Origin of the sequence: Aromatoleum toluclasticum ATCC 700605, assembly GCF_000378245.1 — a bacterium.
GTDB classification, from domain to species: domain Bacteria; phylum Pseudomonadota; class Gammaproteobacteria; order Burkholderiales; family Rhodocyclaceae; genus Aromatoleum; species Aromatoleum toluclasticum.
The window spans coordinates 57672-115342 of sequence record NZ_KB899502.1; the positions used below are offsets into that span (position 1 = coordinate 57672).

A 57671-nucleotide genomic window follows, 5' to 3' on the forward strand; every position below is an offset into this window, starting at 1 on the left:
ACAATCCCCCGAGCTGTTCAAGAAACTGCTCGCATTCAGCATGGCCCTCAACGAATCCGCGATCGAGCAAACGATCCGCCATCTCGTGGATATCAGGGCGTCGCAGATCAACGGCTGCGCGTTCTGCGTCGATATGCACGTCAAGGAAGCGACGATGCACGGCGAGCGTCCGCTCCGGCTGCACCATGTCGCGATCTGGCGCGAGTCGACGCTCTTCAGCGCACGCGAACGAGCTGCCCTGGAATGGACCGAGACCCTGACCCGGCTCGCCGCCGACGGCGTGCCCGACGACGTCTATGAGCGTGTCCGCGTGCAGTTGTCCGAGAAGGAGTTGTCCGATCTGACCTTTCTAGTGATGTCGATCAATGCCTGGAACCGGGTCAGTGTCGGCTTCCGCGTGGTACCCGGTTCGTACGACAAGGCCTTCGGCCTAGACAAGTCCGGCCTGTCCTGATCAGGCATCCGCACCCACCCCCGACAAGGAGCACATCATGCTGAAACTCAGAGCCCTCGCCGTCGCGCTGCTGTTGGCCGCCGGCGCCGCCAACGCACAACAAACGCCACCCGAGGCACAGGTGACATCGCTGATGACCAAGGCGCTCGCCGACTATCCGGGCAAGGAAGCGACCGTCATCACGGTCGACTATCCACCCGGCGGAGAAAGCGCCGTGCATCGGCACCACGCGCACGCATTCGTCTATGTGCTGGAGGGTTCGATCGTGATGGGAGTGCGCGGCGGCAAAACCATCACCCTGACGCCGGGCCAGACCTTCTACGAAAGTCCGGACGACATACACACGGTCTCGCGCAACGCCAGCCGCACCGAACCCGCGAAGTTCATGGTGGTCCTGTTGAAGAACAGCGGCGCCCCCATCGTGACGCCGGTGCACTGACGACGGCAGAGCCTCCACCTGACCCGCTGGGTGCCCGTTAAAGAGGCCGCCACCGAGCCACACCCGCCCCCTGGCGCCCCGGCCACGGGCCCGCTGGGTGGCGTCGTGTGTATCGACGGTCATATTTCCTTCAAAGGAACAACATGCATGTACTGAACGAAAAGGTCATCATCGTGACGGGCGGAAGCTCGGGCATCGGCCGGGCCGCGGCCTTGGGCTTTGCCCGACAGGGTGCCAAGGTCCTGATCACCGGCCAGCGCGAGGCGCACCTTAAGGCAACGGCCGCCGAACGCCCCAACATCGCGGGCCTAGTTGCCGATGCGGCGAGGCCCCACGACGCTGTTCGCACTGTTGCAAAGGCGATCGACACATGGGGCGACTGGACGTGCTCGTGAACAGCGGCGGCGTGGGTGCGCCATTCTTGGGCTGGCGGATTTCACGCCCGATCGAATCGCGCAGATCTTCTCCGTGAACGTGTTCGGTCCCAGTCTCCTTGCGGCTGCCGCGCTTCCCCATCGCCGATCGAGTTCCGGTTGCTTGACTATTTGATCGCCAATCCGGATTCGGTGCGGCCCCATCGCCAGTTCCTAAAAGCGGTTTGGGGTCCGTCGCAAGTCGAGGACAATTCCTACGCCTGCAGCTGTTTGCGGAAGGGGGAGAGGCACAGGGCCGGGCAGGGAAGGCGCGTACCCTTACGCGATCTCCTGGGTCGAGCGGCGTCCGCTCGCGGTAGCGATGAGCGTGGCGGCGAGGAGGATGACCAGTCCGCCGAAGAGCTGTTGTGCCTGCCAGCGCTCCCCGAGGAAGACCGCGCCGAGCGTGACGGTGACGAGCGGTTCGACCGTGGATAGCACCGACGCCCGGGTCGGCCCGATCTGGCGCAATCCGGCGAGGAAGGCGCCGATGGCGAAGGCCGAACCAAAGATTCCGATCGCGATTGCCGCGGACCAGCCGCGGGCGGTATCCGGCCAGTCGAAACCCGTGACGGCGGCGATACTGCCGTGCACCAGTGCGCCGGAGGCGAGCACCACGAAGGCACCGGCGAGCGGCGAGGTCTGCGCCGGCAGGCGACTGCCGGTGACGATATACAGCGCATAGACGACACCCCCCAGCAGGCCGAGGGCGATCCCGAGCGGTTGGCCGCTGTGGTCGCCGGCCAGGGTAAGGGTGAGTCCGACGGCGGCCAGGAGCAGGGCGCCGATCTCGATACGGCCGAGGCGATCGAAGCCGGCGATGGCCGAGATGACTGCGACGCAAATCGGGTTGGTGTACAGCAGCAGGGACACCAGACCGCTGCTCGCGTGTTGAAGTGCCGCGAAATAGGCAGCGGCCGCCGCCGCGTACAGGCCACCCCCGATCAGGCTGTAACCGGCAAGGGCGCGGCCGCGCGGAAGCGGAATGCGGTTGATGAAGATCCACGCCCCCAGCATTGCGGCACCCAGCGCGAAGCGCAGGAAAATCAGCGTGGTGGTGCTGACACCGTCCGCGTGGGCGAGATGGGCAAACAGTGCAATGCTGCCGAAGCCGGCGGCAGAGCTGATGACCAGAAAAAAACCGGAGAGCGGCATGATCGAATCCTGACCTGATTATGTTACACAGCCTATGCGAGTTGCCTTTCCTGCCGCAAACCGATAGTTTTGCGCTTGAGGCGCAAAATTATTGAGGCTCAGAATGAAGCTCCCTCCGCTCGCCTGTCTGCGCGCGTTCGAGGCTGCGGTGCGCACCGGCGGTTTCGCCCGCGCCGCCGACGAACTCGCGCTGACGCCCAACGCAGTGGCCCATCAGGTGAAACAGCTCGAAGAATGGCTGGATATGCGGCTTTTTGAGCGTCACGCCCGCGGGGTCGTGCCCACGCCGGCAGGCTCCGCCTATGCGGCAGCGGTGGCCGACACGTTCGAGCAACTCTCCGCTGCGACCCGGCAATTGCTGGTCCGCCGCGATGACCGGGTGGTGACGGTGACGGCCATGCCCTCACTGGTGACGCGCTGGCTCATGCCGCGCCTGCCACGGCTGGCGGTCCGCCATCCGGACATAGAGGTGCGTGTGCTGGCCTCGGTGAAACACGTGGATCTGTTTCACGGCGAGGCGGATGTGGCCATTCGCCTGGGACGGGGGCCGTATGCCGGACTGGCATCCGAAGAGCTGCTGATCGAGAATTTTGTCGCCGTCGCCAGCCCCCGCTTTCTTGAGGCTCACCCGAATCTCGCCACGCCGGCTGACCTCTTCCGCCTCCCGCTGCTCCATGACGAGGTGATCGACGCGCTCCCCGACGAGGTGGACTGGCGCAAGTGGTTCGAGGCGGTGGGCGTGAAGCCGCCGCGCCGCCTCGCGGGGCACCTCTTCTCGCATACCTATCTCACCCTGGAAGCGGCAATCGCCGGGCAGGGTGTGGCGCTGGCGGGCGAACACATATTGGGCGACGCGATCACGGGCGGACGCCTGCGGGTGTTGTTTAACGGCCTGTCGGTGAAGGGGCCTTACCAGTATCACTTGCTGCGCCTGCCTGGTGCCGAAGTGCGGCCGGCGGTGGCGGCAGTGTGCGACTGGGTGCGGGAAGAGGCGCGGGCCGGGTAAAAGGCCTGCCGAACACCGAGGTCAGGAGCAGCGGTCGTGATGGAGCGGTAAACGTGACGGCAGACTTGACCCTGGCTTCAGGGTAATGCGTCGTTGAAGCATGGATTCGCAGGGCGGCTTCGTCCGACAGGCCTTCGCTCGCAACAAAAAGGGCGCCGACCTTGCGGTGGCGCCCTTGGTTCGTTCCGGCAGAAACGGGGTTCAGGAGCGCACGGGCTGCGCGGCCACGCGCTTGTCGGCGTTGCAGCTCATGCGCGGGCCGGACGATTCGACTCGGGCGGAAGGTTGAGGCTCGGGCTGCGGGGAGGCCGCGGCCTCGCGGCGGCCCACTCCGAGCCAGCAGGCCAGGGCGGGCAGCAGGAAGATCGCGCCGAGCACGTTCACCAGGAACATGAAGGCGAGCAGCACGCCCATGTCGGCCTGGAACTTCAGCGCCGAGAAGGCCCAGGTGCCGACGCCGATCGACATCGTCACGGCCGTGAAGACCGCGGCGGTGCCGCGCTGGCGCATCGCCTCGTAGAAGGCCTCGCGCAGGCTGTAGCCGTGGTCGGCCAGTTCGTGCTGCATGCGCTCGTAGATATAGATGCCGTAATCGACTCCGACGCCCACGCCCAGCGCGATCACGGGGAGGGTCGCGACCTTGAGGCCGATGCCGAGCAAGGCCATCAGCGCGTTGCACATGATCGTCACGAGCGTCAGCGGCACGACCACGCACAGCACGGCGCGCCACGAGCGGAAGGTGAGCCAGCACAGGAAGGAGATCGACGCGAAGATCGACGCCAGCATCTGCACCTCGGCGCGCTCGACGGCCTCATTGGTCGCCACCGCGACGCCGGCGTTGCCACCCGCCAGGCGGAAGGTCACGTTCGGGGTCTTGTCCTCGACGATGAACTTGCGCACTTCATCGACGACGTGCTTGAGCGTCGGGCCTTGGTGGTCGTTGAGGTAGACGGCGAGGTGGATGGTCTTGCAGCCGGCCGAGTTGAAGCCCAGCTCCGGGTTCGCGGCGCGGCTGCCGGTGCGCAGGGCGGCTTCGGTGCGCTGCAGGGCCGCCCAGCGCGGGTTGGCCTCGTTGTTGCCGGCGGCGAAGAGCTTGGCGAGGCCGGCCACCGTGCTGACCGACTGGACGCCATCGACGCCGCGCATGCGGAAATCGAAGCGCTCGACGGCGTTCATGACTTCCCAGTTGAGGCAGGCCTCGGTCAGGTTCTCGGTCTCGACATAGACGGACAGCACGTCCATGCCTATCGAGTAGCTGCTGATGATCTTCGCGTTGTCCTTGTTGTAGCGGGAGTCGGCGCGCAATTCGGGTACGCCGCTGCCGATGTCGCCGGTCTGCAAGTGGCGAGAGAAATAGGTGGCCGTCCCGAGCAGCACGAGCATCACACCGAAGGTCGCGAGCGCCGGGCGCGGCTCCGACAGCGCCGACAGCTTCCACCATGCCGGGTGCTTGTCCTTGTTGTCGACGGGCTGATGCAGCGCCATGCGTTCGAGGTGCAGGTGCGACAGGATGATGGGCATGAACATCTTGTTGGTCATGATCATCAGCGCGACGCCGAGGCAGGCGGTGAGGCCCAGCTCATGCACGATGGGGATATCGATCACCATGATCACGAGGAAGCCCAGTGCGTTGGCGAGCAGGGCCATGATGCCGGGCACCGCGAGCTTGCGGAAGGCGCCCTCGGCGGCCTCCATCGCCGTCTCGCCGGCGAGCACGTCCTGCTTCCAGGCATTGGTCATCTGCACCGCGTGGGAGACGCCGATCGAGAAGATCAGGAAGGGAACCAGCACCGACATCGGGTCGATGCCGTAGCCGATCAGCGGTAGCAGACCCAGCAGCCAGACGACGGGCAGTAGCGCGACCGCGATGGCGAGCACGGTCAGCTTGAGCGAGCGCGAGTACATCCACAGCAGTAGCGAGGTGATCACGAAGGCAATCGCGAAGAAGGTCACGACGGTGCCGAGACCTTCCATGACGTCGCCCATCACCTTGGCGAAGCCGACGATCTGGATGTCGACCTTGTCGCTGCCGAACTGGGTGCGGATGGTCTCGAGTTTGCGGGCGACCTCGGCGTAGTCGAGTTTTGCGCCCGTGTCGGGGTTGACCTCCAGCAGGTCGGCCTGCACGAGAGCGGATTTCAGGTCGTTCGCGACGAGGCGGCCGACTTGTCCGGATTTGGCGACGTTGGCGCGGACCTGGCTGAGGCCCTGCTCGTCGGTCTCGAAGCGTGCCGGGATGACGACGTCGCCCGTGAAACCTTCTTCCGTGACCTCGACGTAGCGCACGTTCGGCGTGAAGATCGAGCGCACGCTGGCACGATTCACGCCCGGGGTGAAGAAGACTTCGTCGGTGACCTTGCGCAGGGTCGGCAGGAACTCCGCATTGTAAATGTCGCCTTCGCCCTTCCACTGCACGTTCACGAGGATGCGGTTGGCCCCTGAGAAAGTGGTCGAATGTTGGAGGAAGGCCGCCATGTACTCGTGCTTGAGGGGGATCAGCTTGTTGAAGCCGGGATCCAGCCGGGTGCTCAGGGCCGAATAGCCGAGGCCGAGCGTTACGAGCAGAAAGAAGGCTCCCAGCGGCTTGCGCCAGCGAATGAGCATGCGGGCAAGCACTGCGACCAGTGCGTCGGTTCTGGACAGGGCGTGGGGGGTGTTCATCAGGCGACTCCGTGATTCTGGCGTGTGGCTGGGTAGCGATCTGAAGCGCGCTGCTGCGCAAAGACGTCCGGCGGTCTCACTGGACGGGTCCGGCGTAGGCGCCCGCGCCGACGAGGTACTTGCCGACGCGCACGATGTAGCTGTGCTTGTTTTCCACTTTCAGGTTGGCGGGGTTGCGCCAGGCATAGTGCACCTCACCCTCGCCCTTGCTCCTGGCCAACGCGATCATCTCGCGGATGAAGTACTTGCCCTTGGCGTCGACGAGTTCGCCCGCCTTGCGACCCACCTGACGCGGACTGCCGCCGTGCGCGTAGACCAGTTCGTCCTCCAGGCCCACCACGAACACGTACAGGTCGTCCTGGACGAAACCGCCGTTCAGGCTGTTGAAGCGCTCGAAGGCGTGGTCGCCGTGCACCTTCAGCTCGTGCACCGCGCGCCAGAGCATGGACTTGGCGAGCTCGATCGACGCGTTCGGGGCGTAGTAGCCGACGACCAGGATGCGGTCGCCGACGGTGCGATAGGTCGCGATCTTGGGTTCGGCACGGTTGCGCACAGGGTTGTACCAGCGGTACTCGACGGTTCCGGTCCTGGCGGTCTTGGCGCCGCCCAGCATCTCGCGGAAGAAGAAACGGCCGTCCGAATCCGTCATGTCGCGCACGTTGCGCCCGATCAGCGCGCTCGACGAGCCGCCGCTGGCGATCAGCTTGCCGTCCGTATCCAGGACGTAGACGTAGAGGTCGCCGTCCTGGAATGCACCCGCCTGGCTGAAGGTCGCCAGCGCCTGTTCGCCCTTGTCGCGCAGATGCTGCTCGGCGCGATCGAGCAGCGCCTGGGTGCGCGCGATGGCCGTTCGTTCCTGCTCGCCGCGCGGTGCGGCATTTTCCGCATGGAGCGACATGGTGTTAACTGCAATGCCCAGCACTGCGGCGAGTATGAGGGTTCTCAGCGGAGCCATGTCGCGACGTCCTCCCAAAGAAGATTGCGGCGAGGCTCATTGTAGGGCGGTCCGCGAGAGCTTTCTTAGTCCGGCCGGACGATGTCCGACAGTGGACCGAAACCCGATACTCGGCCAAAGGGCGATTTTGGGCGTCGCCTCCATTCGAGGAGATTTGCATGACTGTAACCGTCGTTACCGGCTCGGCATCAGGGATCGGAGCCGCTGTCGCCAGGCAACTGCAGCAGGCGGGGCACCGCGTGATCGGCATTGATCGGCGCGATGCGGACATCGTGGCCGATCTCTCCACCGCCGAGGGGCGGCAGGCGGCGGTTGCTGCTGCAATCGAGGCCTGCGACGGTGTGCTCGATGGTCTGGTGTGCTGTGCCGGCCTGGGGCCGACCGCGAGCTCCTGCGGGCTGATCGTCTCGGTCAATTATTTCGGCATGAGCGAGCTGGTCGATGGCCTGGCCGATGCCCTCGCGCATGGTAGTAAGCCGGCTGTGCTGCTGATCGGCTCGGTGGCTTCGGCGCACCCCGGCATCGAGAAGCTCCCGATGGTCGAGCTGATGCTCGCGCGCGACGAGGCGGCGGCGAAGGCGCAGGCCGACGCGATGGGCAATCCGCAGGCCGCGTATGCCGGTTCGAAGTATGCGATCACCGTGTTTGCGCGCCGCAAGGCGGTCGAGTGGGGCCGCCGCGGCATTCGGTTGAATGTGGTTGCGCCCGGCGCCGTCGAGACGCCGCTGCTGCAGGCTTCGCTGTCGGATCCGCGCTATGGCGAGGCCATCCGCAATTTCGTCTCGCCGCTGGGCCGCAACGGCAGCCCCGACGAGATCGCCAGAGTCGTTGGCTTCATGCAGTCGGAGCAGGCCAGTTTCGTGCACGGCACGGTGGTCTTCGTCGACGGTGGTATGGATGCGCTTACCCGTCCGGAGCGCTTCTGAACGCCGCCCCGGGCGATGGCGACGCAGCGGCGCAAGCGGCGGAAAGCGTGAAGTCCGAAGTGCATACCGCTCTGCCCCAGCGGGAGGGGGGCGATGCGCCGGGAAGCGGGCCGGAGGCCCGCCGCCGGCAGATCCTTGATGCGGCGGAGGAATGTTTCCGCGACAAGGGGTTCCACGGCGCGAGCATCGCGGACATCTCCGCGGTGGCGGGCGTCAGCGCCGGTCACATCTACTACTACTTCAAGAATAAAGAAGAGATCATCACCGCGATCGCGGAGGCGGAACTCGACGCCCTGCTCGGAATACACGACGCGGTGCGCGTCGAACACAACGTCGTGGACGCGATCGTCGCGCGATCGGGCGACATCGCGCTCCAGTACGCCGATCCGGAGAACTCGCGGTTGCGTCTGGAAATTCTCGCGGAGAGCGCACGCAATCCCTGCATTTCCGCGCGCGTGCATGCGCTCGACCGACGTGCGCGCGAAAGCGCTTACCAGAGTCTACGTCTGGTCAACACCGGGTTGGCGGGCGCGGCCCTGGAGGCGCGGATGGCCGCGCAGTATGAACTGATCAGCGCGATCCTTTTCGGAATCACCGCCCGCGCCGTGCGGGGCATCGAGGTAGATCACGCACTCCTGAAGCGGGGAGTGATGGACGCGGTCCGTCACGTGCTCGAGCACAACTGACCTCGGGCCGTGCGCTCGATCATCTCGCCGAAGCGCGACATGTGCGTGCCCTTGAAGTGCTGCGGCAGATCCACCTGCATGTCGAAGACCGCTACGGAGCCCTGCGAGTGGCCGCTGCGGTCGCGCACCCGCCACGCGTCGTGTGCGGACTGGACGTCGGGGATGTCGTTGAGTTTCATCGCGTCGTTCGGGTGAGGGCTCGATCGCATCGTCCGCTGCCGCGCCGATCACATCATCGTCCATTCAGACGGTGGAGCCGGTACCCCGTATGGATGGTTCGCCGTCATCACGCGCATTAGTCTCAACGGACGATGTTCCGCTCCCCCCTCCGGGTAAATGATTGGTCCCGTCAAGAGTGCCGGCGCTTCTCGTTGCCGGCCCTCCTACCCTCCCATGTGACATTGCTGCGCGTGAGGGGCGAGAGAGCAGAAATAACGGAGACAAATGCATGGATAACGGCATCGCGGCCCGCAACGCATCGCAGCCTTCGGTGGACATCGTCTCGCGGGATGAGACGCAGGCAAAGCTTGATCGGCGCGCCCAGAGCAGTGCGCTGATAAAGCCACGCGATCTGTATACGATCGCCGACCGCGTCGAGGCGCAGGCCGCGGTTCAGGGGCGACGGACCTTCCTCATTTACGGCGATACCCGCTACAGCTATGCCGAGGTCGATGCACGCGCCAACCAGTTTGCGCACGCTATGCGTGCACGCGGTTTGGGACCGGGAGACGTCTGCGCGATGGCGATCGAGAATCGCCCCGAGTTCTTCTTCGCGTGGTTCGGCCTGGCGAAGCTCGGCGCCGTTGCCGCCTTCATCAACACGCAGGTAAGCGGGCGCCCGCTCTTCCATGCCATCGAGACGACCGGCGCGAAGGCGGTGCTGATCGGTGAGGAGTGTCTGCCGAATTTCGCCGCTACGGAGAGCCTCCCGGCAGCGATGCAGTGGCTGCTGCCCGATGCGGAAAAGCCGGCACCCGCGAGCATGCGTCGGGCTGGCGACACTGATTTCGAGGAGGAGGTCGAGCGCGCGTCGCGCGACTCCTTTCCGCGCGAACCGCGTGCGCCGATCACTGCGGAGACGCCGGCCCTGTTGATTTTCACGTCCGGCACCACCGGGCTGCCGAAGGCCGCGCGCTACAGCCACATGCGCTGGATGTCGTCGGGTGACGTCATGGTCGACACCGTCGACGCCGGCCCGAATGACGTCTTCTACTGCTTCCTGCCGCTCTACCACGGTGCCGCGGCAACCTCGGTGACGTCCACCGCGTTGAAGGCGGGTGCGAGCATCGTCGTGCGCCGGAAGTTCAGCACCCGCGAGTTCTGGAGCGACGTGCGCCGCTATGGCGTTACCGTGTGCCAGTACATCGGCGAGATCTGCCGCTATCTGCTCAACCTGCCTTCCACAGAGCGCGACTGCGAGCACAGCCTGCGCTGCATGATGGGGGCGGGCCTGACGCCCGAATCCTGGCAGCGCTGGGTCGAGCGCTTCGGGCCGATCCAGATCTTCGAGGGCTGGGGATCGACGGAGGCGAACGCCAACCTCATCAACGTCGACAACCGCATCGGCTCCTGCGGTCGGGTGCCGTACTGGGAGAAAACGAACTTCCGTCTCGTGCGCTACGACCTCGAAAGCAGCGAACACGTGCGCGATGCGCGCGGCTTCTACCTGTTGTGCCAGCCCGGCGAGGTCGGGGAGGGCATCGGCTACATCGTCGACCATCCCGAAATCGGGGGCGGGCGCTTCGAAGGCTATACCTCGGCGGATGCCACGGAAAGGAAGGTACTGCGCAACGTCTTCGTCGAGGGCGACGCGTACTGGAGTTCGGGCGATCTGCTGCGCTACGACGACGACGGCTATTTCTACTTCGTCGACCGCATCGGCGACACCTTCCGCTGGAAAAGCGAAAACGTGTCGACCATGGAAGTGGCCGACGCGCTGTCGGACTATCCCGGGGCCGAGCTCATCAACATCTACGGCGTGAAGGTGCCTGAACACGAGGGTCGCGCGGGGATGGCGGCGGTCGTGATGCAGGAAGGGCATCGCTTCGACCCCGACGCCTTCTATGCGCTGACCGAGGCGCGCCTGCCCCGTTATGCGGCCCCGCTCTTCGTACGTGTGTCGCGGGCGGCCGACCTTACGACGACCTTCAAGCTGCGCAAGGTTGACCTGCAGCGGCAGGGCTACGACCCCACGGCATTCGACGATCCGCTCTACATCCGCAGCGACGCCGAATGCACGTATCTGCCGTATTCCCCCGACGCTTTGGCGGAAGCCGGACTGCCCGAATTCCGGGACGCAAGCGCCCCGGCGACATAGTCCGTTTGGACGATGTGCGCCGCCTCCGGCGGGCGCACTTTGTGTCATGCATCGGACCGGCGCCGGTTCCCGATAACGGGACCGGCGGATCGGGATCGGTCAGTAAAGAGGCCCGTCAGAGGCCCGACTGGAGAGAGACAATGACTATCAAGCTGCTCGTGCTCGGCGCCTTGTGCGCCTTCCTCGGTTCCCAGTGGTTCAAGGGGAGCGTCTCCGAAGGCAGCGTTGCGTCCTGCGCAGCGTCCGTTCACAACTGCCACGGAACCGTCCTGGGACGGGCTTCGCCAGACCAGTTTTTCGCCGCACTGACGATGCGCTAGCCGCGCCTGCCTGCCTCCGCGCCGGCCGTCCAAGGGCCGGCGCGCAGACGGCGCCTCAGTTCGTCCGGATACCCAGCGTACCGCCCTTCTGCCGCGGCGGGCATTCCTTGAGCGAGCGCATGTGCGCGCCGATCAGGTCATAGACCTGCCCGCCCCACGCTACGCCCATGCGCATCGACAGCTCGTCGGCCTTGTGGCCGTCGTGACGCTCGAAGGGGTCCATGCGCAGGTTGAAGGTCAGCGCGCTCGGCTGCAGGTGGTCGAAGAAGCCCTCGCGGGTTTTCAGGTGCGATTTCCACGGGCCGATCCGCACGGCCGTCAGCTCGCTTTCGTTGTAGTAGATCACCGAGTTCCGCGCGGAGGGCCCCTTGCCCTGCCAGTGCGCGAGGTTGTCGACGCCGTCTATGCAGACATGGTCGCTGTTGCGCAGGCGTTCGGCGACGTTCCGCTGTCCGGCCGCCGCCGCGAGGGTCGTGAACAGATCCTCGTGCGTCTGGATGCCGTTCGATACGGATCCGGCGGGGATCGCCGCCGGCCAGCGCACGAGCATCGGCACGCGTACGCCGCCCTCCCAGGTTGTCGCCTTTTGGCCACGGAAGGGCGTCGTGCCGCCGTCCGGCCACCATGAGGTCATCGCACCGTTGTCGGACGTGTAGATCACGATGGTGTTGTCGGCGATCTTCAGCTTGTCGAGCAGTGCGAGCAGCTGGCCGACGTGGCCGTCGTGCTCCATCAGGCCGCTACCGAAGATGTCGAACTCGGAGGAGATGTCCTTGGCGAGCCCCTTCGAGGCTTCCTTGAGATGGGTGTAGATATGCATCCGCGCCGGGTTGAACCACGCGAAGAAGGGCTGGCCCGCGTCGACGGAGTTGCGGATGAAGCGCTCGGTGCGCTCGATGAACTCCTCGTCCACCGTCTCCATGCGCTTCATCGTGAGGGGGCCGGTATCCTTGCAGCGCTGTTTGCCCCAGGGGCCGAAGCGCGCGTCCTTGTCGCCCTCGTCGCGGTCGGCGGCCACGCAGTCGAGGACGCCGCGCGGGCGGTAGCGCTGGTTGAAGCCCGGGTCCTTGGACCACATCGCCAGCTCCGGCTCCGATTCGGTGTTCAGGTGGTACAGGTTGCCGAAGAATTCGTCGAAGCCATGCACCGTCGGCAGGTGCTCGTTGCGGTCGCCGAGGTGGTTCTTGCCGAACTGGCCGGTCCGGTAGCCTGCGGCCTTCAGGACCTCGGCCAGCGTCGGGTCGCGCGCGTCGAGTCCCACCGGCGAGCCGGGCAGGCCGACGGTGGTGAGGCCGGTGCGGATCGGCAACTGGCCGGTGATGAAGGCGGCGCGGCCGGCCGTGGAACTCGGGTGCGCGTAGTGGTCGGTGAACAGGATCCCCTCGCGGCCGATGCGGTCGATGTTGGGCGTGGGTACCATCATGCCGTGCGTATACAGGCCGATGTTGGCGTAGCCGACGTCGTCGCTCATGATCACGAGGATGTTGGGCGGCTTGTTCGGGGCCTGTGCCTCGGCCTGGGCGGGCAGGGCGCCCGCGAGCGCCGCCGCGATCAATGTCGCGAGCAGGTGGCGGTGTGGCGTGCGCGTTCGCCCTGCTGCTCGTGTGGGACGCAAGTTCATCATCGGGTGTCTCCTCTAGGGGTGGTGCTCGGCGCATGTACGCCGAGCCGGCGCCGGATCTCCGGCATGTCCCGGGCGACCTGCGCGTAGAAGGCCTGCAGCCCCTCGCACAGGTAGTTGAGGCCGTGCTCGCCGTCCGGCGTGCGCAGCAGGCGGTTCTTGGGGCACTCGCCCCAGCACAGATTCAGCTGCGGGCAGCGCCGGCACCAGCCCGGCAGGCTGTCGTGCTTGGCGAGGCCGAATTCGGTCTGCTTGCGCGAGAAGGCGAGGTCGCCCTGATGGAATTCGCGGATGTTGCCGAGGCGGAATTCCGGATAGACGAAGTGATCGCAGGCGTAGAGCTCGCCGTCGTGCTCGAGGGCCATGGCCTTGCCGCACACGGGCGCGCTGGTGCACATCTGCGCCGGCAGCCCGAGCGACTGCGCGACCGCGGTCTCGAAGACGTTGATGTGCACGCGGCCGAAGTCGTTCGCCAGCCACTCGCGCCACAGCGTGCACAGGAAATCGCCGTAGTCGCGCGCATCGACCGACCATTCAGTGACGATCGACAGCGGGTGGTCGGGACGGCTGCGCGGCGCGCCCAGCGGCACGCGGTCGGCGGTGCTGCTCAAGGCCGGGGCGCGGGCCTTGAACTCCCGCGTCTCGACGCAGGGCGTGAACTGGATGCGGTAGGTGCCGGGAATGGCGCGCAGGCCGCGATAGACTTCGAGCGGGGCGCGCGCGACGTCGCGATTGACGGCGCACAGCAGCGCGAAGGGCACACCGGCGGCCGCGAGGCGCTGGGCGGCGGCGACGACGCGATCGAAAGTCGGCTCGCCGCCCTTGGTCGGCCGGTAGCGGTCGTGCAGCGCGCGCGTGCCGTCCAGGCTCAGGCCGACGACGAAGCCGTGCGCCTTCAGGAAGGCGACCCATTTGTCGTCGAGCAGCAGGCCGTTGGTTTGCAGGTCGTTCTCGATGCGTTGGCCGGGCTTGCGGTAACGCGCCTGCAATTCGACCACGCGGCGGAAGAAGTCCAGCCCCATCACGGTCGGTTCGCCGCCCTGCCACGAAAAGACCACCTCGTCCCCGGTCTGCGCCTCGATGTACTGCCGGATGTGGGTTTCGAGCAGCGCGTCGTCCATGCGCGCATTGCGCGGGTGTTCGAGCAGCTCGCTCTTGTGCAGGTAGAAGCAGTAGGGGCAGTCCAGATTGCACAGGGCGCCGGCCGGCTTCGCCATCACATGGAAGCGGTAATGCCGCCCGGGGGGCAGCGGCGGGAGCTGGCAGCGCGGGACGGCCTCGGCGTTCATGCCGGCAATCCGAGCTGGGGCCACGCGCCCGACACGTAGGTCTGGCAGTTGCCCCAGCCGACGGCGTCGGTAGCGCTGTCCCTGACCTCGATCATGCAGTCGCGGAACTGGTTCAGCACCGCGACGACCTCGGGCCGCGAGCAGTCGGCGAAATACTCGCCTGCGACGTGCAGCGGCCCGCGATATTCGCCGTGGTACTGGCCGTCGAGCCGGTGGTAGAGCCCGCCGCCGAGGTGGAAGCCCGTGTCGCCGAGCGGGCGCGCCGTGAGTTCGCGCGTGCTGCCGTCGGGCATCGTGAGGCGGAAGCTGCCGCCCAGCAGCCGGCGGTTGGCCGGTGCGAAGCGCAGCGCCGGCTCGATCGCCGCGACCGGCACTCGGCGGCCGTCGGCGTATTCGAAGTGGCCCTGCACGCGCTTCTGCTCGAAGCCGGGCGCCGCGTAGTGCAGGTAGTACTGGTGGAAGGCGTAGGTGCTGCCGTCCGGACGGACGAAATGCAGCGGGTTCCACACGGCGAGCACACGGATGTGTTCGGAATCCACGATCTCGGGGGCGATGTCGGTCACCGGACGGCCCACGCCCGGCCGGATGCCCCACGAATGGTCCCGCGTCATGATCCAGGTGTCCGGCGTGACGTCGGTGCGGCGGCCCGCGACCTCGACCCAGCCGCGCGCGTGCCCGGTCTGGTGATAGCGGATCTGGTCGGCGGTGCGCCGGTAGCCGGTGAGCCCGCGGCGGTCCTCGCGTTCCTCGACGAAGCACGGGACGATGCCTTCGAGTTCGAGCTCGAAGGCGATCGGCTGCGCTTCAGTGGGGTCGAGGCGCACGCGCACGCGCTCCAACGGTTCGATGACCTCGTAGTGCAGCGGCCCCACGTCCACGTCGTCCGGGGCCCGCGAGAGTTCGCGGCTCGCCTGCACCGCCCATTGCTCGACCCCGCGCGAGACGCCGCCGTAGCCGTCGACGACGTTGCGGTTAACATACTTGCCAAAGCCGAACCCGATCTGCAGCGAACCGTCGCGCGCCGCCGCCATGCCGCAGACCTTTTCGGTCCATGCGAGGTCGGTCTGGCTCACGCTCGCGAAGGTCTCGACGATCTGGTGGTTGAAGCCCTCGTCCGCCGCGAGCAGCGGTCCCAGCGTGCCTCCGTTCATCGCAGGTCTCCCGTTTGTTAAAGTTCATCGTTGGGGGCGTCAGGGTCGGCCAAGCCGTCCGCCGAGTTGAAGAAAAGTATAGGGAGCCGTCGGGGAGGCCCGGAATTCGCATTGGCGGAGGCCGCATTCGGGTTGCAAGTGACGGATTCGATTAAGAAAAACGGGGAGCCTCGGGCGAGGTTCCCGGAGGCCTCGCATTCTCATGACCACCAGGAAGACTCCGCGCGACACGGCCCTCGGCAAGGGGCGCCTGCCGGCACCGCGCAAACTGCCGACACAGTCGCGTTCGCGTTCGCTGGTGGCGGCGCTGATCGAAGCCTGTCTGCAGATCCTTGAGGAGGAGGGCGCCGAGGCGCTGACGGTCAATCGTCTGGCGGACGTCTCGGGCGTGGCCGTCGGGTCGATCTACCAGTACTTCCCCAACAAGGAGGCGATCGTCAGCCTCGCCTTCGACCACATCCTGCACGAGGAGGCGACCGTCCATGTGCCGGCGCTGAGGGAGCGCATCGTCGGGCTGTCGCTGGAGGGAGCCTTGCGCGAAATCCTCGCCAACATGGTCCGGCAGGAATTGCGCCTCCACCGACTCAACCGCGAATTCCACCTCAAGTATCACCCTGACCTGCAGGTCGGCCTGCGCCTCGGACCGTATGAAAACACGCGCCAGTACGTGGAAGAGGCGTGGGGGGCCTTCGTGAAGCTCTATGTTCCGACGCTGGACGCGGAGCGGGCGGACATGGCGGCCTACATGATCGCGATGGCTATGCGGGCGGCGATTCGCGTCGCGCTGGAGGATGCGCCCGAGCGCGTCGGACGGCCCATGTTCCTCGACTGCCTGCTCGGCATGGCGCTGGGTGCGCTCGGCTTCACGTCGCCCCCGTGATCCTGACGAAAAACGCGAAACGCCTGCGCGGCAATCCCGATCGCATCGATAAACAGGTGTAGAAACAAGCATGTGCGCGCAACCCGGCGGAGCCGGGAATGCGAATCACGGTATCGTCGGCGCCTCTCTATACTTTTCGCATCCGGCCCGCTACTGAAGGGCCTCGTGTGAAGAGATGAGGAGATCCGACGCATGGAAACAAGCCCGGAGGCGATTGCTGCTGCGCTGGCCGGCTGGCTGAGGCAAGGCTGGCCCGACAAGCCCGCCCTGGCGGTGAAGGACGTCCGTCCCCCGATCCAGGGATTCTCAAACGAAACCTGGCTGCTCGATCTGGAGTGGGGCGCGGACGATGCGCGCGAGCGCCTGCCCGCCGTGCTGCGCCTGCAGCCGGCCGAGGTCGCGCTGTTTCCGACCTACGATCTGTCGTTCCAGTACCGCTGCATGGAGCGGCTCGCAGGTAGTGGCATCCCGGTGCCGCGCCTGTTCGGCTACGCCGAAGGGAGCGAGGTCGGCAATCCCTTCGGCCGCTCCTTCTACGTGATGGAGCGCATGCCAGGACGGGCGCCCGGCGAGAACCCGCCCTACCATCTGGCGGGCTGGCTGCACGATCTCCCGCCCGCTCGTCGGCGCGCCGTGTGGCTGAACGGCGTCGAGATGATGGCGCGGGTGAACCGGCTCGACTGGACGGCGTTGGGCCTTGGCTTCCTCGACCAGCCCTCCGCGGGCGAATCGCCCCTCGATCGCCAGCTGCGCGATTCGCGCGCCTTCCTCGCCTGGGCGGAGTCCCTGGCCGAACCCTATCCGCTGCTGCGCGCGGCACTGGATTGGCTGGAGACCCACCGTCCACAGGGCAGCCCCGTGGCGCTGTGCTGGGGCGATCCGAAGCTCGGCAACTGCCTGTTCGACCCCGAGGACGACCGCTGCAGCGGGCTGCTCGACTGGGAGTCCGCGCATCTAGGGAATCCGGTCGATGATCTCGCGTGGTGGATCGTGCTCGACCGTTCCCTGTGCGACGGGTACGGCTTCCCGCGCCTGGAAGGCTTGCCCGGGCGCGACGAGACCATCGCGCACTGGGAGCGCTGCAGCGGCCAGACGGCGCACGATCTGCCCTACTACGAGGTGTTCTGCGCCTTCAAGTTCGCGCTGATCATGGCGCGCATCGGCTGCCTGTTCATGGCCCGCGGCCTCGTTCCAGCCGGGCAGCGCATGGACCTCGACAACGGCGGCAGCGCGACGCTGCGCCTGATCGCGGCCGAACAACGCCTGCCGTTCGCCGAAAGAGGCCGGGGATGCTGAGCGCTGGGGACGACTTCCCGATCCACCAGCGCGCGGAACCGGTGGCGTTCGCCGGATGCGACAGGAATTTCTACGACCGCTACTACTTCCAGGGCTACAGCCGTGACGCCACGGTCTTCTTCGGCGCCGCGCTCGGCGTCTATCCGCATCTGAACCTCATCGACGCCGCCTTCTTCGTCCAGCGCGACGGCGTGCAGCATCGCGTGTTCGCGTCGCGCCACCTCGACGGCGAGCGCATGGATACGCGCGTGGGGCCGATCGTGATCGAGGTCGTCGAACCCTTGCAGAAGCTGCGCGTGAAGGTCTCCGACCCTGCCCACGATTGCTTCGCGCAACTCGAGTTCACGGGACGCGCCGCGCCCGTCGAGGAACCGCGCTTCACCTATCGGGCGGGCACGATGACGGTGCTGGACCTCACCCGCATGACGCAGGGCGGGCTGTGGTCGGGCGAGGTCGCCCTTGCGGGCGAGCCGTTCGTCATCGACGGCTGGCTGGGCGCCCGCGACCGCTCCTGGGGCATTCGCCCGCTCGGTGCCCGCGATCCGCGCCCGCATGCGGCCGCCGGGGAGCCTCAGTGGTATTGGCTTTGGGCGCCGCTGCACTTCGACGACTGCATGCTGTTCTTCCATACGAACGACGATGCCGCGGGCGAGGGATGGAACCGCGCCGCAGTGCTGGTGCCCGCGGACGGCGGCCCGCCGGTTCGTCTTGAAGCAGTGCGCCACGCCGCGCGCTACCGCGCGGGGTCGCGTCAGATCGGGCAGGCGAGCATCGTCGGCACGCTGCCCGAGGGCGGCGAAGTCAGCGTCGCGATCGATTGCGGCCCGGCCATCTACAAACAGGGCGAAGGCTACAACCATCCGGTGTGGGGGCACGGCATGTACCACGGCCCCTCCGCGACTGCGTTCGAGCGCGTCGACACCGGCAGCCTTGACCCGAACGATTTCGCGCAGGTGCATCTGCAGGCGGTGTGCAGCGCGGAGCTGCGGCGGCCCGGGCGCGATCCGGAGCGCGGCCAAGGCGTGCTCGAGCAGATGATTGTCGGCGTGCATGCGCCTTCGGGTTTCCACGGCATGGCCGATGTGGCCGGGTGAACGGCGCCTGCCGCGCCCCTTCGCATTGCAGGAGTTTCACGAGATGAGCAAGGTACTGACCCGAATCGACGGTCGCGTGATGACCGTCACCATCAACCGGCCCGAGGCGATGAATGCGCTCGACCCGGAAACGCAGGCCCTGATGGCCGAGGCCTTCGAGGCCTTCGCGGCAGATGACGAGCTGTGGGTGGCCGTCGTGCGCGGCGCCGGCGGGCGAGCGTTCTCCGCCGGCGGCGACATCCGCGCGATGCGCACGGCGCTGGAGGGCGGCGCGCCGTATCGGATCCCCGACAGCGGCTATGGCGGCCTGACGAGCCGCTTCGATCTGGACAAGCCGGTCATCGCCGCCGTCGAAGGCATCGCGATGGGCGGCGGCTTCGAGGTCGCGCTCGCGTGCGACATCGTGCTCGCCTCGCGCAATGCCAGCTTTGCGCTGCCCGAGCCGCGCATCGGCGCCGTCGCCTACGCCGGGGGCATGCACCGGCTGCCGCGCCAGATCGGCATGAAGCGCGCGATGGATCTCCTGCTCACGGGGCGTGCGATCGGCGCGGATCAGGCGGAGGTCTGGGGGCTGGTCAACGAGGTGGTCGAGGAGGGCGGCATGGACGCGGCGATCGCACGCTGGTGCGAGGCCTTGTGCGCGAATGCGCCGCTCGCCTTGCGCGCGACCAAGGCCGCGGTGCGCGAAGGCATCGGGCTGCCCGTCGACGAGGCGATCCGGCGTCAGGATGCGGGCGGCTACGCGGCGATCGAGGCGATGCGCGCGAGCCGCGACGTCGTCGAAGGGATCATGGCTTTCAACGAGAAGCGCGCTCCCGTCTGGGAAGGGCGCTGAGCGCGCACGACGAGGATTTTCCGATGCAGAACTGTGAAGCAGGCGAATCGCTCGCGGCGAGCTTTGCCGACGTGGTGGAACGTCGCATCTCCAGCCGCGCCTACCTGCCCGACCCCGTGCCGCGCGCCGACATCGAGCGGGCGCTGGCGCTGGCGTGCCGCGCACCGTCGAACTGCAATACCCAGCCCTGGCTGATCGCGGTCGCGAGCGGCGCCGTGCGCGATCGTCTCGCCGCGGCGATCAGCGACGCGATGAGTGCCGGACGCATGAAACCGGACTTCCCCTACGACGGCCGCTACGAGGGCGTGCAGCAGGAACGCCAGTTCGCCGCCGCCGAGGCCCTGTATCGCGCCGCCGGCATCCCGCGCGAAGACAAGGCGGCGCGCATGGCGCAGTTCATGCGCAACTACCGCTTCTTCGACGCCCCGCATGCGGCCTTCTACTTCCTGCCGCCAGGCGCCGGCACGCGCGAGGCGGCCGACCTGGGCATGTGCGCGCAAACCTTCATGCTCGCGCTCACCAGCATGGGCTACGCGAGCTGCCCGCAGACCGCGCTGAGCTTCCACCCCGATCTGGTCCGCGCCGAGTTCGACATCGAGCCGGGTTGGCAGCTCGTGTTCGGCATGTCCTTCGGCCGGCCAGATCCGTCGGCGGCGGTCAATTCGCTGCAGCTGCCGCGCGATGTCGGCGCCTGCACGCGCATCCGGGAGACCTGAGGTGGAGGATTTCGATTACATCGTCGTCGGCGCGGGCAGCGCCGGTTGCGCCGTCGCCGCACGCCTGTCCGAGGATGCAGCCTGCCATGTGCTGCTGCTGGAGGCGGGCCGCCGCGACGACAGCTTCCTGATCGACATGCCGGCCGGCTGGGGCAAGACGCAGGAGCCGGACAGCGCCTTCAACTGGGCCTTCGAGACCGCCGCCGAACCGGGCTTGGGCGGCCGGAAGATTCCGCTGCCGCGCGGCAAGGTGCTCGGCGGCAGTTCCGCGATCAACGGGTTGCTGTACGTCCGCGGCCAGCGCGAGGACTACGACGACTGGGCGGCCGACGGCGCGCGCGGCTGGGGCTGGCAGGACGTGGCACCGCATTTCCTGCGCATCGAGCGCAATCTCGCCATCGCTGACGCCCACCATGGCAACGACGGGCCGATCGCAGTGTCCGACCTCGTCGATCCGACGCCGCTCGCCGCGATCCTGATGAGGGCCGCCGAGCAGGCCGGGATTCCGCGCACGCGCGACTTCAACGGCGCGAGCCAGGAGGGCGTTGGGCTGTACCAGGCGACCCTGTCCGGCGCGCGCCGCTGCTCGGCCGCGCACGGTTACCTGCGGCCCGCGCGCGGCCGCCCGAACCTGGAAATCCACACCGGCGCGGCGGTGAGCCGCGTGCTCATCGAGGGCCAGCGCGCCGTCGGCGTCCGCTACCGCGTCGGGAGCGAAGTGCGCGAGGCCCGGGCGCGGGCGGAGGTGATCCTGTGCGCCGGAGCTATCGTGACGCCGCAGCTCCTGATGCTTTCGGGCATCGGGCCGGGCAGCGAACTCGCCCGTCATGGCGTCGAAGTGCACGTCGACTCGCCGGGCGTCGGCCGCAATCTGCAGGACCACCTCGTCGTGCCGCTGATGTGGCGCCTCCAGGACGGCCAGCCGTCGATGAACGGCCGGCTCGGCGGCGCGAGGGTGCTGCTCGAGGTGCTGCAGTATCTGGTGCGCAAGCGCGGGGCGATGACCATGCCCGCCGCGGAGGTCGGCATCTTCCTCCGCAGCCGCCCGGAGGTCGTGCGCCCGGACATCCAGTTCCACGTGCTGCCGCTGTCGGGTGATCTGGACGGCGAGAAGAAATCCTTGCACGCCTTTCCCGGCTACACGCTCGCGCCCAATGTCTGCCGTCCCTCCTCGCGTGGATCGGTGGCGCTCGCGTCCGCCGACCCCTCCGACAAGCCGCTGGTGCGCATGAACTACCTGAGCACGGAGCACGACCTGGAACTCACGCTCGCCGGCATGGACTGGGCACGGCGTATCGCCGGGGCGCCGGCGCTGGCCGCGATCACCGCGAGCGAGGTCTATCCCGGCGCCGGCGCGAGGAGCCGCGAGGAACTGGCCGACTACGCGCGCCGCGCCGGAACCACCGGGCACCACCCGGTCGGCACCTGCCGTATGGGCGAGGACGCCGGTGCGGTCGTCGACACGCAGCTCGCCGTGCGCGGCGTCGCCGGCCTGCGCGTCGCCGACGCGTCGGTGATGCCGCGGCTGATCTCCGGCAACACCAATGCGGCGGCCATCATGATCGGCGAGCGGGCGGCCGCCTTCATCCGTGCCGGGGCGCGCTGAAGCGCCGCCGGCCAGCATTCCATTTTGCGGGAAGAACGATTTGAGCATTCCGAATGAGGCACCGTACCCACTGATGGAGACGCTGCGCGCGATGAAGGACGCGCAGCGCAGCGGCGGCGAGGTGAGCGCTGCGCTGCGCATCGACCGCCTGACCCGCCTGCTCGTACTCCTGCGTGACCGTGCCGATGACTTCTGCGCCGCGCTGGATGCGGATTTCGGCGGCCGTCCGCGCGAGATCTCGCTCATGAACGACGTCATGGCGACCTTCAACTCGGTCAAGTACGCGCGTAGGCACGTCCGGCAGTGGATGAAGCCCGAACGCCGGAGCGGTGTGTTTCCGTTCAACCTGTTCGGCGGGCGCGTGGAGCTGCAGCACATGCCCAAGGGGGTGGTCGGCGTGCTCGGGACGTGGAACGTGCCACTCTTCACGACGCTCGCCCCGCTGGCCTTCGTCCTTGCCGCGGGCAACCGCGCCATGCTCAAGCCCTCCGAATTCGTACCGCGCACCGCGGAGCTGTTGCGCGATGCCGTGATTTCGTCCTTCGGCGAAGACGAAGTCGCAGTGGTCAATGGCGACGCGGCCGTCTCGGTCGCGTTCAGCGCGCTTCCGTTCGACCACCTCGTGCTGACCGGCAGCTCGGCCACCGGCGTGCGCGTGATGCGCGCGGCCGCCGAGCAGCTGGTGCCGGTGACGCTGGAACTTGGTGGCAAGTCGCCGGTGATCGTGGGCCGTAGCGCTGACATCGGGAAGGCAGCGGAGCGCATCCTTCTCGGCAAGACCATGAATGCCGGCCAGATCTGCGTCAGTCCGGACACCGTGTACGTGCCGCGCGATGCGCTGGAAAGCTTCGTCGCCGCCTGTGGCGACGTGCATCGCACGCTGTTTCCCGCCGACGGGGGACCTGCGCTGCTCACGGCGATCGTCGACGAGCGACATCGCGCGCGACTCGATGCCTGTGTCGACGAGGTAGCGGCGCGTGGCGGGCGCATCGTCGACTGCGGCGGCGGGCTCGCGTCCTCAGGACGGCGCCGCCCCTTGCGGCTGGTGATCGACCCGCCGCGTGACAGCCGCATCGCCCGGGAGGAGATTTTCGGCCCGCTGCTGCAGGTCGAATCCTACGACGTGATCGACGAGGTGATCGGCCGCATCAACGACGGCCCGCGGCCGCTCGCGCTGTACTACTTCGGCACTGACCGGCGCGAGGAGCGTCAGGTGCTGCAGCACACGCTTTCGGGCGGGGTCGCGATCAACGACGTGCTGATGCAGGTTGCCGCCCACGATGCGCCCTTCGGTGGCGTGGGCGCTTCGGGCATGGGGGTGTATCACGGGCGTGAGGGCTTCGAGGAGTTCAGCCACCCGCGGACCGTGTATCGCAGCGGCTGGTGGGACCCGCGCAAGGCGCTCGGGTTGGTGCCGCCGTATCCAGGCCAGCTCTACGAGCGCCTGCTCAAGACCTTGCGCATGTGAAAACGGGCCCGGCAGCACCGGGCCGGTGTGCTCAGAGCAGGGCGGCCAGCGCGAAGGGCACGCCGAACAGTCCCGTCCACCCCATTCGTCCCCAGAAGGCAAGGCGGCTGGACTGATGGTTCCACAGCCCGAGTGCGCCGAAAGCGCCCATCGCGCCTGCACCCGGAATCCAGATGCCGCTCAGGCCCGCGAGGCCGAGCAGACCCAGGATGCGAATCGCCGCGCCCGGCCGCGAGCGTACGACGGGCGACTTGATGCCGGCCAATCCGGCGAGACCGATCAGGCCAATCAGGCCGACCCAGGGGATGAGTGCTTCCACGTGTCGTTCTCCTCGTATCGAATGTGACCGCCGACGCGTGGCGTCGTCAGTGTGTCGACGTTTGCATCGGTCGGCGGCGCGCGCATCATTCATGCGGACTAGATTGCAGCAGGCGTGAAGGGAAGGTCGGTCCGGCCTAGTCGATTTGAACGATTACCGGGCGCTACGGCCTATGGCATCGTTCCCTCATCGCCGGCAGCGGCAAGGGAAAAATCGCGAACAGGGGCTGACATGGGACTGAAAGGACAGGCCGCGATCGTCGGGGCGGCGCAGTACAAGCCCGAAAAGTACGCGACCGCACCGCGCATGTTCCATCTCGAACAGGTGGCGGATCTAGCGGCGCGGGCATTGCAGGACGCCGGACTGAAGGCCTCGGATCTCGACGGCCTGGTCATCAACGGCCCTCAGTTCCACGAGGCCTCGGTCTTCGTGCCCGCCATGGCGGCCGAGTACCTCGGGATGAGCCTCAACTTCGCCGAGGTCGTCGACCTGGGCGGCACCACCTCGGTCGGGATGATCTGGCGTGCGGCTGCCGCGATCGAACTCGGGCTGTGCCAGGCGGTGTTGTGCGTGCTGCCGGCGCGCATGGCCCCCTTCGGTCCCGACGAGGACCCGGCGTGGATGGCGCGGGCGATGCGCTTCGGCGGGCACAGCACCGCCTTCGGCGCGCCCGAAGCGGAATTCGACCTGCCCTATGGCCACATGGGCCAGAACACCGGCTACGCGATGATCGCGCAGCGCTACGCGGCCAAGTACGGTTACGACCCGCTCGCGATGGCGAAGATCGCCGTCGACCAGCGCACCAATGCGCTGACGAACCCGGACGCGATGTTCTTCGGCAAGCCGCTCACCGCGGAAGAGGTGCTGGCGAGCAAGATGGTGGCCGACCCGCTGCACGTGCTGGAGATCGTGATGCCGGTCGCCGGCGGCGCGGCGGTGATCGTCGCTTCGAAGGAACTCGCGGCCCGCGCGCGCAACCGGCCGGCTTTCGTTACGGGCTTCGGCGAACACCTCGCCTTCAAGTCGCCCTCCTATGCAGCCGAGATGACCGACACCCCCATCGGCCCGGCCTCGCGGCGCGCCTTCGAGATGGCAGGGATCAAGCCGTCCGATGTTGATGCGGCTCAGATTTACGACTGCTACACGATCACGGCGTTGCTCACTCTCGAGGATGCAGGCTTCTGCGAGAAAGGAGAGGGCATGCGTTTCGTGCGCGAGCACGACCTCACCTGGCGCGGCGATTTTCCGATGAACACGCACGGCGGCCAGCTGAGTTTCGGTCAGGCCGGTTCGGCCGGCGGTATGTCGCAGGTGGTCGAGGCTTTCACCCAGATTGCCGGCCGCGCGGGCGATCGTCAGTTGAAGCGTTGCGACCGCGTGTATGTGTCCGGCACCGGCGGCGTGATGAGCGAGCAGGGCGCCTTGATCCTGCAGGGAGCGTGACGAAGATGTCGATGAACAAACCGATGCCGGTGGCGACCGAGATCTCGGCGCCGTTCTGGAATGCGCTGAAGGAGGGCGTGCTGCGGATTCCGCACTGCACCGCCTGCGGTCACTGGATCTTCTACCCGCGGCGCCACTGCGACCGCTGCTTCTCGCACGACGTCGAATGGCGCGAGGTGTCGGGAGCCGGCCAAGTCTATTCCTATACCATCGCGCGCATCCCGACGCTGCCCGACTTCGCCGACGAGATGCCGCAGAAACTCGCGGTCGTCGAACTCGAGGAAGGCGTGCGCATCAACACGACGCTGGTCGGCCTGAACGAAGACGAAATCCGCATCGGCATGCGCGTGAAGCCGGTGTTCGACAAGGTGCGCGCGGATGGTGCGACGCTGCTGCGCTTCACCGCGGCGGACAAGGATTTCCCGGCCCGTGTCGACAGCACGCCGGAAGCGCTCGCGGCCGCAGCGGACGCGAAGGTGGCCGCCGAGATCGCCGCGACCCCGGTGCGCCAGGTGCGCTTCGACGACGAGGCGGCGATGAAGTCGCTGGTGAGCGATGCCTTCACGCCGTGGAGCACTCAGGTCGTCGTCGACCAAGCGCTCATCGACGAATTCGCGAAACTCTCCGGCGACGACTACTGGATCCACACGGACCCCGAGCGTGCCGCGAAGCAAAGCCCCTTCGGCGGCACGATCGCGCACGGCGCGCTGGTGCAGATCCTGCAATCGCGCCTCAAGATGCCGCTCGGCTTCGAGGTCACCGGCTTCAACAACATGGTCAATTACGGATCCGATCGCCTGCGCTTCCCCGCACCGGTCCCGGCCGGCTCCCGCATCCACGCCCGGGCGCGGGTCAAATCGGTCGAGAAGCTCACCAAGGGCACGCAGCTGACGCTGGAGGTGACCACCCATGTCGTCGGCAACGAACGCCCGTCGGTCATCAACGATCTGGTGATTCTGTATATGTAGTTTTGTAGTGGTCTCGTGTGGTCCTCTCCTTATTGGCCGCTCTGCCCTTCGGGTGAGCGGCCTTTTTTTCGGCGTGCCCGGAGTTTCGAACGCCTGGGTCGCTCTGATACCCGCCTGCCGCACGGAGCTCCGCGTCGTCGAACGGCACGTTTCGGGCCGTTGCGCACGAACGGAGACGGCCCACGTGGCAGCGGCGGATCGGAGCGCCGGCGGTGCTACAGTCCCCGCGCACTCAGCGGCGGGTTGGCGGACGCCAGGCTGGGGGGCAGCCGGCTGGCGCCGGCCAGGTAGCGGTCGATCGCGCGCGCGGCGTCGCGGCCATCCCCGATCGCCCACACGATCAGCGAGGGGCCGCGGCGGGCGTCGCCTGCGACGAACACGCCGGGCAGCGCGGTCATCAGGGTGGCGTTCGCGGCCAGCACGCCGCACCCGTCCGGCGCCAGACCGGACGTTGCGAACGGCGCGAGGTCGGGGCCGGCGAAGCCCGCTGCGATCAGCACCAGATCGGCCTCCAGGCGGATGCCGGACTCCAGCACTTCCTTGGCGGTGCGCCGTCCCGCGGCGTCGCGCTGCCAGCGCACGCGCTCGAACAGCACCGCATCGACCTGGCCGTCGCCGTCCTCGTCCAGGAAGGCCACCGAATTGAGGCCGAACACCGCGCGCGCGCCCTCCTTGAGCGCGTAGGTCGGCTCGAAGGTCTGCGGCCAGGCGGGCCACGGGTTGCCCGGCGGGCGCTGGTCCGGCGGGCGCGGGTGGATGCTGACCTGGTTGACCTGGGCGGCGCCCTGGCGGTGCGCGGTGGCCACGCAGTCGGCGCCGGTGTCGCCGCCGCCCAGCACCAGCACGCGGCGCCCGCGCGCATCGAGCGGCGCCGCAGGGCGGCCGGCCTGGCGGCGGTTCTCGGCGACCAGGTAGGCCATGCCGAAGTGGATGCCCGCCAGAGCTCGCCCGGCGGCCGGCACGTCGCGCGCGACCGGCGCGCCGAGCGCGAGCAGCACCGCGTCGTACTCGCGGCGCAGGCGAGTGAGCGGCAGGTCGACGCCGACCTGCACCGCGGTGCGGAACACCACGCCTTCGGCGGCGAGCTGCTCGACGCGGCGGGCGACGCGCGCCTTGGCGAGCTTGAAGTCGGGAATCCCGTACGTGAGCAGCCCGCCGACGGCATCGTCGCGCTCGAACACGGTCACGCGGTGGCCGGCGCGGTTGAGCTGCTGCGCGGCCGACATTCCCGTCGGGCCGGAACCGACCACCGCCACCCGCCGCCCGCTGCGCCTTGCGGGCGGCTGCGCGAGGATCCAGCCCTCGTCCCAGCCGCGATCGACGATAGCGCGCTCGATGCTCTTGATGGTCACCGCCTCGCCGCTCACGGCGAGCGTGCACGCCGGCTCGCAGGGCGCCGGGCAGGCGTAGCCGGTGAATTCCGGGAAGTTGTTGGTGGCGTGCAGGCGGTCCAGCGCGGTGCGCCAGTCGTCGCGCGAGACCAGGTCGTTCCACTCCGGGATGCGGTTGCCGATCGGGCAGCCGGCCATGCAGGCCGGTACCCCGCAGTCCATGCAGCGCTCGCCCTGGGTGCGCAGTTGCGCGGCGTCCCAATGCGGGGCGTAGATCTCGCGGTGGTCGCCGACGCGCTCGACCGGGGCGCGGTAGGCGATGGGGATGCGCGGGTGGCGACGGTAGCCGTCGGGGTGGTTCTCGCTCGCCGGCGGTGCGACCGTGGGCGGGGCGGGGCGTGCTTCGGTGAGCGCGGCGTAGGCCGCCGGGATGAGCTTGAGGAAGCGCGCCGCGGTCCCCGGCCACGCCGCCAGCAGTTCGCGCGCGAGTGCGCTGCCGGTGAATTGGGCGTGGCGGGCGAGCAGGCGGTGCAGGCGCGGGTGGTCGCGCGTCTCGTCCGGCAGTTCGGCGCACAGGTCGCTGCCGTTCAGCCGCAGGCGCAGCTGCGGGTCGGCATCGAGCAGGTAGGCCACGCCGCCGCTCATGCCGGCGCCGAAATTGCGACCGACCGGTCCGAGGAAGATCACCGCGCCGCCGGTCATATACTCGCAGGCGTGGTCGCCCGCGCCCTCGACCACCGCCTGCGCGCCCGAGTTGCGCACCGCGAAGCGCTCGCCGGCCTGGCCGTTGATGTAGGCCTCGCCCGCGGTGGCGCCATAGAGCGCGACGTTGCCGACGATGATGTTGCCGGCGGCCGGATAGCCGGCGTCGGCCGGGGTGGCGACCACGATGCGCCCGCCCGAGAGTCCTTTGCCGACATGGTCGTTGGCGTCCCCGGTCAGATGCAGGCTGATCCCGGCGCACAGGAAGGCGCCGAAGCTCTGCCCGGCGTGGCCGTGGCAATCGAGGCGGATGCTGTCGGCGGGCAGGCCGCGCGCGCCGTGGCGGACGGTGAGTTCGTGGCTCAGCAGGGTGCCGAAGCTACGGTCGCGGTTGGTGATCGCCAGGCGGTGCGTGTAGCACTCACCACGCGCGAGCGCGGCCAGCGCCGGTTCGATCAGGACGTGGTCGAGCTGGGCGGCGAGCTTGTGATCCTGCGCGCGGGTGCGGCGCGGGGTGTCGTCGCCGGGCACCGGGGCAAGCAGGGCGGACACGTCCACCGTCAGCCCCTTGGGATGGACGAGCGCGCGCGCCTTCAGGCAATCCACCCGGCCGATCATCTCGTCCATGCGGCGGAACCCCAGGCGCGCCATCCATGCGCGCACCTCCGCGGCGACGAAACTGAGGTAATTCATCACGTGCTCGGGGGCGCCGGCGAAGCGGCGGCGCAGTTCCGGGTCCTGTGTGGCGATGCCCACCGAGCAGGTGTTGCAGTGGCACTTGCGCAACATGATGCAGCCCAGCGCGACGAGGGCCGCGGTCCCGAAGCCGTATTCCTCGGCGCCGAGCAGCGCGGCCACCACCACGTCGCGCCCGGTCAGGAAGCCGCCGTCGACGCGCACGCGGATGCGCGAGCGCAGGCGGTTGGCCATCAGCGCGCGGTGGGTCTCGGCCAGCCCCAGCTCCCAGCCGCTGCCCGCCCCCTTGATCGAGGTCTTCACCGAGGCGCCGGTGCCGCCCGAATCCCCGGAGATCAGCACCGCGTCGGCGCGCGCCTTGGCCACGCCGGCGGCGATCGTGCCCACGCCGGCCTCGGCCACCAGCTTGACGTGGATCTCTGCGGCCGGGCTGGCGCACTTGAGGTCGTGGATGAGCTGGGCGAGGTCCTCGATGGAGTAGATGTCGTGGTGCGGCGGCGGCGAGATCAGGCCGATGCCGGGCACGGTGAAGCGCACCTCGGCGATGCCGGCGTCCACTTTCCCGGCAGGTAGCTCGCCCCCTTCGCCGGGCTTGGCGCCTTGAGCCATCTTGATCTCTATCTGGCGCGCGTCGGCGAGGTACTGTGCGGTGACGCCGAAGCGCCCGCTGGCGACCTGCTTCATGCTGCAGGCCCGCTCGGTGCCGAAGCGTTCGACCTGTTCGCCGCCCTCGCCGGTGCCGGAACTGCCGCCCAGGCGGTTCATCGCCACGGCGAGCGTCTCGTGCACCTCGCGGCTCAGCGAACCGAAGGACATCGAACCGGTGCCGAATCGCGCGACGATGGCGGCGGCCGCTTCGACTTCGTCGAGCGGGACGCCGCCGTCCGCGGCGGGCACCACGTCGAGCAGGGCGCGCAGCGTGGCGGGAGCCTCGCATGCGCCGTCGACCGCCGCAGCGAAGTCGCGGTAAGCGGCGGCATCGGCCTCGCGCGCAGCCTGCTGCAGCTTGCCGATGGTGTAGGGGTTCCACTGGTGGTGCTCGCCGTCGCGCCGCCAGTACAGCTCGCCGCCGGCCGGCAGCGGGGCATTGCCCGCCGTTGGAGCAGCCCAGGCCGCGGCATGGCGCTCGCGCGCCTCGCGCTCGAACAGCGCCAGCCCGGCCGCCGGCAGAGCGCAGGCCGTGCCGGTGAAGTACTCGTCCACGAAATCCTGCGCCAGGCCGATGGCCTCGAAGATCTGCGCGCCCTTGTAGCTCGCCAGCGTGGAGATGCCCATCTTGGCCATCACCTTGAGCAACCCGCCTTCCAGCGCGGCGCGGTAGCCCGCCTGCGGATCGCGCGCGCGGGCGAGCCGTCCGGCGGCGGCCAGCGCATCCAGGCTGCGGTAGGCGAGCCAGGGGTGCACCGCGTCGGCGCCGTAGCCCACCAGCGTGCACAGGTGGTGCACCGCCGCCGCTTCACCGGCCACCAGCACCAGCGCGGCACGCTGGCGCAGGCCGGCGCGGATCAGGTGGTGATGCACCGCGGCGGTGGCGAGCAGGTTGGGAATCGGCAGGCGCTCGGGGCCGGCAGCGCGGTCGTCGAGGATGAGCATCTCGACGCCTTCCTCGATCGCCGCGATGCAGTCGGCGCGCACCCGGTCGATCGCCTCGCGCAGCGCCTGCTCGGGGCCGAAGGTGATATCCACCCGGCAGGCGCGGATGCCGTTGCGCGGGGTCGCGGCCAGTGCTTCCAGCGCCGCGAGATCGCCATCGGCCAGCACCGGCGAGTCGAGCAGCAGCTGGCGACAGTGTGCGGGGGTGGCTTCGAGCAGGTTGCGGTGGCGACCCACCGGCGCGGCGAGCGAGGTCACCAGCGCCTCGCGAATGTAGTCGAGCGGCGGGTTGGAGACCTGCGCGAACTGCTGCTTGAAGTAGGCGAACAGCGGGCGGTGACGCGCGGAGAGCAGCGCCGGCGGGGTGTCGTCGCCCATCGAGCCGACCGGGTCCCTGCCGCCTTCGGCCATCTTCTCCAGCAGGGCGTGCAGCAGCTCCTCGGTGTAGCCGAAGGCGTGCTGCAGGCGCTCGAGCACGGCGGGCGGTGGCGCGGCGGGGGGTGGGTCGGTGCGCTGTGCGAGCGTGCGCAGGCGCGGCTGGTAGGTGCGCAGCCAGGCGCCGTAGGGCGGTGCGGCGAGAGTGGCGAAGATTTCGTCCTCGGGCACGATGCGCCCTTCGGCGAGGTCGGCAAGGAACAGCTGGCCCGGGCGCAGCCGGCCCTGCTGCACGATGTCGGCCGGCGCGCTGTCGAGCACTCCGGTTTCGCTGGCGAGGATCAGCCGCCGCTCGCGGGTCAGGCAGTAGCGGCAGGGGCGCAGGCCGTTCCGATCGAGGATGGCAGCGAGCTGGGTGCCGTCGGTGGCGACCACCAGCGCCGGGCCGTCCCACGGCTCCATCAGCGAAGCGTGCCAGGCGTAGAAGTCGCGCCGTGCGGGGTCCATCGCAGCGTCGTGGTGCCAGGCCTCGGGCACCATCATGCGCAACGCGTGCGGCAGGCTGCGCCCGGCCACCACCAGCAGTTCGAGCACGTGGTCGAACACCGCACTGTCGCTCAGGCCTTCGCCGGTGACCGGCAACACGGTGGCCAGATCCGCGCCGAGGCGGGCGGAGGCCATCTCGGCCTCGTGCGCGCGCAGCCAGTTGAGGTTGCCGCGCAGCGTGTTGATCTCCCCGTTGTGCACCAGGCAGCGATAGGGGTGGGCGAGCTGCCAGGCGCCCAGGGTGTTGGTGGAATAGCGCGCGTGCAGCAGCGCGAGTGCCGAGACGGTGCGCGGATCGCTCAGGTCGAGATAGAAGCGCGCGAGCTGCGGGCAGGTGAGCAGGCCCTTGTAGACCACGGTGCGGCGGTCGAGCGAACACAGGTAGAAGAGATCGCGCCCGGCACCGGCGAGGCCATGGATCGCGGCGTCGCGTTCGAGCGCGCGGCGCAGCACGTAAAGGTGCAGGTCGAGAGCCTCCGCGCTCACGGCGGGATCGCGCGGGGTGACGAAGAACTGCCACGCCGCGGGCTGCGACTCGGCCGCGGTGCGTCCCAGCCCGCCCGGCTCCACCGGCACCTCGCGCCAGCCCACCAGATCGAAGCCGCGCGCGGCGCACACGGCGTCGACCAGGCAGCGGACGCGCGCCCGACGGCGCCCGTCGCGCGGCATGAAGGCCTGGCCCAGACCGTAGCAGCCGCGCGCCGGGAGGTTGGCGACCTCGTCGGCGTACAGGGCGTAGGGAATCTGCAGCAGGATGCCGGCACCGTCGCCGCTTTCCTCTTCCGCGCCACGGGCGCTGCGGTGGTCGAGGTTGGCGAGCAGGCGCAGGCCGTCCGCGACCAGGGCATGGGTGGCGTGGCCGGTCAGATCGACGAGGGCACCGACCCCGCAACTGGCGTGGGTCTCGAAAATGGCGCCTGTCTCCGCGCGGTCTCGCTCTGGGCAGTATAGGCGGCGTGCGGCGTGGCCGCGATGTGCCGTGTCCCGGCATCCAGACGCGGGATCGTCGGCGAACCTGCTGCAGTGATGAGGAGGCTCCAGTCCATCTGCCGGTAAGTCGCCCGACGGTAGTGCGCGCCGGGGAACAGGAAGGTCGAGAAATTCCTCGCGCGACCGTCGGTGGCCGCAAGCGGGAAGAAGAGGCTCCAAGCGCCCAGCGATCCGGCTTCCCGAGGCGATCCGTAGTCTCAACGGACGATGAGCGTGCCGCGGCTCGTCGCGAAAATGGCTTCCATACCGGCAAGGGCCGGGCTCATGGGAGCCGGAGACATGATCGATATTCGCGGTCTGGGTTATATCGTCACCCAAACCGATCAGCTTGCCCAATGGCAGAGCTACGCGCAGGACGTACTCGGAATGATGACGTCGCCGGCACCCGGGGGCGGCCTGTACGTGAAGATGGACGAGCGCCCGTTCCGCATGCTGGCGGCCGAAGGGCCGGAGCGCCGTTACGTCGCGTCGGGTTGGGAACTCGCCGACGAACGCGCCTTCGATGCCGCGATCACGGTGCTCGAGCAGAAGCGCGCGAAATGGGAGCCGGCCTCGGCCGGGCTGTGCGAGCAGCGCGGGATGCAGGCGATCGCGATCGTCACCGACCCCTCCGGCAACCGGCACGAACTGGGCTGGGGGCATCGCTCGGACTGCCTGCCTTTCGTGTCGCCACAGGGCGTGCCGCGCTTCATTACCGGCGACATGGGCCTCGGCCACACGGTGCTGCCGGCGCCGAACTTCGACGAGACGATCGCCTTCCACCGCGATGTGCTCGGTTTCGGCGTGTCGGACATCTTCAATTTCCGCCCCGATCCGTCCAGCCCGGGGGTGCGCATCCACTTCCTGCACTGCGCCAACGCGCGCCACCACAGCCTCGCGCTGGCGGAATACCCGGTGCCGTCGGGCTGCGTGCATGTGATGGTGGAAGTCGATTCGATGACCGAGGTCGGGCGCGCGCACGACCGCCGCACCGCGCACGGCGTGCCGCTGTCGGCCACGCTCGGGCAGCACCTCAACGACCGCATGATCTCCTTCTACATGAAGACGCCTTCCGACTTCGACTTGGAGTACGGCTTCGGCGGCTTGCAGGTCGACTGGTCGCGCCACACCGCCTTCGAGTTCACGCGCGTGAGCCTGTGGGGCCACGACTTCTCGGCCGGACAGCAATAAGGACCACGCAAATGGACAAGAGAATGACTACCGCGGATGTCGTCGGCGCGCTGCGCGACGGCATGACGATCGGTTTCGGAGGATGGGGCCCGCGGCGCAAGCCGATGGCGATCGTGCGCGAAATCCTGCGCTCGCCGGTGAAGGACCTGACGGTGGTCGCCTATGGCGGTCCCGAGGTCGGCATGCTGTGCGCCGCCGGCAAGGTGAAGAAGCTGGTGTTCGGCTTCGCCACGCTCGACGCGATCCCGCTCGAACCGTATTACCGCAAGGCGCGCGAGGCGGGCGAGCTGAAGGATCTGATGGAGCTGGACGAGGGCATGTTCCAGTGGGGCCTGCGCGCCGCCGGCATGCGCCTGCCCTTCCTGCCGACGCGCTGCGGCCTCGCGACCGATGTCGTGAAGCTCAACCCGGAGCTGCGCACGATCCGTTCGCCCTACGACGACGGCGAGGTGCTGATCGCGATGCCGGCATTGAAGCTCGACGTCGCGCTGCTGCACGTCAATGTCGCCGACCGGCTCGGTAACACGCTGGTCACCGGACCCGATCCCTACTTCGACCACCTCTTCGCGCGCGCGGCCGAGCAGTGTTACGTGTCCGCCGAGCGTGTCGAGGACCGGCTTCAGCTCGACGCCGCGAGCGCGCGCAGCAACACCTTCGAGCGCTACCTCGTGACCGGCGTCGTCGAAGCGCCCTTCGGCGCGCACCCGACCTCGTGCCCGTCGGACTACGGCTGGGACATAAGCCACTTCAAGCGCTACGCCGCCAGCGCGGGCGAGGAGGGCGGCTGGCAAGCCTATGTCGATGAATTCGTCACCCCGGGCGAAGCCGCCTACCAGGAAAAGAACGGCGGGGCCGCGCGTCTCGGGACGCTGCCGCTGCCGGTGTTCTGAGGAGACCCCGCGATGACCGAAAAAATTGATTTCACCCTGGCCGAACTGATGATCGTCGCCGCTTCGGAAGCCTGGCGCGGCGACGGTGAGCTGCTCGCTTCGGGCCTCGGCGTGATTCCGCGCCTGGGCGCGAGCCTCGCGAAGCTCACGCACAGCGAGGGCCTGCTGATGACCGACAGCGAAGCCTTCCTCGTCGAGGAGCCGATCCCGCTCGGGCCGCGCGGCGACTACCAGCCGCGCTATTCCGGCTACATGCCCTTCGAGCGCGTGTTCGAATGCGTGTGGGGCGGGCGTCGCCACGCGATGGTCGGCCCGACCCAGGTGGACCGCTGGGGCCAGACCAACCTCTCGTGCGTCGGCGACTACGCGAAGCCCAAGTCGGCGATGCTCGGCGTGCGCGGCCTGCCCGGCAACAGCATCAACCACATCAACTCCTTCTTCGTCCCGAATCACAGCCGCCGCGTGTTCGTCGAGGGCGAGGTCGACATGGTGTCCGGCGTCGGCTTCAAGCCCGAGCGCTGGAACGACGGCGAGCGCAACGACCTGATGCAGATCCGCATCGTCGTCACCGACCTGTGCGTGATGGATTACGACGGCCCCTCGCGGGCGGCGCGCGTGCGCTCGCTGCACCCCGGCGTGAGCTTCGCGGAAGTGCAGGAGAAGACCGGCTTCCCGCTCATCGCGGCGCCCGATCTGTGCGAAACCGCGCATCCGACCGCCGACCAGCTTGCGTTGATCCGCCGCCTCGACCCCCACGAAGTGCGCGCGACGGCGATCAAGGGCAATCCGCCGGGCATTCGTCCGGCGTCTTGACCCGACAAGGAAAACGACAATGACCGCCCCGACGACCCCCAACGCTGGCGACTTCGTGAGCCGCGCCGACACCTCCTCCTACGAGACCGACCTGCCCGTGAAATACGCCGTGCAGGACGGCATCGCGACCGTGACGATGTGCCGGCCGGAGTTCAACAACGCGCAGAACTCGCAGATGACCTACGCCATCGACGCGGCCTTGCGGCGTGCCGTCGATGACGACGCCGTGAAGGTGATCGTGCTGCGCGGCGAGGGTCGGCACTTCTCGGCGGGGCACGACATCGGCACGCCGGGACGCGACATCAACAAGCCCTTCGACCGCGTCCACTTGTGGTGGGATCACACCAACAAGCCGGGCGGCGAGTACCTGTATGCGCGCGAGCAGGAGGTGTACCTCGGCATGTGCCGGCGCTGGCGCGAACTGCCGAAGCCGACCATCGCGATGGTGCAGGGGGCGTGCGTCGCGGGCGGGCTGATGCTCGCGTGGGTGTGCGACCTGATCGTCGCGTCCGACGATGCCTTCTTCCAGGACCCGGTGGTCCGCATGGGCATCCCGGGCGTCGAGTATTTCGCCCATCCCTTCGAGCTGCATCCGCGCATTGCCAAGGAGTTCCTCTTCGTCGGCGACCGCATGGGGGCCGAGCGCGCGTACCAGATGGGCATGGTCAATCGCGTCGTGCCGCGTGCCGAACTCGAAGCGGCGACCTACGCGATCGCCGCGCGCATCGCGCAGCAGCCGCGCATGGGGCTCGCGCTGACCAAGCAGGCGATCAACCACGTCGAGGACCTGCAGGGCAAGCGCACCGCGATGGACGCGGCCTTCGGCTGGCACCACTTCGCGCATGCGCACAACGAACTGCTGTCGGGCGACAAGCTGGGCGGCTACGACGCGAAGGCGATGGCCCAGGCCAACAAGCAGGCCGCCACAGCAGGAGAGGGCGCATGAACCGCGACACGCTGTTTGATTATTCGGAGCTGCTGCGCACGCCCCTCACCGAGGCGTTGGGCTGCCGCTTTCCCGTAGTGCAGACGGCGATGGGCTGGGTCGCCGACGCGAATCTCGTGATCGCGACCACGAAAGCGGGCGGCTTCGGCTTCCTCGCAGGCGCGACGATCGAGGCGCACAAGCTCGAAGCAGAAATCCGCAAGGTGATCGCCGCGACGGGCGGGACGAAATTCGGCCTCAACTTCCACATGTTCCAGGAAAACGCCGCGCAGTGCGTGGATCTCGCGATCCAGTACAAGCTGCGCGCGGTGAGCTACGGGCGCGGACCGGACAAGAAGACCATCGCGCGCTTCAAGCAGGCCGGCGTGCTGTGCATCCCAACGGTCGGCGCGCTCAAGCATGCGGTGAAGGCGGTCGAGCTCGGCGCCGACATGATCACGATCCAGGGCGGCGAGGGCGGCGGGCACACCGGCGGCGTGCCGACCACGATCCTGTTGCCGCAGGTGCTCGACGCCGTGAAGGTGCCGGTGATCGCGGCCGGCGGCTATTCGACCGGACGCGGGCTGGCCGCGGCGCTGGCGGCAGGCGCCGCGGGCATCGCGATGGGCACGCGCTTCCTGATGACCACCGATGCGCCGACGCCGCGCGCGACGCTGCAGCGCTATGTCGCCGTCGACGACCCGCAGAAGATCCGCGTGACGCTCGCGGTCGACGGCATGCGTCACCGCATGATCGACAACCCGTTCATCCGTCGCCTCGAAGCGGCGGGCCCACTGGGGCGCCTCGCGATCGCGCTGAAGAGCGCGTGGGCGTGGAAGGCGCAGACGGGCATGAGCTTCGGGCACATGCTCGGCGTGCTGCGCCAGGCGATCAAGGAAGATGCCGGCGCCGTGTCGCAGACGGTGATGTCGGCCAACCAGCCGGTGCTGCTGCAACGCTCGATGGTCGAAGGGCGCCCGGACGAAGGCATCCTGCCGAGCGGCCAGGTCGCCGCGGCGATCGGCGAACTGCAGAGCTGCGACGAAGTCATCGGCGGGATTGCCGCCGAGGCCGAAGCTTGCCTCGCGCGCCTGTACGCCCGGCTCGAGACGCAGGTCAGCACCGCGACCTGAGTCGCGACAAACGAGATACCCCGACCCTACAGAAAAGACTGGAGACCCCCACGTGACGAACGCAATCCAAATCCGGCTCGACGCCGGCATCGCCGAGCTGGTGATCGACAAGCCGCCGGTCAACGCTCTCGACAGCGGCGAATGGTTCGCGCTTGCGCGCACCATCGACGAACTCGGTGCCAGCCCGGACGTGCGCGTCATCGTGATCCGCGCCGAGGGCCGCGGCTTCTGCGCTGGCGTGGACATCAAGGAACTCGACGCCCACCCGGAGCGCATCGTCGCGGTGAATGCCGGCAACTACGCGACCTTCAAGGCGGTGCACCGCTGCCCGGTACCGGTGATCGCGGCGGTGCATGGCTTCGTGCTCGGCGGCGGCATCGGCATCACGGGTGCGGCGGACATCGTGGTCGCCGCCGACTGCGCGACCTTCGCGCTGCCGGAGGTGGATCGCGGGGCGATGGGCGGCGGGGCGCACCTGCAGCGGTTGTTTCCAGTGCAGAAGGTGCGCTACCTGTTCTTCACCGGCGAGAAGATCGGCGCGCGCGACGCCGAGCGCTACGGCTTCATCGAGCGCGTCGTGCCGCGCAGCGAACTGCGCGAAACGGCGCTGGGGATCGCCGCGAAGATCGCCGCGAAGAGCCCCGAGATGATCCGCATCGCCAAGGAAGCGCTCAACGGCATCGAGGACGGCAACCTCGAGGACAAGTACCGCTGGGAGCAGGGCTTCACGCTGCAGGCCTACACCAGCCCGGATTCGGCCGAAACGCGCCGGGCCTTCGTCGAAAAACGCGACGCGAAATTCTGAAGGGGGACACCATGGAGCTTGCGTTTACGCCCAGACAGCGCGCCTTCCGCGCGGAAGTCCGCGCCTGGCTCGCCGACAACGTGCCGCGCACGCCGCTCGCGAGCTACGACACGCATGAAGGCTTCGATCAGCACCGCGAATGGGAACGGCGCTTGTTCGATGCGCGCCTGTCGATGGTGATGTGGCCCGAGGCGCTCGGCGGCCGCGGCTGCGATCTCATCGAGTGGCTGATCTTCGAGGAGGAGTATTACGCCTCGGGCGCGCCGTTGCGCGTGAACCAGAACGGCCAGCTGCTGCTCGGGCCGACGCTGATGGAGTTCGGCACCGAGGCGCAGAAGCAGCGCTTCCTGCCGCGCATGGCGTCGAGCGAAGACATGTGGGCGCAGGGCTGGTCGGAACCTAATGCCGGCTCGGACATGGCGGCGATCACCAGCAAGGCCATTCGGGAGGGCGACCACTACGTCCTCAACGGGCAGAAGACCTGGTCGACGCGGGCGATCTACGCCGACTGGCTGTTCGGGCTGTTCCGCAGCGATCCGGCGTCCAGCCGCCACCACGGCCTCAGCTTCCTGACCGTGCCGCTCGACGCGCCGGGCGTGACCATTCGCCCGATCCGTGCTCTGAACGGTAAAGAGGCATTCGCGGAGATATTCTTCGACGATGTGCGCGTGCCGGTCGAGAACCGCATCGGCGACGAAGGCCAGGGCTGGCATGTGGCGATGGCTACTGCGGGCTTCGAGCGCGGCTTGTTGCTGCGTTCGCCGGGCCGTTTCCAGCACACCGCGCGACGGCTCGTGGCGCTGTACCAGGCGCACCGCGAGAGCGCCGACCGCGACCCCACGATTCGCGACGCGGTGTGTGAATCCTGGATGGGTGCGGAGGCCTATGCGTTGTCCGCCTACCACACGGTCGGACGGGTGGCGAAAGGCGCGCGCATCGGCGACGAGGCGAGCACGAACAAGATCGTGTGGTCCGAGCTCGACCTGAAGATGCACGAGACGGCGATGCGCATCCTCGGCGCTCGCGCCGAACTCGTCGCGGAAGCGCCCGAGGCCGAGGACGGCGCGAGCTGGCTCGAAGGCTTCCTCTTCGCGCAGGCAGGGCCGATCTACGCCGGCACCAACGAAATCCAGCGCAACATCATCGCCGAGCGGATGCTCGGACTCCCGAAATCCTGAAGGGGCCGCTCATGGACTTCACTTTTTCCGATGACCAGCTCGCCTTCCGCGAGGCGGTGAGCCGCTTCCTGATGACGGAAGCGGCGCCCGAAATGCTGCGCGAGATCTGGGAAACCGACGTCGGCCGCTCGCCCGACCTGCGTCACAAGATTGCCGAGCAGGGGCTCACGGCCCTGTCGGTGCCGGAATCCTGCGGGGGACTCGGCATGGACGACGTCGCGTGGTCGCTGATGACCCAGGAGCTTGGCTACTACGCGATTCCCGACTCGCTCGCCGACACTGCCTACGTCGCCACGGGCCTCATCTCGGCCTTGCCCGAAAGCGTGGCTGCGCGTGACGAATGGCTCAGTCGCATTGCCGATGGCAACATCCGCATCGCCGTCGGCCACCCGGTCAATCCACTCGTCGCCGACGCGCATCCTGCCGACGTCCTGCTGCTCGCACACGGCGACGAGGTGCACGCGGTGCCCCGCTCGCTGGCCGACGTCATCGCCAATCCCAGCATCGACCATTCGCGCCGGCTGGGCCGCGTCGTGTGGGAGCCGAATTCGGCGACTCGTGTCGCTTCGGGCGAAGTCGGGCGCGCGATGTGGGCGGCGACACTCGAGCGCGGCGTGCTCTCCGTGTCCGGTCAGCTGCTGGGCCTCGCGCAGCGCATGCTCGACCTTTCGGTGGACTACACCGCCCAGCGCAAGCAATTCGGCAGGCCGATCGGCAGCTTCCAGGCCGTCAAGCATCACCTTGCCGACGTGGCTACGCGCATCGAATTCGCCAAACCCGTGCTGTATCGCGCCGCGCATGCGGTGGCGCATGGGGAGGCGGATGTGTCGGTGCGGGTCTCACACGCCAAGCTCGCCTGCGGCGAGGCGGCGTGGCTGGCCGCGCGCCATGGCATCCAGGTGCATGGCGCGATGGGCTACACCTGGGAAGTCGATCTGCAGATGTTCATGAAGCGCGCCTGGGCACTCGATGCGTCCTGGGGCGACCGTGGTTTCCACAAGGCCCGGGTGGCCGGATTGGTGCTCGGCGACGCTGCCGCACTCGGCCCGGGCCGAACTTTCGGGGAATGAAGAATGGCTGAAGCTTTTATCGTCGACGCCCTGCGCAGCCCGACCGGCAGGCGCAAGGGCGGCCTCGCCCACGTTCACGCGATCGACCTCGGCGCGCACGTCCTGAAGGCGCTCGTCGAGCGCAACGCGATTCCCGCCGAGGAATACGACGACGTGATCTTCGGTTGCGTCGACACCATCGGCTCTCAGGCCGGCGACATCGCGCGCACGAGCTGGCTCGCCGCCGGCCTGCCGCTCAACGTGCCGGGCACGACCGTGGACCGCCAGTGCGGCTCGTCGCAGCAGGCGCTGCATTTCGCCGCGCAGGCGGTCATGAGCGGCACGCAGGACGTCGTCGCCGTCGGCGGCGTGCAGACGATGACGCAGATCCCGATCTCGTCCGCGATGCTCGCCGGCCAGCCGCTCGGCTTCCCCGATCCGTTCTCCGGCAGCCGCGGCTGGAAGGCGCGGTTCGGCGACCAGCCGGTGAACCAGTTCTACGCCGCGCAGCGCATCGCCGACCACTGGCACGTCACCCGCGCGGAGATGGAAGCCTTCGCCCTCGAAAGCCACCGCCGCGCGCGCGCCGCGATCGAGGCCGGTTACTTCGCGAAGGAGATCGTGCCGCTGGAAGGCGTCCAGCACGACGAGACTCCGCGCGCGACGACGCTGGAAAAGATGGCCGAGCTGGACCCGGTCGCACCGGAATTCCCCGGCATTACGGCCGCAGTGTCGAGCCAGACCTGCGATGCATCGGCGGCGCTGCTCGTCGTGTCGGAAGCGGCCCTGAAGCGCTACGGGCTCACCCCGCGCGCCCGCATCCACCACCTCAGCGTCCTCGCCGACGACCCGATCTGGCACCTCACCGCGCCAATCCCCGCGACCAGGGCGGCTCTGAAGAAAACCGGCATGACCATCGGCGACATCGACCGCGTCGAGATCAACGAGGCCTTCGCCTCCGTGGTCATGGCATGGGCCAAGGAGACCGGCTACGACCCCGCCCGCACCAATGCCAACGGCGGCGCCATTGCCCTCGGCCACCCTCTGGGTGCGACGGGAGCACGCCTGATGACGACCCTGCTGCACGAGCTCGAACGCACCGGTGGCCGCTTTGGCCTCCAGACGATGTGCGAAGGCGGCGGCCAGGCCAACGTGACGATCATCGAGCGCCTTTGAAGGCGCGCTCGAGCTGACAATAATGGAGAAGTTCCCAATGGGTATCTGTGACGGACGTACCGTGATCATCACCGGGGCCGGCGGTGGCCTCGGTCGCGCGTATGCGCTGGCCTTCGCGGCCGAAGGTGCGAACGTGGTGGTCAACGACATCCGCAATGAAGCCGCCGTGGCCGTTGCGAGCGAGATCCGCGAGGGCGGCGGCAAAGCGATCGCCGACGCGAACGACATCACGCGGCTGGAAACGGCGCAGCGCATCGTCGATGCGGCGGTCGAGGCCTTCGGTGACGTGCACGTCGTCGTGAATAACGCAGGCATCCTGCGCGACCGCATGTTCGTGAGCCTCGGCGAGGACGACTGGGACGAGGTCATGCGCGTGCATCTCAAAGGCCACTTCTGCCTCGCCAACATTCTCGGCCGCCGCTGGCGCGACCAGGCCAAGGCCGGCCAGCAGGTCGACGCCCGCATCATCAACACCAGCTCCGGTGCGGGATTGCAGGGCTCGATCGGGCAGTCGAACTACTCTACGGCGAAAGGCGGCATCGCCTCGCTGACGCTTGTCCAGGCGGCCGAACTCGCGCGCTACGGCGTCACGGCCAATGCGCTCGCACCCTCCGCACGCACCTCGATGACCGAGAGCGCGATGGCGGCGGTGGTGAAGAAACCCGAGGACGGCAGCTTCGACCTGTGGGCCGCGGAAAACGTCGCGCCGCTCGTGGTGTGGCTCGGCAGCCCGCTGTCGCGCCACGTCACCGGCCAGGTGTTCGAGGCCCAGGGCGGACGCATCTCGTTGTGCGACGGCTGGCGCACCGGGGTGACGCGCGACAAGGGCGCGCGCTGGGAACCGGCCGAAGTTGGGGCGGCCGTCGACGCGATCCTCGCGGAGGCAGTGCCGGCGCAGAAGGTGTGGGGGAGCTGAGGCGGGCCGATGGCATCTTCGAAAGTTCCATGCTCCGAAGTGCTGAGTGCCGTCGCGCAATGGGAAGGCGGTCGTCGATGCCCCTTCGCTGCAGCCCGGCATCAACGCCCTGGCCGTCAGCTACGATTTCGCGCACGACCCGGCCCTCGCGCCGTTGATGCTTGCCACGCAGACGAAGTCGGACAAGACGGTCAACCGGATGCTGCACATCCGTGGGCAATCAGCCGGAACAAGCAGCCGGGACGCTGTTGTGATGCCGGGTGCAGCCAACCGGGGCCGCCGGTCACGGTGCCGCTGCCGAGGGGCGAAAAGAGCGCCTGAGGCGATTCGCCACCTCCAGGCTCGAAAGGCTCGGGGTGGCGTTCAAAATCTTCCGCCCCCGAGCGTCGAATCGAACCAAAGACCGGATTCGAAGCCCAATGCGACATTCCCGTTTGCTTGCCGGGTGCTTGGCCGAACTGCAGCGTCGGGACGCGCCGACGTTGAGAAACCGCCTAAAGAGAGCCACATGTCGAGTGAAACGAGCGGGGTCGGTGGCGAACGACCGATCCGCTTGCAGGTGCGACTGCTCGGTGCCGCCGAGATCATCCTCGACGGCCGGCGCCTGCGCGCCTTCGACTCGCTTCGCCTGCAACGGTTTCTGGGCCTGATCGCGTTACGCGGCGCCCCGCAGCACCGCTCGCACCTCGCGTTCGAGCTCTGGCCCGACTCCGACGAAGCGCAGGCGCGCACCAACCTCAGAAAGCTGCTCCACGACTTCCGTCATTGCCTGCCCGACGTCGCGGAGTTCGTCGAGATCGGCAACGAGACGGTGCTCTGGATCGCGGGCGGGCCGAGCGAGGTCGACGTGCTCGGTTTCCGCAATGCCGTCGCGGCCGGCGATTTCGAACGCGCCGCGCGCCTCTATTCGGGCGATCTGCTGCCGGCCTGTTACGAAGACTGGGTGCTGGACGAGCGGGCGAGACTCCGGGCCGAGGCGCATGCGGCCCTCCTGCGTCTGGCGGAGGAGGCCGCTCGGCGCGAGGACCACGCCGCCGCCGTCAGGCATGCGCAGCGCCTCAGCGAGCTGGAGCCGACCTCGGAGGCCGCCGTTCGCATCCAGATCGAAGCGCAGCTCGCGCTCGGCGACCGGGCCGCGGCGCTGCGCTGCTACCACCGCTACGCGGAGCTGCTCGAGCGCGAGCTCGCGGTGGCGCCGGGCGAGGCGATCGCGGCTCTGTACCGAAGGCTGCGGGCCGGCACCCCCGACCGCGACGAGGCGCGGGAGAAGGCGCTGCCCGTCGCCGAATCCCCTTTCGTCGGTAGGGGCCCGGAATGGAGCCGGCTCGTCGAGGCATGGAATGGCGCGCGGCAGCGCGGGGCGCATCTCGTGCTGGTGACGGGGGAACCCGGCATCGGTAAGTCCCGCCTCGCGCTCGAACTCGGCCGCCGCGTCCGGGCAGAGGGCTACGCGGTGGGCTCGGCCCGTGCGTACGAGGCCGCGGGCAGGCCGCCGTGGGGTCCGGTCGTCGACCTCCTCCGCTCGGACGCCATCCGAAGCCATATCGACACGCTCGATGCGGTGTGGCGGGCCGAGCTCGTCCGGCTCCTGCCCGAGCTGCGCGACGCCTCCCGCCCGTCCGAACGGAGCCCGTCGGGCGACGTCGCGCAGCGTCACCGCTTGTTCGATGCCGTGAGCCGGGCCCTCGTCGCCGGCGGGCGCCCGCACCTGCTGATCATCGACGACCTGCAATGGTGCGACGCCGAGACCATCGAGTTGATCGGCTTCGTCGTCCGTTGCGGCCCGACGGCACCGGTGCTCGTCGTCGGTACGGCCCGCTGGGAGGAGGTCGCGCAGCATCATCCCCTCGTCGGCCTCGTCGACGCCCTGGGCCACGACGGGGCAGTGACCACCGTGGCGCTCGAGCGGCTCGACGAAGCCACCACCGCGACGCTTGCGGCCCGGCTGCGCGCCGAGAACACGATCGATCCGAAACTGGCGGCACGACTCTGGCGCGAGACCGAAGGCAATCCGCTCTTCGTCATCGAGGCGCTGCGGGCAGGAATTTCTGCAGATACGGCTCAGGCGGTGCTGACGCCGACGATGCGGGCGGTGCTGCGCGCCCGGCTGGGACAACTGAGCGACGGCGCCCGGCGGCTCGCCGAGGTGGCGGCCGTCATCGGCCGGCCCTTCCCGGTCGGCCTGATCGCCGCGGCCTGCGGGATCGATGAGTGCGAACTCATCGACCGCGTCGACGAGCTGTGGCGCCGGCGGATCATCCGCGATCAGGAGCGGGCCTACGATTTCAGTCACGACAAGCTGCGCGCGGTCGCGCTCGAGATGGTCAGCCCCGCGCGTCGGCGCCAGCTCCACCGGGCGGTCGCCGAGGCGATCGCGCTCGAGTTCCACGGCGACACGGATGTGGCGAGCCCCCGGCTCGCGGCACACTACGACCAAGCCGGCATGGTCGACGCGGCCATCGCGGCCTACCGCGTCGCGGGGCGCCGGGCGGTGGCCGTGTCGGCGCTCGAAGAAGCGGTCGCGATGTTTCGACGAGCGCTCGCGCTGCTCGCCGAGCTGCCGCCCTCACCCGGGCGCGACGCGCTCGAGCTCGAACTGCGGATCGGCCTCGGCTCCCCGCTCGTCGCCCTCGACGGCTACGGCTCGAAGGGGGCGCACCAGCTCTACGAGCGAGCCCTCGCGCTGTGCCGCAAGCTTCACCGTCCCGCGGCACCGCCGATCCTGCGCGGTCTCGGCCTCGCGCGGCTGCAGGGCTGCCGCTTCGACGACTGCGACGAGCTCGCCCGCGCGCTGCTCGAGCATGGGCGTGAGGATCCGGTCACCCGCACCGAGGGCCGCTATCTCCTCGGCGTGAGCGCGTTCTGGCGGGGCGATCTGGCGACGGCCCGCCACCATCTCGAGGGCGCCCTCGAAGCCTACGACGAGGCCCGTCGCGACGAGCATCTGGCCCTCTACGCGCAGGACCCGAAGGTGGTGTGCCTCGTGCGCCTCGCCCTCGTCGAGCTGTGGTCCGGTGACGCCGGCCGGGCCGGCGAGACGGCGCGCGCGGCGCTCGGGCTCGCCGCGGAGCTCGAGCATCTGATGACGCAGGCCTACGTCGTCACGTATGCGGCGATCCTCGCGGCCGAATCCGAAGACCTCGGCGGCCTCGCCGAGCGCCTCGCGGACGCCGAGCTGTTGTGGAAGCGTCTTTCGGAGCACTACCTCGTCGTCGTCCTGGAGGCCCTGCGGGGCTGGCTGGCGGTGTGCGGGGGATCGGCCGGGGGTATCGACAAGATCCTGCAGTCGGTGGCGCGCTCGCGTGCCGAAGGGGAGACCCTGCATCTCACCTACACCCTCCTTCTCCTCGCCCGGGCGCGCGGCCTGCTCGGCGAGCCGCGCGAGGGACGCGCAGCTGCCCGCGAGGGACTCGCGTGCTCGCAGCGGTGCAGGCAGCGCTATCTCGAGGCCGAGCTGTGGCGTGTCGACGGCGAGCTCGCCTATCGCGGCGGCGAGACCGAAGCCGCCGCTACGTCCCTGCGCCGTGCCGTCGAGGTCGCGCACGCGCAAGGGGCCGCCTGGCTGGAGCTGCGGGCGCTGCACGCTCTCGCCAGGCGCTTTCCCGATCGGACAGTGCAGGAGCAACTGAGGGAACTCGTCGAGACGATCCCGTCGGGCCATGATCTGCCGGCGTTCCTGGCAGCAACCAGCCTGCTAAGCGAGTCTGGCTAAGACGGAACGCTTCGGGAACGCCCGAGCGCGCACCCTTTAGCCATCCTTCCAGGGAGCAAAGGAGCACGCCATGAGCGACACGATCAAGGCATTGAGCGAACGGGTGCGGGGTCGCATCATCACCCCCGCGGATTCCGGCTACGACGACGCTCGCGCCGTCTACAACGCGATGCACGACCGTAGACCGCGTGCCGTCGTCCAGTGCGCGGATGCGGCTGACGTGATGGCCGTGGTCGCCGCGGCGCGCGACGCCGGCCTCGACCTCGCGGTTCGGGGTGGGGGGCACAGCGTTCCCGGCCTCGGCACGGTCGATGGCGGGCTGGTCATCGACCTGTCGACATTGAAATACGTGCGGGTCGACCCGGTCAGGAAGGTCGTGCGGGTCGGGGGCGGCGCGACCTGGGGTGACGTCGACCATGCGACCTACCCCTTCGGCCTCGCAGCGCCCGGCGGGGTCGTCTCGACGACCGGGGTCGGCGGCCTGACGCTGGGCGGCGGCATCGGCTACCTGACCCGCGGCTGCGGTCTGTCGATCGACAACCTGCTGTCGGCCGACGTTGTGCTTGCCGACGGCCGGCAGGTCACCGCGAGCGATTACCAGAACGAGGATCTGTTCTGGGCCCTGCGCGGCGGCGGCGGCAACTTCGGCGTCGTCACGAGCTTCGAGTTCCAGCTCCACGAGGTCGGCGACGTCGTCGGCGGCCCCTTGTTCTACGACTTCGACGATGCCGCGGCGGTCCTGCAGTGCTACCGCGAATTCATCGCGGATGCGCCCGAGCGGCTCGGATGCTTCTTCGCCTGGCAGATCGCCCCGCCGCTGCCGTTCATCCCGGCCGAGCGGGTCGGGGACCTCTTCTGCGTGCTGGTCACGTGCTGGAACGGTCCGCACGAGGAGGCCGCGCGAGTGCTCCGGCCGCTGCGCGACGCGGCCGAGGTGAAGGCCGAGCAGGTCGGCCTCCTGCCGTTCCCGGCGCTGCAGAGCGCCTTCGACGGCCTGGTGCCGAAGGGCATGCGGCATTACTGGAAGGCGGACTTCATCACCGAGCTCACCGACGCGGCGCTCGCGGCCCACATCGAGCACGGCAGGAAGACGCCGACCATCAGCTCGAGCATGCATCTGCATCCGATCAACGGCGCGGCGCAGCGGGTCGGCGCCGACGAGACGGCCTTCGGCCACCGCGACAAGCGCTTTGCCCCGGTGATCGTCGGGGTGTGGTCGGACCCGGCCGACGACGCGACGAACATCGGGTGGGTGAGGGACTACTACGCCGCGATCCATCCGCACTCGGGCGGCGAAGGGGGCTACGTCAACTTCATGTCCGGCGACGACGATCAGCGCGCGCCCGCGAACTACGGCGCCAACTACGCGCGGCTCGCGGCCGTGAAGGCGACCTACGACCCGGACAACGTCTTCCACATCAACCAGAACATCGTTCCGGCGAAGGGTGGCTGAGCATCCCGGCTTTCATGCCGCGAGGAGGATTGACAAATGAGCGACTCGAGGGACGAATGGCTCTTCAAGAGCGAAACCTATGACAATTGCAACTGCAACGTGAACTGCGGCTGCCAGTTCAACCTGCCGAGCACGCACGGATATTGCCAGTCGGCCTTCATCGGCAGGATCGTCGAAGGCCATTTCAACGGCACGCCGCTTGCGGGGCTCACTTGGGCGGCGCTGTACAAGTGGCCAGGCGAGATCAAGGACGGCAACGGAAAACGTCAGATCGTCATCGACGAACGTGCGGACGAAGCGCAACGCGCGGCCCTCGAAACGATCATCTCGGGCGCGGCGTGCGCGCCGCTGAGCAATCTTTTCGCGGTCTTTGCGACCACCTGCGCGCAATCCTGCAGGACCCTTTTCCTGCCGATTCATCTCGAAGCCAACCCGGAGCTCAGGACCGCGAGAGTCGACATACCCGGCATCATGAAGAGCCGCGGCAGGGCGATGATCAACGAATTCAACGGCGAACCGTTCCACATCGCGCTGGCGCGCCCCAGGGGCAGCTTCGAGTTCACCTACGCGGAGATCGGGCTGGGCACCACCACGGTGACGGGCGACATGGAGATGGCGTACGGAGATTCATGGGCGCATTGGTGCGTTCACCACTTCAACCAGGACGGCATGGTCCGCGAAAGATCGAGGCTCACGGCATGGCTCGACGCGTGAGCGGCACGAGCTGGAGCGGCAGGGAACCGTCCCGGATCCGGCGAACATGATCGGAGGAAGAACGATGACGCGACCTCCTGACACCGCCTTCGAGGCGGCGCTCAGGCGCGATCGCCTGGCCGTCCTGGCCGCGCTTGCCGCGGCGATCGCGCTGGCGTGGGCGTATCTGTTCGCGGGCGCCGGCACGGGCATGTCGGCGTCCGGGATGAGCCACGCGGCGTGGACGCCCGGCTATGCGGTGCTGATGTGCTTCATGTGGTGGGTCATGATGATCGCGATGATGCTGCCGGGCGCGGCGCCGGTGATCCTGCTGTTCGCGACGCTCAGTCGCCAGCCGCGCGACGCGGGCCATCCCCGCGTCGCGACCAGCCTTTTCGCGCTCGGCTATCTCGCCGCCTGGGCGGGCTTCAGTCTGGTCGCGGTCGCCCTGCAGTGGGGGTTGGAGCGCACCGCCATTCTCTCGCCGATGGCCGGCGCCACCGACGCAGTCCCGGCCGCGTTCCTGCTGTTCGCCGCCGGCGCCTACCAGCTCACCCCGTTCAAGCACAGCTGCCTTCGCCACTGCCGGACGCCGCTGGCGTTCCTGGCCTGCCATTGGCGGCCGGGCGTTCGCGGCGCGCTGCGCATGGGGTTCGCGCATGGGGCGGTCTGCGTCGGTTGCTGCTGGATCCTGATGGGGCTGATGTTCGTCGCCGGTCTGATGAACCTTTACTGGATCGCGGGACTCGCGCTGCTCGTGCTATGCGAGAAGACCGTCCCCGTGGGGCACTGGCTCGGTTACGCGAGCGGCGTCGCGCTGCTCGTCTGGGGGGGCGGGACGCTCGCGGGCATTTTTTAGGTTCTTCGCGCGATCAGGGGAAAGTAGAGGTTGACGGGTCGGAGGTTGGTAGATTGGCAGTCGCCAAACAAACGCCTCGGCCTGCGCAATTTCGATCGCGCCGGAAGCGCTGCCCGTGCGGCTGAAGAACGGGACGGCGCAGCTCGTCAAACCCGACCGCCCGATCTTCGAACGCGCCATCCACGGCGCCATCAGGTTCCTGGACTTGCGGGCCTAAGCGTCGGACGTGGCGAGGGGCCCGCCGTAGGCCCTCTTGAGCTCCGCCTTCAGCAGCTTGCCGGCCGGATTGCGCGGCAGGGCGTCGCTGCGCACATGCACGACCACCGGCACCTTGTAGGCCGCGAGCCGCGCGGCGACATGTGCGCGCAGCGCCTCGGAGCTGATCGTGCCGGGTGCATCCACGACGACGGCGGCGACCACCGCCTCGCCGGAATTCTCGTCCGGCACCGCGAACACGGCCGCCTCGATCACCGACGGATGCTCCAGCAGGCACGACTCGACTTCCGCCGCAGCGATCTTTTCGCCGCTGCGGTTGATCACGTCCTTGATGCGGTCGACGACGAACAGGAAGCCCTCATCGTCGAGATAGCCGACGTCGCCGGTGTGGAACCAGCCATCGATCAGTGCGGCGCCGGTCTCCTCGGGATTGCGCCAGTAGCCCTGCATCACCGTGACGCCGCGTAGCCAGATCTCGCCCGCCTCCCCGGGGGGCAGGGGCTTGCCGTCCGGGTCGGCGATGCGCACGTCGATGATGGGCGAGGTGATGCCTGAGCTGCGCGGTTTGTATTTGAAGAGCTCCCCGGAGCCGGCGGCGCCCACGCCGTTGGTCTCCGTGAGTCCGAAGCCGATGCCGGACAATCCGTTCGGGCGGGCGGCGAACACGCTGCGGATCAGCGGCTGCGGCAGGCCGGCGCCACCGAAGCCGAGGCCGCCAAGGCTGCCTGTGATCGCGGGGTCGTCGAAGCCGGGGGCCGCCATGAGTTGTGCGACCATCGACGGCGCGCCGTTGAATTGCGTGATCTTCTCGTCGCGGATCAGGTCCAGCGCCTGCGCGGGATCCCAGCGGTGCATGAAAACCAGGCGGCGGCCGTTGCGCAAGGCCGACAGGAACTGCGCGTGCAGGCCGCTGACGTGGAAGAGCGGCACCGCGGTGAGGGTCGTCGGTGCGAGGCCGCTTTGCATGAGGGCCGCGACGGCCTGCGGCGATGTCATCGCGGAGATCGCGCCGATGAAGTCGATGTTGAACAGGGCCTGGCACACGGCGCGTTGCGAGGACAGCACGCCCTTCGCCTGGCTCGTCGCGCCGGAGGTGAAGAGGATCAGCGCCGGATCGTCCGGGCCGAGCGCGGGCCGCTGGAGTGCTTCGGGCGACCGTGACGCAATCGCTTCATAGGACAGCACGCCCGCGGGCGCCTGCCCGCCGACGAGCACGATCCGGCAACCGGGTACGCCCGTGGCGCCTTCGATGCGTTCGAGACGCTCCGCATCGCAGACCAGCACCGCAGGCTCTACGTCGGCAAGGGCCGTGCGCAACTCGCCGCGCAAGCCGAAGCTGTTGAGCGGCGCCGGAACGGCGCCGAGCAGCGCCGCGGCGGCAAAGGCCACGGCCCACTCGGGCCGGTTGCGCATCGCGATCGCCACACGGTCGCCGCGCCCCACGCCGTGCTGCTGCAGCGCGGAAGCGACGGCGTCGACTTCGGCGAAGAAGCGCGTGAATGCCCAGCGCTCACCCTGATAGATGACAAAGACCTTGTCGCCATGGGCGCGGCCAGCGTCGATCAGGGCCGGCAAGCTCGGAAACGCGTTCCGGTAGATCTTCACCGGACGTCCTCCGACTTCGCATTCGGTCAGCTCGAACGGCGCACCCGGCGCCAGCAGTTGTGCGCGGGCAGCGGCCAGCGCGTCGATGATGTTCGTCATTCGTCCCTCCATGGCGACGGTGCAGATCCGCCGCCGCTGTCCTTGTTCGTGCGTGTGATTCTTTCCTCGCGCTCAGTTCGCCGCGCTGAACCGGTAAGTCCCATCATCGTCGAGCACGCGTCGCAGTTCGCCTTCGTATCGCAACCATGACAGGTGTGCAATGGTTTCGCCGATTGCCAACATATCGTCGGCGCCGCCGAGGATGCGTGGGAACAGCCGTCCCATGGCCTCGAAAGCCGTGCAACTGCCTGAACCAGCGACGAAGTCGCGCAGGATGTCGAACTGCTGGCGGTGGTGCTCGCGCAGCTCTTGCACGCGCGCGTTGAGGCCGCGGAAGACCAGCTGGTGCGACGGCAACACGAGCGTGTCGGGGGCCAGGCGATCGAGGCGTCCGAGCGATTCGATCCACAGTTTGAGGGGATTCGCCTCCGGTTCGACGCCGGACACCAGGACGTTCGAGGTAATGCGCGGCAGGAGCTGATCCCCGGCAATCAGGATGCAGTCGGACTCGCAGTACAGGCACGCGTGCTCGGGCGAATGCCCTTCGCCGATCACGATGCGCCACGTGCGGCCGCCGATGCTCAGCTCCTCGCCCTCGCGCAGGCGTCGGAAGGCATGGGGTTGGGGCGGCATGAAGGGGTCGCGCCGTAAGGCGCCGAACATCCGGTCGATGCGCGCATCCGGCATCCCGGCCCGCTGATAGAACTGGTGCAATGGCGCGGGTAGCGGGTCGGGCACCTGCTCATTCAGCCCACGCATGGTGAAGAACTCGCCGTGCGTCATGAAGAGCGGGATGTCGAAACGCTCCGTGAACCACGCCGCGAGTCCGGCATGGTCGTAATGGAAGTGGGTGCAGATCAGGCCTTTCAGCGGCAGGCCTTTCAGATGGCGGGCGATGATCGTCTCCCACAGCGCCTTGGATTTGCCGGTGTTCAGGCCGGTGTCGACGGCCAGCCAGCCGTCGCCGTCCTCCAGCAGGTAGACGTTGATGTGGTCGAGCTGCATCGGCATGGGGATGCGCGCCCAGAGGATGCCGGGCGCCAGTTCGACGACTTCGCCATCAGGTGCCGGCGCGGCAAACGGATACTCGAGCGCTCCTGCGTCCTTTCCCTGTCCGGCCGGCGCCGGTTCCGAAACAAGCCCGTGGTCTGGCATGAATGCTCCTGTGTGCTGCGGTCGGCAATGCCCGATCGTTCCTGCAATCTAGACCGGCGCAGGGTCGCAGGAAAACGTCCAAAAGGACGATGCTGCCTCGCTTCGCGGAACAGCCGCATGCGCTGCTTACCTTTTCTACAGGCCGGTCCGCGAATGTTTTCGCGAATGCCCATCCTGCCGGCGAATGCGCCCATCGTCCAAACAGGGGATGTCGAGCAGGTCCGTGAAATCGACAATCTGGGTGAAATTCCCCACACCCCATCAAGAGGAGAGAGCTCGATGGCCACCACCAAGGATTACCGGATCGGCGAATTCACCTATCCGCGCGGCTGGTTCATGATCGCAGATGCCGAGGAACTCAACACCCACAAGCCGCTCGCCGTGCGTTTCTTCGGCAAGGACTTCGCGCTGTACCGCGGGCGCGCGACCGGCAAGATCGTTCTGCTCGACGCGTATTGCCCGCACATGAAGACCCACCTCGCCGCGCAGAACACGACGTCTTACGTCGTCATCGATGGCGGCGGCAGCAACGTTGAAGGCGACAGCATCCGCTGCCCCTATCACGCATGGCGCTTCGGCGCGGACGGCAAGTGCGATGACATTCCCTACCATCAGGGCCCGATTCCGGCGACCGCCTGCGTGAAGTCGTGGACCGTCGTCGAGAGCCTCGGGGCGATCTGGGTCTGGCACGACCCGGAGGGCGGGGAACCCGAGTGGGAGCATCCGACGCTGCCGCAGTGGGACGATCCGTCCTGGGTGCGCTGGACGTTCGACCATCTCGGTGTGCTCAACCAGCATCCGCAGGAAGTCATCGACAACATCTGCGACTACGGTCATCTCAGCCCCATCCACGGGTCGACCGTCGAGCGTTACGAGAATGAGTTCCGCGGCCACACCGCGACGCAGCGCCAGTGCGGCCCGCACCGCACGCTGGTTGGAGCTGACGGCGTGAGCCCCATCCTGCATACCGACACCACCTACCACGGTCCCGGCGTGCTGATCTCGTTCCTCACCGGGCTCTTCGACTCGGTGCTGATGATCACGCACACCCCCGTCGATGACGGATCGATCAAGGTCTGGCACTCGCTGCTCGTGAAATCGCCCGGCGACAATGCCGTCGCGACCGTGCCGGACACGATTGCCGCCCGCCAGTTCCAGGAGGCCAGCCGGCTCGCCTTCATGCAGGACTTCGAGGTGTGGATGAACAAGGCGCCGTGCCTCAACGGTCTTTTCATTCCCAGCGACGGCCCCTTCATGAAGGCGCGCATCTGGTACAAGCAGTTCTATAACCCCCGCGCGAAGAAGCAGGAGTTCCTCGATCAGTGCGAGGGGCTGTACGTGCCGCGCGGTGCGACGCCCTACACGGAGCCAGCAGAAGCCGCCTGAGCGACGCCTCGCACCTTCGCGCTCAATAGCGCCCAAAAGGCGACCGCAGGGGCGTGAGCCCCTGTCCAAGTGCTTCGTCGTCACAGAGGGGGCGACGGTACCGTGGCCGCCGCGGCTAATTCGGAAGCGGAACGTAAGGCGACCGTTTGTCGCAAGTTCGATTCAGGATGTGCCGCGAGCTGGTTCAGGCCGCCAGGGCCGCCACTTCCTGCGCCGCCTCCTCGCGCGTATAGAAGCGCCCGTCCAGCACGAATCCCGAGACGATGCTCTCCTTCACCCGCCCGACGCGGCCCCCGGGCTCGCGCTGGACGACGACCTCCTCGGGGAGCCCCTCCAGGAGATGGAAGGGCGCTGGCCGACCGTCCGCAAATCTGGAGTCGTAGACCTCGCCCGAGGCGACGTCCTTGAACGCCGGACGGAAGCCCAGGGGCCTGTTTTCCTCGCTGCGTCCGCCCGTGTTGCGGAACTCGTGGTTTTCGCGCTGCAGCGATAAAGGACTCATGGCCGTGCTCATGATTGCTGCGCCCATGGCCACCACCATGGCGCCGACGCCGCGAGCGGATTCCATGGCGTGTGTGCGCTTTTTTCCGCGGCGGAGGATTGCCTGGGTGCCAGGTCCGCGAGCTGGAGATTTGCAGCGATCATGTCGCAGTGCCGGCAGTGCAGGCTGCCAGAGGTCGTGACGGTCCACGCGCTCTCGCCGCATACACCGCAGGACCAGATTTCCCTATCCGCTTCCGCGCTATGGGAATGACGCCTGCGGTACTCGTCGATCCGAATCACCTTGTCCATCGTCGCCTCCGCTCCGGTATGGCCGGAATTCACCTGACGGTACCGATTCTGTCGGGGCGCGGAGGGCGGCGCATCGTCCCTTTCGAATAGTCCGAGCGGACGAGCGGGATGGTCGCGCGGGGTGACGAAAACGACTTGCCGGCATCGCCCGGGAAGGCGATGCCGGCTTTCGCTGCCGCATTTGCTCAGGAAGCTTTCTTCGGCACGGCGGACGCTGTCGGCGCCCAGTTCTGCAGACCGCCGTCGCTCGCGAGCAGCCATTTCCCGTCGGGGAAGGCGATGAGATCGGTGAGCGTCTCGCGGCCGCCCTTGCGCGCGACGTTGAAGCTGGCCCCGCCATCCGTGCTCGCGAGCACGATGCCGCCCTGGCCTGCAAGGAGCAGCCTGCCGTCGCGGTCGATGGCGTGGCTGTAGGTGGAAATCGGCGCCGGCATCCGCGAGGGAGACCAGTTCGCGCCGCCGTCGACACTGTGGAAGACGTTGCCGCGCATGCCGTAGGCGACCCAGTGGCCGTCGCCGAGATGCACGGCGCCATACAGGGACCCCTTGTAGAACGCCGGCACCTTGGCCCATTCGCGGCCGCCATCGGTCGAGCGCTGCAAGGTTCCGGCCTCGCCGACGATCAGCCACGTCTTCTTGTCCTTCGAGGCAGCGATGTTATTGAGGTGCCAGTCTTCCTGCTCCCCGATCGCGAATTCCTCCCAGGTCCTGGCATCGTCGCCCGAGCGCAACGTGCGGCCGAAGGCGCCGACGGCAATCCAGTCGCCCGAAGGCAGGCGCGCGGCGGACATCAGCGGTTCGCCGTTCGTTTCCGTAAAGGCCACTTCGGTCCAGTTCAGACCACCGTCGCTCGTACGGAGGATCCAGCCTTCGTGCCCGAGCGCGATGCCTGTCTTGTCGTCCGCGAACACGAGACGGGTGATTGCGGCCTGCCGGTTGTGCGACAGGTTCGCCCGCTGCCACGTCGCGCCCTCATCGGTGGATACCAGGATGTTCCCGAGTTCCCCGGCCGTGACGAGGCCGGCTGCGGTGCGCGCGATGCTGGTGAGCTGCATCCGGTCGACCGGAATGTGGGTGGCGGCAAGCGGGTGCACACTGCGCGGCGAAAACGCGTAGACCCCGGCGAGCGCCACGGTCAATGCTATCGCCACGCCGACGAGGGTTCGCATGGACTGTCTCCTTTATGAACGGTCTGCCGCGTGAGGCTTCGGCAGTGTGCGGTAATTATTAACGGCGTGGGGGGTGGGGCATCGTCCAAACGGGTTACTGCCTTCCCGCGCCCTCGGCTCCATTCGATCGAATTGCGCGCGGCTCCTGGCGTTAGTCCGTTCAGACGATGAGTTGCAGGTGCCCGTATGAAAACCTTGCATCAACGGGGTATTTGACCCAGTGCAATGTTTGCAGGCCGGCGGGCACGATTTCGAGGAGGCGCAGAGAATGGGTATTCTGACGGAAGATCAGGTGGCGGGCGTGCTCGCCGAGGATTACATGACGCCCGAGGCGGTCGATCTGCTGCAGCGTGCGCGCGAACTCGCGCCGCGTCTCGCGGCGCGGGCGGCCGATGCCGAGCGCGAGGGCATGGTGCCCGCGGAGTCGGTGCGCGAGATCGCCGCCGCGGGCCTCTTCCGCGTGCTGCAGCCGCGGCGCTGGGGCGGGTACGAACTGGATCCGCGCGTGTTCTACCGCATCCAGATGGCGCTCGCCCAAGGTTGCATGTCGACGGCCTGGATCTATGGCGTGATCGGCGTGCATAACTGGCAGCTGCCGCTGTTCCCCGAACAGGCCCAGCAGGATGTGTGGGCCAAGGATTCCGGCACCCTGATTGCTTCGACCTACATGCCGGTGGGCAAGGCCGAGAAGGTCGACGGGGGATATCGCTTCTCGGGGCGCTGGAGCTTCTCGAGCGGCGTCGATCACTGCGAATGGATCTTCCTCGGCGGCCTGCTGCCGAAACGCGACGGCTCGGAGGGGCTGGAGCACACGACCTTCCTGCTGCCGAAATCGGATTTCCGCATCGAGCGCAACTGGGACGTGTTGGGCCTGCGCGCGACCGGCAGCCACGACATCGTCGTCGAGAACGCCTTCGTGCCCGAGCACCGCACGCAGCGCACCAACGATCATTCCGATGCCGGCTGCCCCGGGCGGGAGCTCAATTCCGGCTGGTTGTACCGCATCCCCTTCACGCAGGTGTTCCAGCGCGCGGTGTCGTCCTCGTGCATTGGCGCCCTCGACGGCGCGATCGCAAGCTTCCGTGAGCGTGCGGCGGCGCACGTGGGCAAGCATGGCGCGAAGACGGCCGACGACCCGAACGCGCAGACGGCCGTGTCGGAAGCGATGATGACCGCCGACCAGCTCAAGCTCGTGCTGTTCCGCAACTACGCGCGCATCGTGCAGTGTGCACGCACGGGGGAACGGATGCCGGTGGAGGAGCGCCTCATGCAGCGGGCCCAGGCTTCGCAGGTGCCGAAGGTCTGCGCCCGCATGGCCGACGAACTCCTGCGCGCCTCTGCGGCCTCGGGCACCTTCCGCGGCAACCCCGTCGAGCGCGCCTTCCGCGACATCCATCAGGCGCGTGCGCACATCGCCAACAACACCGACGCCTATGCGCGCGCGCACGGCGCGGTGATGCTCGGCCTGCCGAATGCCGACCCCTTCGTGTGATCGCGCGGCCAGCTTATTTACGTCAATAGGACAGGAGAGGGCGATGGGACGTCTGGATCGTAAGGTCGTGCTCGTGACCGGCGGTGCGAGTGGGGTGGGGCGCGAGGACGTGCTGCTGATGGCGCGCGAAGGTGCGACGGTGGTGCTGACCGACCGCAACGTGGAGGCGGGCGAGGCGCTGGCGAAGGAAGTCGGCGATCAGGCGATGTTCCTGCATCACGACGTTTCGAGCGAGGCGGACTGGCAGGCCGTGATGGCGGCGATCGACGAGCGCTTCGGATGTCTTGATGCGGTGGTCAATAACGCCGGCATCCTCGAATCGGCTTCGCTGGAGGAGGCGACGCTGGAACACTGGCAGCGTATCCAGCGAGTGAATGCCGATTCGGCTTTCCTCGGCTGCAAGTACGGTGTGCTTGCGTTGAAGGAACGGGGCGGCTCCATCGTCAACATGGCTTCCGTGTCGTCGTGGCTGCCCGTCGACGGCTACGCCGCCTACAGCGCATCGAAGGCTGCCGTGGGCGCCGTGACGCGCGCGGCGGCGCTGCACTGTCGCAAGCGCGGCTACGCGGTGCGGGTGAATTCGGTGCATCCGGACGGCATCTACACGCCGATGATGCAGGCGAGCGCGCCGGGCGTCGATCCGAAATACATGCTCTTTGATCCGGTCAAGAACCGCGGCGGTCGCGCCTGCATGCCCGACGAGATCGCCAACGTCGTGCTGTTCCTCGTTTCGG

At 68.1% G+C, this 57671-nt stretch carries 48 protein-coding genes (2 of these 48 cut by a window edge); 34 read left to right on the forward strand and 14 right to left on the reverse strand.

What is annotated here, in order from left to right; genetic code table 11:
- The 3 genes from F464_RS0118670 to F464_RS31370 form a co-directional block, all read left to right on the forward strand.
- Positions 1 to 454 carry the 3' portion of a carboxymuconolactone decarboxylase family protein gene (locus tag F464_RS0118670; RefSeq protein ID WP_026296136.1) on the forward strand. 26 nt of this gene lie to the left of the window's left edge, so the window shows 454 of its 480 coding nt (coding positions 27–480); its start codon lies off the left edge, out of view; it ends in the stop codon at positions 452 to 454.
- 37 nt (positions 455 to 491) lie between these two features.
- Positions 492 to 893, forward strand: a complete 402-nt coding sequence (locus tag F464_RS0118675; RefSeq protein WP_018991370.1) for a cupin domain-containing protein — start codon at positions 492 to 494, stop codon at positions 891 to 893.
- A 143-nt stretch (positions 894 to 1036) separates the two neighbouring features.
- On the forward strand, positions 1037 to 1288 hold the full coding sequence (locus F464_RS31370) for an SDR family NAD(P)-dependent oxidoreductase (RefSeq protein ID WP_026296137.1): 252 nt from the start codon (positions 1037 to 1039) through the stop codon (positions 1286 to 1288).
- Positions 1289 to 1585: 297 nt separating this feature from the next.
- Here the strand turns inward: F464_RS31370 and F464_RS0118685 are convergent, their stop codons facing one another.
- Positions 1586 to 2461 (reverse strand): DMT family transporter, encoded by an 876-nt coding sequence (locus F464_RS0118685; RefSeq protein ID WP_018991371.1) that lies wholly within the window; start codon positions 2459 to 2461, stop codon positions 1586 to 1588.
- 103 nt (positions 2462 to 2564) lie between these two features.
- On the opposite strand from F464_RS0118685, the gene F464_RS0118690 reads away from it, so the two are divergent.
- Positions 2565 to 3467, forward strand: coding sequence for a LysR substrate-binding domain-containing protein (locus F464_RS0118690; protein ID WP_018991372.1), 903 nt, complete (start codon positions 2565 to 2567; stop codon positions 3465 to 3467).
- Positions 3468 to 3668: 201 nt separating this feature from the next.
- Here F464_RS0118690 and F464_RS0118695 read toward each other — a convergent pair whose 3' ends face one another.
- Together F464_RS0118695 and F464_RS0118700 are read right to left on the reverse strand one after the other, a co-directional pair.
- Entirely contained in the window at positions 3669 to 6128 is a 2460-nt protein-coding gene (locus tag F464_RS0118695; protein ID WP_018991373.1) for an efflux RND transporter permease subunit, read from the reverse strand.
- 76 nt (positions 6129 to 6204) lie between these two features.
- Positions 6205 to 7083: a cache domain-containing protein gene (locus F464_RS0118700; RefSeq protein WP_018991374.1), complete on the reverse strand. Its 879-nt coding sequence runs from the start codon at positions 7081 to 7083 to the stop codon at positions 6205 to 6207.
- Positions 7084 to 7241: 158 nt separating this feature from the next.
- On the opposite strand from F464_RS0118700, the gene F464_RS0118705 reads away from it, so the two are divergent.
- Together F464_RS0118705 and F464_RS29020 are read left to right on the forward strand one after the other, a co-directional pair.
- The gene (locus F464_RS0118705; RefSeq protein WP_018991375.1) at positions 7242 to 8009 is read left to right on the forward strand and encodes an SDR family oxidoreductase; all 768 of its coding nucleotides are present in this window, start codon (positions 7242 to 7244) and stop codon (positions 8007 to 8009) included.
- A 47-nt stretch (positions 8010 to 8056) separates the two neighbouring features.
- Complete coding sequence (locus tag F464_RS29020; protein WP_018991376.1) at positions 8057 to 8695, forward strand: TetR/AcrR family transcriptional regulator; 639 nt, start codon at positions 8057 to 8059, stop codon at positions 8693 to 8695.
- Here the strand turns inward: F464_RS29020 and F464_RS0118715 are convergent.
- The gene (locus F464_RS0118715) at positions 8674 to 8874 is read right to left on the reverse strand and encodes a GTP cyclohydrolase, FolE2/MptA family (protein WP_018991377.1); all 201 of its coding nucleotides are present in this window, start codon (positions 8872 to 8874) and stop codon (positions 8674 to 8676) included. The genes F464_RS29020 and F464_RS0118715 overlap by 22 nt on opposite strands.
- Before the next feature lie 269 nt (positions 8875 to 9143).
- Between F464_RS0118715 and F464_RS0118720 the strand changes: the two genes are divergently transcribed.
- Both F464_RS0118720 and F464_RS0118725 read left to right on the forward strand, forming a co-directional pair.
- Entirely contained in the window at positions 9144 to 11012 is a 1869-nt protein-coding gene (locus F464_RS0118720; protein WP_018991378.1) for a long-chain-acyl-CoA synthetase, read from the forward strand.
- A 140-nt stretch (positions 11013 to 11152) separates the two neighbouring features.
- Complete coding sequence (locus F464_RS0118725; RefSeq protein ID WP_018991379.1) at positions 11153 to 11332, forward strand: hypothetical protein; 180 nt, start codon at positions 11153 to 11155, stop codon at positions 11330 to 11332.
- 55 nt (positions 11333 to 11387) lie between these two features.
- Here the strand turns inward: F464_RS0118725 and F464_RS0118730 are convergent, their stop codons facing one another.
- From F464_RS0118730 to F464_RS0118740, 3 genes are read right to left on the reverse strand one after another with little or no spacing between them, the layout of a single operon-like run.
- Positions 11388 to 12956, reverse strand: a complete 1569-nt coding sequence (locus F464_RS0118730) for an arylsulfatase (RefSeq protein WP_084600536.1) — start codon at positions 12954 to 12956, stop codon at positions 11388 to 11390.
- Complete coding sequence (locus tag F464_RS0118735; RefSeq protein WP_018991381.1) at positions 12953 to 14242, reverse strand: anaerobic sulfatase maturase; 1290 nt, start codon at positions 14240 to 14242, stop codon at positions 12953 to 12955. Before F464_RS0118735 ends, F464_RS0118730 begins: the two co-directional genes overlap by 4 nt.
- Entirely contained in the window at positions 14239 to 15393 is a 1155-nt protein-coding gene (locus F464_RS0118740; protein WP_018991382.1) for a hypothetical protein, read from the reverse strand. Before F464_RS0118740 ends, F464_RS0118735 begins: the two co-directional genes overlap by 4 nt.
- A gap of 202 nt (positions 15394 to 15595) precedes the next feature.
- Here F464_RS0118740 and F464_RS0118745 point away from each other — a divergent pair, with 202 nt between their 5' ends.
- From F464_RS0118745 to F464_RS0118775, 7 genes are all read left to right on the forward strand, one after another.
- Entirely contained in the window at positions 15596 to 16273 is a 678-nt protein-coding gene (locus F464_RS0118745; protein ID WP_018991383.1) for a TetR/AcrR family transcriptional regulator, read from the forward strand.
- A gap of 192 nt (positions 16274 to 16465) precedes the next feature.
- On the forward strand, positions 16466 to 17569 hold the full coding sequence (locus F464_RS0118750; protein WP_018991384.1) for a phosphotransferase family protein: 1104 nt from the start codon (positions 16466 to 16468) through the stop codon (positions 17567 to 17569).
- A complete protein-coding gene (locus F464_RS0118755; protein WP_018991385.1) occupies positions 17563 to 18663 on the forward strand; it encodes a hypothetical protein in 1101 nt (366 codons plus the stop codon). The genes F464_RS0118750 and F464_RS0118755 overlap by 7 nt, the downstream gene beginning before the upstream one ends.
- 43 nt (positions 18664 to 18706) lie before the next feature.
- Positions 18707 to 19498 carry an enoyl-CoA hydratase-related protein gene (locus F464_RS0118760; RefSeq protein ID WP_026296139.1) on the forward strand — a complete coding sequence of 264 codons (792 nt, stop codon included), beginning with the start codon at positions 18707 to 18709 and terminating at the stop codon, positions 19496 to 19498.
- Between the two features lie 23 nt (positions 19499 to 19521).
- The gene (locus tag F464_RS0118765) at positions 19522 to 20214 is read left to right on the forward strand and encodes a nitroreductase (protein ID WP_018991387.1); all 693 of its coding nucleotides are present in this window, start codon (positions 19522 to 19524) and stop codon (positions 20212 to 20214) included.
- 1 nt (position 20215) lies between these two features.
- Positions 20216 to 21820, forward strand: a complete 1605-nt coding sequence (locus F464_RS0118770; protein WP_018991388.1) for a GMC family oxidoreductase — start codon at positions 20216 to 20218, stop codon at positions 21818 to 21820.
- A 40-nt stretch (positions 21821 to 21860) separates the two neighbouring features.
- Positions 21861 to 23288, forward strand: a complete 1428-nt coding sequence (locus F464_RS0118775; RefSeq protein ID WP_232428986.1) for an aldehyde dehydrogenase family protein — start codon at positions 21861 to 21863, stop codon at positions 23286 to 23288.
- Between the two features lie 31 nt (positions 23289 to 23319).
- Here F464_RS0118775 and F464_RS0118780 read toward each other — a convergent pair whose 3' ends face one another.
- Complete coding sequence (locus F464_RS0118780; RefSeq protein ID WP_018991390.1) at positions 23320 to 23607, reverse strand: hypothetical protein; 288 nt, start codon at positions 23605 to 23607, stop codon at positions 23320 to 23322.
- Positions 23608 to 23838: 231 nt separating this feature from the next.
- Between F464_RS0118780 and F464_RS0118785 the strand changes: the two genes are divergently transcribed.
- Both F464_RS0118785 and F464_RS0118790 read left to right on the forward strand, forming a co-directional pair.
- Positions 23839 to 25050, forward strand: a complete 1212-nt coding sequence (locus tag F464_RS0118785; RefSeq protein WP_018991391.1) for a thiolase family protein — start codon at positions 23839 to 23841, stop codon at positions 25048 to 25050.
- An 11-nt stretch (positions 25051 to 25061) separates the two neighbouring features.
- Entirely contained in the window at positions 25062 to 26018 is a 957-nt protein-coding gene (locus F464_RS0118790) for a bifunctional OB-fold nucleic acid binding domain-containing protein/MaoC family dehydratase (RefSeq protein ID WP_232428988.1), read from the forward strand.
- 215 nt (positions 26019 to 26233) lie between these two features.
- On the opposite strand, the gene gltB is transcribed toward F464_RS0118790, so the two are convergent.
- On the reverse strand, positions 26234 to 32173 hold the full coding sequence (gltB, locus tag F464_RS29025) for a glutamate synthase large subunit (RefSeq protein ID WP_408605236.1): 5940 nt from the start codon (positions 32171 to 32173) through the stop codon (positions 26234 to 26236).
- Between the two features lie 357 nt (positions 32174 to 32530).
- Between gltB and F464_RS0118800 the strand changes: the two genes are divergently transcribed.
- The 14 genes from F464_RS0118800 to F464_RS0118865 all read left to right on the forward strand — a co-directional run bounded on the left by F464_RS0118800 (position 32531) and on the right by F464_RS0118865 (position 49023).
- Positions 32531 to 33421 carry a VOC family protein gene (locus tag F464_RS0118800; protein ID WP_018991395.1) on the forward strand — a complete coding sequence of 297 codons (891 nt, stop codon included), beginning with the start codon at positions 32531 to 32533 and terminating at the stop codon, positions 33419 to 33421.
- Between the two features lie 23 nt (positions 33422 to 33444).
- Entirely contained in the window at positions 33445 to 34311 is an 867-nt protein-coding gene (locus tag F464_RS0118805) for a CoA transferase subunit A (RefSeq protein WP_018991396.1), read from the forward strand.
- Between the two features lie 12 nt (positions 34312 to 34323).
- On the forward strand, positions 34324 to 35124 hold the full coding sequence (locus F464_RS0118810) for an acyl CoA--acetate/3-ketoacid CoA transferase subunit beta (RefSeq protein ID WP_018991397.1): 801 nt from the start codon (positions 34324 to 34326) through the stop codon (positions 35122 to 35124).
- A gap of 19 nt (positions 35125 to 35143) precedes the next feature.
- Complete coding sequence (locus tag F464_RS0118815; protein WP_018991398.1) at positions 35144 to 36070, forward strand: enoyl-CoA hydratase; 927 nt, start codon at positions 35144 to 35146, stop codon at positions 36068 to 36070.
- Entirely contained in the window at positions 36067 to 37182 is a 1116-nt protein-coding gene (locus F464_RS0118820) for an NAD(P)H-dependent flavin oxidoreductase (protein ID WP_018991399.1), read from the forward strand. The genes F464_RS0118815 and F464_RS0118820 overlap by 4 nt, the downstream gene beginning before the upstream one ends.
- Before the next feature lie 52 nt (positions 37183 to 37234).
- The gene (locus F464_RS0118825; RefSeq protein ID WP_018991400.1) at positions 37235 to 37987 is read left to right on the forward strand and encodes an enoyl-CoA hydratase family protein; all 753 of its coding nucleotides are present in this window, start codon (positions 37235 to 37237) and stop codon (positions 37985 to 37987) included.
- 11 nt (positions 37988 to 37998) lie between these two features.
- Complete coding sequence (locus tag F464_RS0118830) at positions 37999 to 39165, forward strand: acyl-CoA dehydrogenase family protein (protein WP_018991401.1); 1167 nt, start codon at positions 37999 to 38001, stop codon at positions 39163 to 39165.
- A gap of 11 nt (positions 39166 to 39176) precedes the next feature.
- The gene (locus F464_RS0118835; RefSeq protein ID WP_018991402.1) at positions 39177 to 40235 is read left to right on the forward strand and encodes an acyl-CoA dehydrogenase family protein; all 1059 of its coding nucleotides are present in this window, start codon (positions 39177 to 39179) and stop codon (positions 40233 to 40235) included.
- 3 nt (positions 40236 to 40238) lie between these two features.
- Positions 40239 to 41390 (forward strand): acetyl-CoA C-acetyltransferase, encoded by a 1152-nt coding sequence (locus F464_RS0118840; protein ID WP_018991403.1) that lies wholly within the window; start codon positions 40239 to 40241, stop codon positions 41388 to 41390.
- A gap of 37 nt (positions 41391 to 41427) precedes the next feature.
- Entirely contained in the window at positions 41428 to 42306 is an 879-nt protein-coding gene (locus F464_RS0118845; RefSeq protein WP_018991404.1) for an SDR family oxidoreductase, read from the forward strand.
- A 508-nt stretch (positions 42307 to 42814) separates the two neighbouring features.
- Positions 42815 to 46018, forward strand: a complete 3204-nt coding sequence (locus F464_RS0118850; RefSeq protein ID WP_018991405.1) for an ATP-binding protein — start codon at positions 42815 to 42817, stop codon at positions 46016 to 46018.
- Between the two features lie 70 nt (positions 46019 to 46088).
- On the forward strand, positions 46089 to 47471 hold the full coding sequence (locus F464_RS0118855; protein ID WP_018991406.1) for an FAD-binding oxidoreductase: 1383 nt from the start codon (positions 46089 to 46091) through the stop codon (positions 47469 to 47471).
- Positions 47472 to 47507: 36 nt separating this feature from the next.
- Positions 47508 to 48185, forward strand: a complete 678-nt coding sequence (locus tag F464_RS0118860; RefSeq protein WP_018991407.1) for a DUF1326 domain-containing protein — start codon at positions 47508 to 47510, stop codon at positions 48183 to 48185.
- Between the two features lie 64 nt (positions 48186 to 48249).
- Positions 48250 to 49023: a DUF2182 domain-containing protein gene (locus F464_RS0118865; protein ID WP_018991408.1), complete on the forward strand. Its 774-nt coding sequence runs from the start codon at positions 48250 to 48252 to the stop codon at positions 49021 to 49023.
- A 213-nt stretch (positions 49024 to 49236) separates the two neighbouring features.
- On the opposite strand, the gene F464_RS0118875 is transcribed toward F464_RS0118865, so the two are convergent.
- Both F464_RS0118875 and F464_RS0118880 read right to left on the reverse strand, forming a co-directional pair.
- On the reverse strand, positions 49237 to 50943 hold the full coding sequence (locus F464_RS0118875) for a class I adenylate-forming enzyme family protein (RefSeq protein ID WP_018991410.1): 1707 nt from the start codon (positions 50941 to 50943) through the stop codon (positions 49237 to 49239).
- A 72-nt stretch (positions 50944 to 51015) separates the two neighbouring features.
- Entirely contained in the window at positions 51016 to 52098 is a 1083-nt protein-coding gene (locus F464_RS0118880; RefSeq protein WP_018991411.1) for an MBL fold metallo-hydrolase, read from the reverse strand.
- A gap of 279 nt (positions 52099 to 52377) precedes the next feature.
- Between F464_RS0118880 and F464_RS0118885 the strand changes: the two genes are divergently transcribed.
- Positions 52378 to 53484 carry a Rieske 2Fe-2S domain-containing protein gene (locus F464_RS0118885; RefSeq protein ID WP_018991412.1) on the forward strand — a complete coding sequence of 369 codons (1107 nt, stop codon included), beginning with the start codon at positions 52378 to 52380 and terminating at the stop codon, positions 53482 to 53484.
- Positions 53485 to 53668: 184 nt separating this feature from the next.
- Here the strand turns inward: F464_RS0118885 and F464_RS0118890 are convergent, their stop codons facing one another.
- From F464_RS0118890 to F464_RS0118895, 3 genes are all read right to left on the reverse strand, one after another.
- Positions 53669 to 53986: a hypothetical protein gene (locus tag F464_RS0118890; RefSeq protein ID WP_232428989.1), complete on the reverse strand. Its 318-nt coding sequence runs from the start codon at positions 53984 to 53986 to the stop codon at positions 53669 to 53671.
- 8 nt (positions 53987 to 53994) lie between these two features.
- A complete protein-coding gene (locus tag F464_RS31075) occupies positions 53995 to 54276 on the reverse strand; it encodes a hypothetical protein (protein WP_157353891.1) in 282 nt (93 codons plus the stop codon).
- A 185-nt stretch (positions 54277 to 54461) separates the two neighbouring features.
- Positions 54462 to 55445: a WD40/YVTN/BNR-like repeat-containing protein gene (locus F464_RS0118895; protein WP_018991414.1), complete on the reverse strand. Its 984-nt coding sequence runs from the start codon at positions 55443 to 55445 to the stop codon at positions 54462 to 54464.
- A gap of 268 nt (positions 55446 to 55713) precedes the next feature.
- Between F464_RS0118895 and F464_RS0118900 the strand changes: the two genes are divergently transcribed.
- Together F464_RS0118900 and F464_RS0118905 are read left to right on the forward strand one after the other, a co-directional pair.
- Complete coding sequence (locus F464_RS0118900) at positions 55714 to 56937, forward strand: acyl-CoA dehydrogenase family protein (RefSeq protein ID WP_018991415.1); 1224 nt, start codon at positions 55714 to 55716, stop codon at positions 56935 to 56937.
- 43 nt (positions 56938 to 56980) lie between these two features.
- Positions 56981 to 57671, forward strand: partial view of an SDR family oxidoreductase gene (locus tag F464_RS0118905; protein WP_018991416.1) — the 5' portion only. 68 nt of this gene lie beyond the right edge of the window; 691 of the gene's 759 nt are visible here — the first part of the coding sequence; its start codon is at positions 56981 to 56983; its stop codon lies off the right edge, out of view.

Excerpts from the sequence above, each read along its gene's own strand:
- F464_RS0118700 (WP_018991374.1), bottom strand. The coding sequence starts at position 7,083 with ATGGCTCCGCTGAGAACCCTCATACTCGCCGCAGTGCTGGGCATTGCA.
- F464_RS0118900 (WP_018991415.1), top strand. The coding sequence starts at position 55,714 with ATGGGTATTCTGACGGAAGATCAGGTGGCGGGCGTGCTCGCCGAGGAT.
- F464_RS0118835 (WP_018991402.1), top strand. The coding sequence starts at position 39,177 with ATGGACTTCACTTTTTCCGATGACCAGCTCGCCTTCCGCGAGGCGGTG.
- F464_RS31370 (WP_026296137.1), top strand. The coding sequence starts at position 1,037 with ATGCATGTACTGAACGAAAAGGTCATCATCGTGACGGGCGGAAGCTCG.
- F464_RS0118820 (WP_018991399.1), top strand. The coding sequence starts at position 36,067 with ATGAACCGCGACACGCTGTTTGATTATTCGGAGCTGCTGCGCACGCCC.
- F464_RS0118850 (WP_018991405.1), top strand. The coding sequence starts at position 42,815 with ATGTCGAGTGAAACGAGCGGGGTCGGTGGCGAACGACCGATCCGCTTG.
- F464_RS0118765 (WP_018991387.1), top strand. The coding sequence starts at position 19,522 with ATGCAGAACTGTGAAGCAGGCGAATCGCTCGCGGCGAGCTTTGCCGAC.
- F464_RS0118815 (WP_018991398.1), top strand. The coding sequence starts at position 35,144 with ATGACCGCCCCGACGACCCCCAACGCTGGCGACTTCGTGAGCCGCGCC.
- F464_RS0118790 (WP_232428988.1), top strand. The coding sequence starts at position 25,062 with ATGAACAAACCGATGCCGGTGGCGACCGAGATCTCGGCGCCGTTCTGG.
- F464_RS0118880 (WP_018991411.1), bottom strand. The coding sequence starts at position 52,098 with ATGCCAGACCACGGGCTTGTTTCGGAACCGGCGCCGGCCGGACAGGGA.
- F464_RS0118810 (WP_018991397.1), top strand. The coding sequence starts at position 34,324 with ATGACCGAAAAAATTGATTTCACCCTGGCCGAACTGATGATCGTCGCC.
- F464_RS0118845 (WP_018991404.1), top strand. The coding sequence starts at position 41,428 with ATGGGTATCTGTGACGGACGTACCGTGATCATCACCGGGGCCGGCGGT.
- F464_RS0118745 (WP_018991383.1), top strand. The coding sequence starts at position 15,596 with ATGACCACCAGGAAGACTCCGCGCGACACGGCCCTCGGCAAGGGGCGC.
- F464_RS0118730 (WP_084600536.1), bottom strand. The coding sequence starts at position 12,956 with ATGATGAACTTGCGTCCCACACGAGCAGCAGGGCGAACGCGCACGCCA.
- F464_RS0118800 (WP_018991395.1), top strand. The coding sequence starts at position 32,531 with ATGATCGATATTCGCGGTCTGGGTTATATCGTCACCCAAACCGATCAG.
- F464_RS0118805 (WP_018991396.1), top strand. The coding sequence starts at position 33,445 with ATGACTACCGCGGATGTCGTCGGCGCGCTGCGCGACGGCATGACGATC.
- F464_RS0118685 (WP_018991371.1), bottom strand. The coding sequence starts at position 2,461 with ATGCCGCTCTCCGGTTTTTTTCTGGTCATCAGCTCTGCCGCCGGCTTC.
- F464_RS0118690 (WP_018991372.1), top strand. The coding sequence starts at position 2,565 with ATGAAGCTCCCTCCGCTCGCCTGTCTGCGCGCGTTCGAGGCTGCGGTG.
- F464_RS0118750 (WP_018991384.1), top strand. The coding sequence starts at position 16,466 with ATGGAAACAAGCCCGGAGGCGATTGCTGCTGCGCTGGCCGGCTGGCTG.
- F464_RS0118830 (WP_018991401.1), top strand. The coding sequence starts at position 37,999 with ATGGAGCTTGCGTTTACGCCCAGACAGCGCGCCTTCCGCGCGGAAGTC.
- F464_RS0118755 (WP_018991385.1), top strand. The coding sequence starts at position 17,563 with ATGCTGAGCGCTGGGGACGACTTCCCGATCCACCAGCGCGCGGAACCG.
- F464_RS0118735 (WP_018991381.1), bottom strand. The coding sequence starts at position 14,242 with ATGAACGCCGAGGCCGTCCCGCGCTGCCAGCTCCCGCCGCTGCCCCCC.
- F464_RS0118705 (WP_018991375.1), top strand. The coding sequence starts at position 7,242 with ATGACTGTAACCGTCGTTACCGGCTCGGCATCAGGGATCGGAGCCGCT.
- F464_RS0118760 (WP_026296139.1), top strand. The coding sequence starts at position 18,707 with ATGAGCAAGGTACTGACCCGAATCGACGGTCGCGTGATGACCGTCACC.
- F464_RS0118875 (WP_018991410.1), bottom strand. The coding sequence starts at position 50,943 with ATGACGAACATCATCGACGCGCTGGCCGCTGCCCGCGCACAACTGCTG.
- F464_RS0118855 (WP_018991406.1), top strand. The coding sequence starts at position 46,089 with ATGAGCGACACGATCAAGGCATTGAGCGAACGGGTGCGGGGTCGCATC.
- F464_RS0118840 (WP_018991403.1), top strand. The coding sequence starts at position 40,239 with ATGGCTGAAGCTTTTATCGTCGACGCCCTGCGCAGCCCGACCGGCAGG.
- F464_RS0118860 (WP_018991407.1), top strand. The coding sequence starts at position 47,508 with ATGAGCGACTCGAGGGACGAATGGCTCTTCAAGAGCGAAACCTATGAC.
- F464_RS0118715 (WP_018991377.1), bottom strand. The coding sequence starts at position 8,874 with ATGAAACTCAACGACATCCCCGACGTCCAGTCCGCACACGACGCGTGG.
- F464_RS0118885 (WP_018991412.1), top strand. The coding sequence starts at position 52,378 with ATGGCCACCACCAAGGATTACCGGATCGGCGAATTCACCTATCCGCGC.
- F464_RS0118895 (WP_018991414.1), bottom strand. The coding sequence starts at position 55,445 with ATGCGAACCCTCGTCGGCGTGGCGATAGCATTGACCGTGGCGCTCGCC.
- F464_RS0118890 (WP_232428989.1), bottom strand. The coding sequence starts at position 53,986 with ATGAGTCCTTTATCGCTGCAGCGCGAAAACCACGAGTTCCGCAACACG.
- F464_RS0118675 (WP_018991370.1), top strand. The coding sequence starts at position 492 with ATGCTGAAACTCAGAGCCCTCGCCGTCGCGCTGCTGTTGGCCGCCGGC.
- F464_RS0118720 (WP_018991378.1), top strand. The coding sequence starts at position 9,144 with ATGGATAACGGCATCGCGGCCCGCAACGCATCGCAGCCTTCGGTGGAC.
- F464_RS0118865 (WP_018991408.1), top strand. The coding sequence starts at position 48,250 with ATGACGCGACCTCCTGACACCGCCTTCGAGGCGGCGCTCAGGCGCGAT.
- F464_RS0118725 (WP_018991379.1), top strand. The coding sequence starts at position 11,153 with ATGACTATCAAGCTGCTCGTGCTCGGCGCCTTGTGCGCCTTCCTCGGT.
- F464_RS0118740 (WP_018991382.1), bottom strand. The coding sequence starts at position 15,393 with ATGAACGGAGGCACGCTGGGACCGCTGCTCGCGGCGGACGAGGGCTTC.
- F464_RS0118785 (WP_018991391.1), top strand. The coding sequence starts at position 23,839 with ATGGGACTGAAAGGACAGGCCGCGATCGTCGGGGCGGCGCAGTACAAG.
- F464_RS31075 (WP_157353891.1), bottom strand. The coding sequence starts at position 54,276 with ATGGACAAGGTGATTCGGATCGACGAGTACCGCAGGCGTCATTCCCAT.
- F464_RS0118695 (WP_018991373.1), bottom strand. The coding sequence starts at position 6,128 with ATGAACACCCCCCACGCCCTGTCCAGAACCGACGCACTGGTCGCAGTG.